Source organism: Streptomyces sp. NPDC001832 (genome assembly GCF_040297265.1).
Taxonomy (GTDB): Bacteria; Actinomycetota; Actinomycetes; order Streptomycetales; family Streptomycetaceae; genus Streptomyces.
Window position 1 is genome coordinate 1 of the sequence record NZ_JBEOYU010000028.1, and the last position, 57,671, is coordinate 57,671.

Below are 57,671 nucleotides of genomic sequence, written 5' to 3' on the forward strand. Positions count from 1 at the left end.
CAGAGCGGCCTCGACAAGTTCGACGTTCATACGGCCCAACCGGTCTTTGTGCTCCACCACTACGGTGGTCACCGCCGGGTCGGCCAGCAGGCGACGGGCCTTGACACGGGCACCGTTCATACCCGAAGCGATCTCGGATTCGACACGCACGACCCTATGCCCGGCCTTCGCGGCCCATACCGACAAGCGTGCGGCCTGCCGCTCCAGGTCGGCCTCCTGGTCACGGGAGGAGACACGGGCGTACAGACCCACACCACCGGTCACGGACAGTGAAGTGTTCGCGTCGATGTTCACCAGGATCGTGCGCGGCCCCACTCGCTCCGCAGGGACCGGCAGCGTGCCCTCACGGAACCAGCGGTACGCAGTACGCGGGGCGACCCCCTGTGCACGCGCCCATTCCGTCAGGTTCATACACAAGATAGACCATACAACACTCATGACACCTGAAGAACACTCATGAACACTTATTCGAAAGCAGTTCCTGACCCCCCGGCCACCGGCAGCATCAGCCCCCAGCCCCCCGCCCGCACCGTCCATGTCCTCGTCCGGACCGGGCCGCCGACCTGAATGTCCGCGCGGTAGCGGAAGTCCGCGCCGGAGACCGTGACGGCCTTCGCCTCCGCCGTCACCGGTTCGGACGCCGGGGCGCGGATCACCACCTCCGCGAGGCCCTCCCCGTCGCCGCCCTGCGAGGCAACTGTCACCGACTCGACCGGGCGGTCCAGATCGTGCAGCAGGACGCCGTCCGCCTCTACCCGCAGCCGGTGTGTACGGGGCGCGGCGGGGGCCGTAGGCGGGGTGGGCCGCACCAGCGTGCGGACCAGGGTTCGGCAGGTGTCCCAGACCGCCGTGACCCCCGTATGGGCAGCCACCGCGCCCGGCAGCGCACTCAAGGCCGGGATGTGCAGCGCGCCCAGGACAACGCCGTCGCTGTCGTCGACCAGCAGGTCGAGCCTGCGCACGGCACCGTCCAGCGCGGTGCGCGCCGCCGCCACCGCGCCCAGGGGCACGCCGAGCGAACGAGCGAGTTCCAGCGCGGCCGCGACGCCGACCGGGATCAGCGAGAGCGCGGTCTCGGCCGGCTCCCGCTCCCGGTGCAGCAGGGCCACCGCCCGCCGCAGCGCCCGGTCGTCGCCGACCACCACCAGCCGCCGGCTACCCCGACGGGACAAGGCCCGCGCGAACTCCTCCGGCCCGTCGGGCAGACAGATCTTGGCGTGCGAACCGGCGCTGAGCACGTCCTTCGCGATACGGACGGACTCGCCGTCGGTCCGGCGGGCTACCGGGTCGATGACCACCAGCAGCTGGTGCGTACCGTCGCCGGGGGGCTGGGCAGCCGACACCTCGGTCCTTCCTCGGGTAGCATCTTGGTGCAAGAGCCCCTTGCGCTATTGCGCCAGGGGCTTCGTCTATTCCGGGGCACCCGGTTCGACGGTTCAGGCTTTGTCGTACGGCGTCGTACGGCATGTACGACGTTTACGTACGCCCCCTGACCTTGGACATGCCCCGCCCGGAAGGGGTGTACGCCTGTGCCCGCACTTGTGCTGCTCGGTGCTCAGTGGGGTGACGAGGGCAAGGGGAAGGCCACCGACCTCCTCGGTGGATCCGTGGACTATGTGGTGCGCTACCAAGGTGGCAACAACGCCGGCCACACGGTGGTCGTCGGTGACCAGAAGTACGCACTTCATCTCCTCCCCTCCGGAATCCTTTCGCCGGGGTGTACCCCGGTCATCGGAAATGGGGTCGTCGTCGACCCGGCCGTCCTGCTCTCCGAGCTGAGTGGGCTGAACGAACGCGGCGTGGACACTTCCAAGCTGCTGATCAGCGGTAATGCCCATTTGATCACCCCGTACAACGTCACGATCGACAAGGTGACGGAACGGTTCCTCGGGAAGCGCAAGATCGGCACGACCGGCCGGGGTATCGGCCCGACGTACGCCGACAAGATCAACCGTGTGGGCATCCGTGTCCAGGACCTCTACGACGAGTCGATCCTGGAGCAGAAGGTCGAGGCGGCCCTGGAGCAGAAGAACCAACTCCTCGCCAAGCTCTTCAACCGCCGCGCCATCGAGCCCGGCAAGATCGTCGAGGAGATGCTCGGGTACGCGGAGCAGATCAAGCCGTACGTTGCCGACACGACGCTGGTTCTGAACAACGCCATCGACGCGGGCAAGGTCGTCCTCTTCGAGGGCGGTCAGGGCACGCTGCTCGACGTCGACCACGGCACGTACCCCTTCGTCACCTCGTCGAACCCGACCGCGGGCGGCGCCTGCACCGGTGCCGGCGTGGGCCCGACGAAGATCAGCCGGGTCATCGGCATCCTCAAGGCATACACCACCCGTGTCGGCGCCGGCCCGTTCCCGACGGAGCTGTTCGACGAGGACGGCGAGGCGCTGCGCCGGATCGGCGGCGAGCGCGGTGTCACCACCGGCCGCGACCGTCGCTGTGGCTGGTTCGACGCGGTGATCGCGCGGTACGCGACCCGGGTCAACGGTCTCACCGACTTCTTCCTCACCAAGCTGGACGTGTTGACCGGCTGGGAGCAGATCCCGGTGTGCGTCGCGTACGAGATCGACGGCAAGCGCGTCGAGGAGCTTCCGTACAGCCAGAGCGACTTCCACCACGCGAAGCCGGTCTACGAGATGCTGCCGGGCTGGTCCGAGGACATCACGAAGGCCCAGACCTTTGCCGATCTGCCGAAGAACGCGCAGGCGTACGTGAAGGCGCTGGAGGACATGTCCGGCGCCCCGATCTCCGCGATCGGTGTCGGCCCCGGCCGCACCGAGACCATCGAGATCAACTCCTTCCTGTAGGAGTTTCTGCGGGAGCGGCGAACGCGCCAAGAGGGCCGGGACGGTGCGTCCCGGCCCTCTTGGGCGTATCGACCACTGCCAGGATCCGCAGCTGTGGATCCCCCCGTTCGGTTCATCGGGCGGCGTCCGCTCCTGCGACATCCAGGGCCCGGAAGGCCAGCCACAGGTCGTAACGAGCACTCGGCGTCTGCAGCAGCGAGCGCTGGAGAATCAGCTCAAGGCGCGTGAGGCGTTTACGCGCCCCTGGTACCGAGATGCCCAAGGCGGCGGCCGTCGGTCCCAGTTGGGCCTCGCAGTCCAGCCAGGTACGGAGAGTTGTCCGCGGGTCGGCGGCGGTCCGGGAAGAGCCGGACGCGGTGAGCGGGCGCAGTTGCTGGGCCGCCCATTCCTGGACGGCCGGGCCGCGCAGGATGTCGTCCAACCGGTGGGGCGGCGCAGGCGTTGCCCCGTCCGGGCCGACCGTCCGGGGCACGGTGGGCGTGGCGCGGATACGCAGGGCCAGGTCGAGGGCGGCCTGGTCGGCGACCCGGTTCAGGTCGAGGCCGAGCAGCTCGCCGATCAGCCGGAGCCGTGCGGCCAGCGTGTTCCGGTGGATCTTCAGGTGCTGGGTCGCATGCGAGGAGAACGCGAGCCAGGAGGAGAGGGTCGCCGCGAGCTCCTGGCTGCCCGGGTCATGGCTGCGTCGCGGCAGATGCGTGAGCAACGGGTTCAGCAGCGCATCCGCCCACTGCGCCCCGGCCGCACCGACGACCAGGGCGGCCTCCGGCGCCGAGCCGAAGCGGGCATGCCGGGAGGGCAGTCCGCGGGCCACGGCCAGGGCGTGGAACGCCTGGCGGTACCCGGTCGCCGTGTCGGACAGCGGCACGTCCTCGCTCGCCCCCACGACACACTCGTCCACCACGTCGGCGACCCGGAGGCCGAGCTGCTGTTCGGCCACGTCCGGATCCGCCGGCACGACGAGGATCAGATGGCGTGCATACACCGGACACCGCACGATCCAGGACCGGCCGCCGGAGAGCTCCGCGCATATCCGTGCCACTTCGTCCCGGCGCCCGCCCGAACACTCCACGACGCACACCCGGACGGGGTCGGGCAGCGTCGGCTTCAGAGCACCCGCCACCTGATGCGCGATGGACAGCTGGCCGGTCATGAGCAGGTGCAGCACCGCTTCCCGGCTGCGGGACTCCGCCAGGTCCACGCGGCGGCGCTTGCGTTCCACGGTCTCCGCGGCCCAGCACATGGCGAGAGGCATCGCCACGTCGGAGAGAAGCGTGACGAGTCCGTCCGGCAACGGGCGTGCGGCGACGACGGCCAGGACCGGGGGAGAGACGTTCGGCGGGCCGTCCAGCGGGAACAGCAGCGCGGTGTGCGGCCCCTTGTCGAACGAGAAGGAGCGTGCTTCGAGCGACGCCAGTTCCTTCGCGCCTTCGGTGGCCACCGCTGCGGCCTCGAAGCCCGTAGGGTCCGGGGTCAGGGTCACGCCGTGCAGTACGGTGCCGTCCCGGTCGAGCAGTCCGGCCCAGCCCCCCGCCCGGCCGGAGACCCAGCGCAGGAGCGCCTGTGACCCGCCGGATCGGGCCAGCCGGTACATCCGCAGTACGTCGTCGGCCCGTACCTGCGCGTGCACGCATCCTCCGCTTCCGCGCTCCTGCGCCCTGCAAAAAACCGGAGTGCAGCGTACCGGTCTGGCTGTGCGGTCTGATACCCCTGGCGGCCCACGCAGTGCGAACTGAATCTTCCTGTCGGGTGCCCGAAGTCCTAAAGTTCGAAAACGGTTGCGGGGCCTCTCGGGGGAGGGGCACGGGGACGACGGCAGCGGCTCACGGGGGTGGCCGCTGTCGTCGGCCGCGACCGTCTTCCCTGCTCCCGTTGTCAGTGGTGGCCCTTAGTGTCGGCTCACGATCACGACCCACGATCAGAGACGACCGGGAGAGGCCGCCGCCATGGAGTTTCGCATTGAGCGCAGCGCACTGACCGACGCCGTGGCCTGGGCGGCCCGGGTGCTGCCCACGCGCTCGCCCGTTCCTGTGCTGGGCGGGCTGCTGTTGGAGGCGTCCGACGGGCGGCTGTGTATCTCGGGCCTCGATTACGAGGCGTCCGCGTGTATCAAGGTGGAGGCGGAGACCGTACGGGCCGGAAGGGTGCTGGTCATGGGCCGCCGGCTGCTCGACGTCTGCCGGGTGCTGCCCGAGGGCGCGGTGGAGTGCGTGGTCGAGGGCTCACGGTTCTCGCTGACGAGTGACAGTGCCCGGTTCGGACTCTCGGTGCTGCCGTTCGACGACTATCCGGCGCTGCCGGCGCTGCCGGAGGTGCTCGGTGCGGTGGACGCGGAGGAGTTTGCCGCGGCGGTCGCCCATGTGACGGTGGCGGCGGGCCGGGACGACACACTGCCGACCCTGACGGGTATCCGGCTGGCGCTCGACGGCGACACGATGACGCTCGCCGCCACGGACCGCTACCGGTTCGCGGTGCGCACGCTCCGCTGGAAGCCCGGGAAGGACGGCGTTTCGGCCGATGTCGTGGTCTCCGCCCGCAGGCTGACCGAGATCGCCCGCTCCTTCGGCCGGACCGGAGTGGTCCAACTCGCGCTGGACGGCGGCTCGGTCGGTTTCGAACTGGCCGGGATGCGCACCACAGTGCGTCTGCTCGACGGCCGACTGCCGCGCCACGACAAGCTGTTCACCATGGTGGGCGCTGTTTCTGCGGTGACGGACCGGGCGCCGCTGGTGGAGGCCGTCAAGCGCGTCGCCGTGGTCGCGGAGGGCGGCAGCCCGCTCCAACTGGCTTTCTCCGGTGACTCGGTGCTGTTGCAGGCGGGTTACGAGGACGATGTCGCCTCCCAACGTCTGCCTGCCGTTCTCGACGGCACCGATGAGCTGACGGTCGCCTTCAACCCGTCTTACCTGATGGACGCCCTGGCCTCGTTCGACGCACCCGTGGTCCGGTTCGAGCTCATGGGCCCCGGTCAGCGTGCGATGGTCACCGGACAGGCGTCCCGGGAGATATCGGTGGACGAGGCTCCGCGCCCCGCCCACCAGCATCTGCTGATGTCGGCCAAGCCGTTGGTGTAGCGCGATGGTCGTCGGGCGCGGATGAGGCCGGCGCCGTTCGGGGGCATCACGCTGAACGCGGCGTCCGCGCTGCTGGGCTGATCAGTCGGCCTTCGTGTACGTGAGCTTCTCGCCGGTTTCCGGGATTTCCCGGCTCAGGGTGCCGTCCGAGAGCAAGGTCAGCGTGGTGGGCTTGCCCGCAGTGCAGGACGACATGGGTTCGCCGACGACGACCGTGGAGGGGCCGACCTCGACGGGGCCGCTCGGAGAAGGTTTCGCGATCAGGGCAGCCTTGAAGACACAGTGGTAGGAGCCGCCGCTGTCGAGCGGACCATCCGCGGTGAGGGTGAGGACGGTCTCACCGACCGTGCCCTGCTGGATGACGAGTTCCCGGGTGGAGCGGCCCGAGGGGTTGTCGATGGAGCCGGACCAGGTGCCGAGGTAGCCGGCCGGGACGGGGCCGTCGCTGTTCTTCTTCTTGTCGTCGGAGGGGCCGGCGTCGGTGACGGGGGAGTCCGATGAGGAAGAGGCCGACGAGGCGGTGGGGGACGGCTTGGGCGCCGCGCCCTGGTCGTTCATGAGGGCGTAGACGGACCCGCCCGCGCCGATGGCGACAAGCACGGCGATAGCGACGAGGGCAATGGTCGAACCCCTTCCGCGGCGGGCGGGTTCGGGGCGGGGCCGCGGGGCGACGGCGGTGCGGAGGGAGCCGTACGGAGGCGTGCGTCCCGCGTGCCGGGTGATCTCCAGGCCGAGCGGCCCGGTGTCGAGCGATCCGTCCGCACCGGCACGCCAGCGCCACCCCGTGGGTGCCTCGCCGACCACCAGCAGCGCGTCCCCGCGCCGCAGACCGGCCAGTGCCCCCTCCCGTCGCGGGAGTTGCGAGGCGTCCACGACGAAAAGATGCGGCGCCTCGCCCTGGACGGCGATCCGGCTGCTGCCCTCGATCAGCCGGAAGATCTGGGTGACGTCGGTCGAGCCGGGCTCCGGCGCTCCCGTGCCCGCCGACGCCGCCGTGGCGAACGCCTCCTCCAGGGTGGTCGCGGTGTGCAGACGCGAGTTCCGCTGCTCGTCGCCGGAAAGGAGCCGGCCGTCGGCCAGGGATCCCACCAGGGTGACCTCGGCGAGCGCCCCCACCGGGCTGGCGAGCGCCTCGGTGACGACGGCCCGCACCAGGCTGCGCACCTCCTCGTCCGGCCCCGTCACCGAGACGGGCCCCGCCGCCCGGGAGAGGTCGACCAGCACGCGGTCGGGTCCGTCCAGGCCCACCGTCACCGTCAGCGCGTACGGCAGGGCCGGTTCGCCCTCCGGGCCGGGGCGGTGCAGATCGTCGGGCGAGATCGTCCAGCGCTCGCCGTCCGCCTCGACGGTCCAGGGCGTGGGGGCGGCCTCCTCGGCCCCGGCCAGCAGCAGTGCGAGCCGCTCCTCGGAGTAGGCGACGGCGTACAGGTCGGGCAGCGGCCGGCCGGAGCGCAGGCACTCGCCCGTCAGCCGGCGCAAGCCCGCGTTGACCACGTCCAACGCCTCCCGGCCCAGAACGGCCGCCGAGGCGGCGACGGGCTTCGGCGGGCGACGGCGTCGCTCGGTGACGATCAGCGCGGCCACCGCCCCGATCAGCGCCAGCCCCAGCACCACGGCCAGGACGTACCAGATCATCTTCTGACTCCTTGTCGGGACGCGCCGGCGACGGAGCCGGGGCGGTCGAGAACGAGGCGGCACAGTCACTGCGCAGTGCGCCCGATCACCACTACGGCGCCCGTCCGCGGATGGTTCACCGGTGCGGGTGAACCATCTGCGGACGGGCGCCGTAGGTCCCGTCAGTGGCATGGGAGCCGACGAGTGCGGCTGCCGATGCCCCCATTCACGCCGACTGGAGGACGTTCTCGTGTCGTTGATGTTGACCGTGATCGAGGAGGGCGGTGACGCATTCGACGTCCACCTCGACGCCGACCCCGACACGCCCGTGCGCGCTGTCGCGGAGGCGCTGGCCGGGGCGGGAGGCGTCCACCAGCCCCCGGAGGGCCTCGGCCTGTACGCCGGCGACCGGCTGCTGCCCGCCGATATGCGGCTGCGGGACGCGCCCCTGCACCACGCGGCCATCGTGGGCCTGGGCCGCCCTGCGGGCACCGTGTCGGCCGAACCGGACGGGCTGGTGGAGGTCCGTGCGGTCGGCGGGACCGGCGCGGGCGCCGTGCACCGGCTCGACATGGGCGAGTACCGGATCGGGCTGGCCCACGACGGGACCGCCCAGGTGCTGTGCGCCGTACCGGACCGTCCGTTCGCCGTCCTGGCGGTGGGCCCCCAAGGACGCTGCCGTATCGCGCCCGACGCCTCCGCACCGGAAGGCGCCACCCTGCAACTGGACCGCGAGGACCTCACCGAGGCGACCGCCTGGCCGCCCGGCGCACAGCTCCTCGTCGAGGACAGCCTGCTCGAACTCGCCCTCCCGCAGAAGCCGGACGCGGCCGTGCAGCCGTCGGAGGACGGCACCGGTTGGGACTACAACCGGCCGCCGCGGCTGCGGCCGGCCGAGAGCGCCACCCGCTTCACCCTGCCCTCCCCGCCCGCCCCGCCCGCTCCCCGGCCGCTCCCGTGGATCACCGCGGCGGCCCCGCTGGTGATGGCGGGGGCCGGGGCGCTGATTTTCGGCCGTATGTCGATGCTGCTGTTCGGGCTGCTCTCCCCGGTCGCGATCCTCGGCAACTATCTGATGAGCCGGCGCACCGGGCGCCAGACCCACTCCGACAGTGTCGCCGCCTACGAGGAGAAGAAGGCACGCATCGAGGGCGACGCGGCGCAGGCCCTGGCGGACGAACGCACCGCCCGGCGCCGCGGTTTCCCGGACCCGGCCGAGGTCGTCCTGACCGCCGTCGGCCCCCGGCGCCGCCTGTGGGAACGCCGTACCTCCGACGCCGACTTCCTCGAACTGCGCATCGGAACCGCCGATCTGGCCTCCGACGTGGTGCTCCAGGACCCGACGAAGGACGAACACCGCCGCGAGGACCCGCGGACCGCGTACGACGTCCCGGTGACCGTTCCGCTGCGGGAGCACGACGTCCTGGGCATCGCCGGCGAGGGCCCGGCCGCGCGCGCCGTGGCGCGCTGGGCGGTCGCCCAGGCCGCCGTCCTGCACAGCCCCCGTGACCTCCAGATCCATCTGCTGACGACCGGCGAACAGGGCCGGGACGGCTGGTCCTGGCTGCGCTGGCTGCCGCATGTGCGCAAGAAGTCCGGCGACACCCCGGCCAGCATCGGCTACGGCACGGAGACCTGCGCCCGGCGGGTCGCCGAACTCACCGCGCTGATCGTCGAGCGCGCCGGCCGGAAGGACCGGCGCAGCCGGCCCGCCGGGCCCGACGTGCTCGTCATCCTCGACGGAGCCCGCAGGCTGCGTTCGCTGCCCGGCGTGACGCAGATCCTGCGCGACGGACCAGCCGTCGGCGTCCGCGCGGTCTGCCTGGACGCCGAGGAGCGGCTGCTGCCCGAGGAGTGCCACGCCGTCGTCGCCGAAGAGCCCGGCGGAACCGTACGGGTGGGACGCTCCGGGAGGGGCACCGTCGGGGGCATCCGGCCCGACGCGGTGTCCCTGGAATGGTGCCGTTCGCTGGCCCGCGCGATGGGCCCGCTGCGGGACCCGGGCGGGGCCGACGAGGAGGCCGCGGTGCTTCCCGGCTCCGCGCGGCTGCTCGACGTCCTCGCCCTCGATCCGCCGCAGGCCGCCGCCATCCGGGCGCGCTGGACGGCCGGGGGCCGCTCGACCCGGGCGGCCGTCGGCGTCTCCCTGGACGGCCCGTTCTACCTGGACCTGCGGCGCGACGGCCCGCACGGGCTGGTCGCCGGCACCACCGGCTCCGGCAAGTCCGAACTCCTCCAGACGCTGGTCGCCTCGCTCGCGGTGGCCAACCGTCCGGACGCGATGACGTTCGTCCTGGTCGACTACAAGGGCGGCTCCGCGTTCAAGGACTGCGTCGACCTGCCGCACACCGTCGGCATGGTCACCGACCTCGACGCCCACCTCGTCGAGCGGGCCCTGGTGTCCCTGACGGCGGAACTCACCCGGCGCGAGCACATCCTCGCCGCGGCCGGCGCCAAGGACATCGAGGACTACGTCGAGCTGCTGGAGCGCAACCCGGCGGGCCGCGCGCCGATGCCTCGGCTGCTCATCGTCATCGACGAGTTCGCCTCGATGGTGCGCGACCTGCCGGACTTCGTGAAGGGTCTGGTCAACATCGCCCAGCGGGGCCGCAGCCTCGGCATCCACCTGATCCTGGCGACGCAGCGCCCCAGCGGCGTCGTCTCCTCGGAGATCCGCGCCAACACCAACCTGCGCATCGCGCTCCGGGTGACGGACGCCGGCGAGAGCCAGGACGTCCTCAACTCCGCCGAGGCCGCCGGGATTTCGCAGAGCACCCCCGGTCGCGCCTATGTGCGCCTGGGCCAGAACTCCCTCGTGCCGTTCCAGTCCGGACGGGTCGGCGGCCGTCGGCCCGGTGCCGCGGCGACCTCGCTGCCGGCACCCTGGGCGGTGACGGTCGGCTGGGAACGGCTCGGCGAGCCGCTCCCGGCACGGCCCCGTGGCGCGGCCGTACCCGCCGAGGTGGAGACCGACCTCACTGGGCTCGTCACGGCGATCCGCGAAGCGGACCGGGAGATGGGCATCCCCGCGCAGCACAGCCCCTGGCTCCCGCCGCTGCCCGAGGTCCTGGTCACCGGCGAACTGCCGGCACCCCCGCCCTCGGACTACGACCTCGCGCCCGTCGCGTACGGCGTGGTGGACCTGCCCGCACAACAGGCCCGGCTGCCCCTGGTGATCGACCCGGCGACGCTCGGGCACCTGCACATCATCGGCTCGCCCCGCCAGGGCAGGTCGCAGACCCTGCGCACCATCGCCGGCACCCTGGCCTCCGCCCATTCCCCGGACCGGCTGCACATGTACGGCATCGACTGCGGCAACGGCGCGCTGCTGCCCATCGAGAAGCTGCCGCACTGCGGGGCCATCACCCAGCGCACCCAGCCCGACCGGGTGGCCCGGCTGCTCGCCCGGCTGACCGCGGAGCTGACCCGGCGCCAGGAGATGCTCGCCGCCCGCGGCAGCGCCGACCTGCCGGAGCTCCGCCGCGCCCTGCCGGAGGCCGAACGGCCGCCGCACATCCTGCTGTTCATCGACCGGTGGGAGGTCTTCGACAAGCAGCTCGGCGAGTACGACTCCGGGAACCTGCTGAGCTCCGTACTGACCCTGCTCCGGGACGGCGCGAGCGTCGGCATCCACCTGGTGATGACCGGTGACCGGGCGCTGTTTTCCAGCCGGGTCAACGGCTCCACCGAGGACAAGCTCGTGCTGAAGCTGAACGAGAAGTCCGAGTACGGGATGATCGGCATCACCCAGCGCAACGTGCCCGACGAGATCCCGCCGGGCCGCGCGTTCCGTGCCGCCGACAAGGCGGAGGTGCAGATCGCGCTCCTCACGGACAACCCGGAAGGCCAGGCGCAGGCCGTGGCGCTCCAGCAGATCGCCGAGTACTGCCGCGAGCAGGCGGCCCAACTGCCGGACTCCACCCGGCCATTCCGCGTCGACACCCTGCCGGACCGGCTCACCTGGGAGCAGGCGACCCGGTACGTGCCACAGCCGCTGCCGTCCGCACGGTGGGCCCTGTCCGGTGTCGGCGGCGACGAACTCACCGCGTTCGGGCCGGACTTCGCCATCACGCCGACCTTCCTCGTCGCCGGACCCGCCCGCTCCGGCCGCAGCACCGTCCTGGCGACGCTGGCACTGTCGCTGCTGTCGGTCCAGACGCCCGTCGTCATCGGCGCGCCCGCCAGGTCGCAGTTGCGCCAACTCGCCGGACGGCCCGGGGTCCTCGCGGTCTTCGATGAGTCCGACATCGACCCCACCGCACTGGAGGAGGCGCTGGCGTCCTCGCCGCAGGGGGCCGTGGTGATCCTGGACGACGCCGACCTGCTGCTGAAGGCGAAGGCCGAGCCCGTCCTCACCCAGATCGCCAAGTCCGGCGCCGAGATGGGCCGGGGCCTGGTGATCGCCGGGCAGACCGACCGGCTCTCCTCCGGCTTCTCCGGCTGGCACACCGAGGCCCGCCGCAACCGGTGCGGTCTGCTGCTGAAGCCGCAGAACATGAGCGACGGCGAACTGATCGGCGTCAAGGTGCCCCGCAGCCGCCTGGGCGCGACCCGCCCGGGGCGGGCGATCCTGCACCTGGGCGACGGCGTGCTGCGCACCGTCCAGGTCCCGGAGACGGTGCTTCCGCCGGCTGGGAGCTGAGCGCCCGTGCGGGGACTACGACACCGGCACTGAGGTTCCACGGCAGAGGGCTCCCGCCCCGGCGACGGCCGGGGCGGGAGCCCTCACACATGACGGGACGCGGCCCGGATCAGGTCGATCCCTCCACGTAGCTGGAGTCGTGTATGGTCGTGCCCTTCGTCCCGTTGGGGACGGCGCCGTTGATCGCCCAGGCGAAGCCGCCCATTCCGATCAGGTTCGAGCTCTGGTCGATCCACCCCGCCGTCTTCGTCCAGATGTTGGTGATCCCCGGTAGCTGCTTCACGATGCCTGGTGTCTTCAACACGCCACCGGGGATGTTCTTCAGCAGGTTCGCGACGAGCTCGCCCGGGTTCTTGAACCCGGTGAACGACTTGATGACGGGGACCACGGTCTTGATGTTGATCTGGATCGTCTTGAGGTTGTTCGTGACGGTCTTGAGGGTGTTCGCGATCCCGCCCAGTTTGGCGATCTTGATCAGGCCGACACCGCCGAGCACCAGCCCCAGGCCGCTGAGGACCATGTCGAGAATATCCCACTCGCCCGACTGAATACTGTCGACGATGTTCATGATGAAGGGGATGGCAGCGGTGACCAGACTGGCGATCGTCAGGATGAGCCCCAGGCCCTGCAATCCGGGGATGAGCATGGCGATGATGCCCAGGGCGGCGCTGATGAAGCCGAGCACCTTCTTGAAGATGTCCTTGATCTTCTCCCACAGGCTCTTGCCCGGGACCGCCTCGCTCGTCGCCTCGTCCAGGGCGCGGGCCGCCGTCGAGGCGTCCGTCTCGCGCAGCTCCCGCGCGTCCTCGGCGAGCATGCGGGCGGCGTCGAGATCCCGCTGGGCGCTGTCGGCGTCCCCCTGCGCCACGGACTGGTCGTGCCGGGCATCCTCCATGGCCCGCCGCGCACTGCGCCGGGCCGCCTCGTCGTCCGGCGGGGGCGGGTCCGCCGCGTCCAGGCCGCTGATCACGGACCCCGCCGCGGCGGCGGCATCGGTGGCCCGCTGCAGCCGCTCCTTAGCGTCCCGTCCGTCGACCAGGGCGTTGTCGGCCTTGCGCTGATGGTCCCCCAGCTGGTCGGCGTAGGTGTCCAGCGCGCGGGCCGCCTTGTCGTACGAACTGTGCAGCTTCTCCACCTGATTGGCCAGGTCCCCGAGCTTGTCCCGGAGTTTCTCCATGGCCTTGCCCTCGCCGAGCTGGCTGTTCTTCAGGCCGCTGACGATGGGGAGCGCCTGCTCCGCGTCGTCAGCGACGGCCCGGTACTGGCCCGCGAGCTTCGCGAGCATCTCCGCATCGCCCGGCGTCGGGTCGTCCGAGAACCCGAAGACCGTCTCCCAGTCGGACACCGCTGGCCGCGCCATTGCCGCGCCCTCACTTTCCGTTCTCGTCCGTGCCCTGCGGGCTCTGTGCGGCCGGCACAGCCGTGCCCTTGCTCTTGACTTCCACGAAGCGCAGCGTCCCCGCGATGGCGTCGAACACCTCGAAGAACTGGTCCCTGAGCTCCACATTGGGCGTGGAGCTGGAGACCAGCAGGTATTCCCGGCGGTTCGGAATCGGGAACAGCGTGTGCAGCAGCGCCGTACGCACCGGCGTGCCCTTGTAGTCGATGTCCTCGATCGAGGCGATCCGCCCGACCGGTCCGACGTCCGGAAGCTCCAGCAGATCCACCTCGCGCGGCGGGTACCCGCTGCTCTGCGGGTCCCCGGCCTGCATGCTCGCCCCGAACAGCACCTCGGCCAGATCTGCCGACTGGTCCTCCGGCACCGGCATCCGCAGCACAACTGACGTGGCGCTGAGCATCGCGTCCCCGCCGGGGAACCTGACCATCCCCGCCGCCTGGAGCGCCCCCCGGGCGTAGGCCTCGCGGGCGGTCCGGCGGGTGTCGCGGATCAGGCCGTCGAGCCGCTCGCGGGAGAACTGCGGAACCCCCTTCGCCTGGTGCTCGATACGGCGGCGGATGGACGCGTCCCGGGTGCTCGGGTCGAGGTCCAGATGCCACCAGGAGCCGGGGTAGCGCAGCTTGTAGTGCGCGGGCGCCCCCGTAGCCCGGTCCGTGACCGGATGCGTCATGACGCATGTCCCTTCTGCCAGCAGGCTCTCGTCAGGTCTTCTTGGATTCGTCCAGCGCATTGACGGTCTCGTCGTCCGTCTGCGTGAAGGCGTCGGAGATCTTCTTCGTGTTCTCGGAGAAGACCTTCACGTTGTCCTGCACCTTCTCGTGGCCCTTGCCCCATGCGTGGTCGAAGTCGGCGAGGGACTCGGCGAGCGTCGAATCGCCCACATCGTCCTTCGATCCGACGTCGCTGAGCCGCGCGGTGTTGTTGATCCGCTGCCCGATGTCCTCAAGCGACTTGACCGTCTCGTTCAGGTCCTCAAGGGGGACGCTGATGCGGGTCATCGGTTCCTCCTATCCGGCCGCCGTCCGGTCCCGCCACAGAAGGGCGGGACCGGACACAAGGGCACGTCAGCCGATGGAGCCGGACGTCTGGTCGTCGGTGTCGACGAACGCGTCGGCGACCTGCTTGATGAACTCGCTGACGCCCTGCAGGCCCTCGATCGCCTTATCGGTGCCGTTCTTGTACTCCTCCCAGAACGGACGGAACTTGGTCTCGGAGCCCGGCGTCGCGTAGGCCGCCTCGACCATCTCGTCCATCTTGGTGTTGGCCTCGTGAAGGCTCTGCTGCATCAGTTCCTTCTGGTGCTGCAGCCAGGTCGACGCCTCCCGCATCTCTTCCGGGCTGATATGGATGTTGCCGCCGGCCATGTCGGTTCCTTCTCTCGTTTCGGGTCGCCGCGGTCGCTGAGCCGCGCACACCGGGCTGTACGGGTCACCCGGCGGGGCGGTTCATGCCTGTTGCGGAACAGTGACGAAAGTGACGGCCGACGCCCTGATCAGGCCTGCGACCGGGCCCCTATGGCTGCAACAGCCCATCACCGGAACCGGAGTGAAGTCCCCTCACCGAAACGGACAGGGACGGCTCGTGCATGGCTCACCGCCGCCACGTCACCCGACAGCCTCTCAAGCGGCTGTAGCCCGCAGGCCGCCCCGCCACGAAAAGAACCCGGCCCGGGGCGACGGTCATAAAGACCGCCGCCCCGGGCCGGGCTGTCACTGCCGTGCGGGGCTCAGAGGCTGTCGGGTGACCTCTCAGGCGTCCGGAGCGGCCTGCTCCGTGCCGTCCGTCTTCTCCTCGGTCGGCGTCAGGCCCAGACGCTCCTGCAGCCACTTGTCGAACTCGATCGAGGCGCGCACCCAGCTGACCGTCGACGAGACGAAGTGCTCCAGGCTGACCCCCGTACCGATGAGCATCTGCGCCTCACCGATCAGACGGACCGAGGCCCCGGTCTCCCCGGAGCCCTCCTCGGGCTCGTGGGTGTGCGTGTAGACCTTGGGCCACAGGGTGCGGCGGTTCCAGTCGTCGATCGCGTCGAGGAGGACCGGGCGCTGGTCCACGGCGTGCGGGCGGTCGTAGAACGTACGGACCGAGAAGACCTGCTGCTCGTCCTCGCCTCGGAACATGAAGTACGTACGGAAGTCCTCCCACGGCGCCGCGAGGTCGCCCTCGTCGTCGACGACGTACTTCAGCTCCATCTGATCGAGGAGCTGCTTGACGAGGTCCTGGTCAGGGACGACGGGGCCCTCCGGTCCTGCGGCCTGCGGTTCGGGCTGGCCCCCGAAATTCGGAATCGAGGACGGATCGATGCTCACCGTGATTTTCCCTTCGTGCGGTTGCCGCCATCCTCTCCCATGGCAGGCGGGGGATGGCAAGCCCTGACAGGCCCGATCCGCCACAAGCTGACACGCAGCCGGTACCGACCGGGCCCGCCGGGGCCTCCGCACGGGATGGTGACGACCCGGGGCCGAGGTGGTGACGACGCCCGGCCGGGTGGTCACTCCGCGGGGCCGACGAGCAGGTCGTCCCCGACCCGGTCCACCCGGACGATGTCCCCGTCCTTGACCTCGCCCGCGAGGATCTCCTTCGCGAGCCGGTCGCCGATCGCCGTCTGGATGAGGCGGCGCAGCGGCCGTGCTCCGTATGCCGGGTCGTTGCCCTCCTCGGCCAGCCAGGCCAGGGCGGCCGGGGTGACATCGAGGGTGAGCCTGCGGTCGGCCAGACGTCCCGCGAGCCGGTCGATCTGGAGCTTCGCGATGTGCGAGAGCTCGTCGCCGGACAGTGCGGAGAAGACCACCAGGTCGTCGAGCCGGTTGAGGAACTCCGGCTTGAACGAAGCCCGTACGACCTCCAGGACCTGCTCCTTCTTCACCTCGGGCTCGGTCAGCGGGTCCATCAGGAACTGGCTGCCGAGGTTGGAGGTCAGGATCAGGATGGTGTTGCGGAAATCCACCGTCCGGCCCTGTCCGTCGGTGAGCCGGCCGTCGTCGAGGACCTGGAGCAGGATGTCGAAGACCTCGGGGTGGGCCTTCTCGACCTCGTCCAGCAGGACGACGCTGTACGGACGGCGGCGGACCGCCTCCGTGAGCTGGCCGCCCTCCTCGTAGCCGACGTAGCCGGGCGGGGCACCGACGAGGCGCGCCACGCTGTGCTTCTCGCTGTACTCGCTCATGTCGATGCGGACCATGGCCCGCTCGTCGTCGAACAGGAAGTCGGCGAGGGCCTTCGCGAGCTCCGTCTTGCCGACACCGGTCGGGCCGAGAAAGAGGAACGATCCGGTGGGCCGGTCGGGGTCGGCGATTCCGGCGCGGGTGCGGCGTACCGCGTCCGACACCGCCCGCACGGCCTCGGTCTGCCCGATGAGACGCTTGCCGATCTCGTCCTCCATGCGCAGCAGCTTCTGAGTCTCGCCCTCCAGTAGGCGCCCGGCCGGGATACCGGTCCAGGAGCCGACGACGTCGGCGATGTCGTCCGGGCCGACCTCCTCCTTGACCATCGTGTCCTTGGCGGCCTCCTGCTCGGCCTCGGACGCCTCCGCCAACTCCCGCTCCAGGCTGGGGATCTCCCCGTACAGCAGCTTGGAGGCGGTGTCGAAGTCGCCGTCACGCTGGGCGCGTTCGGCCTGGCCGTGCAGTTCGTCGAGGCGTTCCTTCAGTTCACCGACGCGGTTGAGGCCCTGCTTCTCCTTCTGCCAGCGGGCGTTGAGACCGCGCAGCTCCTCCTCCTTGTCGGCGAGGTCACGGCGGAGCTTCTCCAGGCGCTGCTTGGAGCCGGGGTCGGTCTCGTTCTTGAGGGCCAGCTCCTCCATGTGGAGACGGTCGACGGCGCGCTGGAGTTCGTCGATCTCGACGGGCGAGGAGTCGATCTCCATGCGCAGCCGGGACGCCGCCTCGTCGACCAGGTCGATGGCCTTGTCGGGGAGGAAGCGGGAGGTGATGTAGCGGTCGGACAGGGACGCGGCGGCCACCAGCGCCGAGTCCGCGATGGAGACCTTGTGATGAGCCTCGTAACGGCCCTTGAGACCACGCAGGATCGCGATGGTGTCCTCGACGCTCGGCTCCGCCACCAGCACCTGCTGGAAGCGGCGCTCCAGGGCGGGGTCCTTCTCGATCCGCTCGCGGTACTCGTCGAGCGTCGTCGCGCCGACCATGCGGAGCTCGCCGCGCGCCAGCATCGGCTTGAGCATGTTGCCCGCGTCCATGGCGGAGTCGCCGCCGGCGCCCGCGCCGACGACGGTGTGCAGCTCGTCGATGAAGGTGATGATCTGCCCGTCGCTCTCCTTGATCTCGGAGAGGACGGTCTTCAGCCGTTCCTCGAACTCGCCGCGGTACTTGGCACCCGCGACCATCGCGCCGAGGTCGAGCGAGACGAGCCGCTTGTTCTTCAGGGACTCGGGGACGTCGCCCTTGACGATGCGCTGGGCGAGCCCTTCGACGACGGCCGTCTTGCCGACGCCGGGCTCACCGATGAGCACCGGGTTGTTCTTCGTGCGCCGCGAGAGCACCTGGACGACACGCCGGATCTCCTGGTCACGCCCGATGACGGGGTCGAGCTTGCCTTCCCTGGCGGCGGCCGTGAAGTCCGTACCGAACTTCTCCAGGGCCTTGTACTGGCCTTCCGGGTCGGGTGTGGTCACCCGGCGCCCTCCCCTGCTCTTCTCGAATGCGTCCAGCAGCCTCTTCGCACTGGCCCCCTGCCCGCTCAGGATCTCACCGGCGCGGCCGCCCTCGGCGGCGATACCGATCAGCAGGTGTTCGGTGGAGATGTAGTCGTCGCCGAGCTCCTTCGCGCGCTGCGCGGCGTCCGCGATGACGGCGAGCAGCTCACGGTTGGGCTGCGGCGGCGCGACGGTCGACCCGGTGACGCTGGGCTCCGCACCCAGGAGCCGCTCCGTCTCGGCGCGAACGGCGATCTGGTCGGCCTCGACGGCGGCGAGCAGATCGATGATGTTCTCGTTCTCCTCGCCCGCGAGCAGCGCGAGCAGCAGATGCCCGGGGGTCAGATCAGGGTGCCCGTCCTTCACGGCCCTGTTGGTGGCCGCGTTGATGGCGTCCCGGCTCTTGTTGGTCAGCTCGGCGTCCACGTGCGCTTCTCCTCCTTGCGGTGACTGGTCTCTCCACGACACTGACTAGGTCAACGTGCACAAAGTTGAGTCTATTCCACTCAACCCGTGCCGGACAGGACCGACCCCTGGGCTCCACCTCTCCTGTTCCGACCGTTCCGAGTGAACCGGCCGGAGTGGACGTCCGCCACCGCAGGGGCGGGGCGCTGGTGCCGGCTGCCTACGCTGTCCCCATGGCAGCCGACGTGACGAATCCCAGCCCCGAGTACCTCGCGTTCTGGCGCGAGTACCACCTGTGCACCCTGACCACCCCCCGCCCCGACGGCACGCCGCACGTGGTGCCGGTGGGCGTGACGTACGACCCCGATGCCGGGCTCGCCCGCATCATCACCGACAAGAACAGCCGGAAGGTCGCCAACATCCTGGCCGCGGGCCCGGACGGCGCCAGGGTCGCGGTCTGCCAGGTCGACCGGGGCCGCTGGGCAACATTGGAGGGCCGCGCCACAGTGCGCACGGAGGCCGACGTGATCAGCGACGCGGTAAGCCGCTACGCGGAACGCTACGAACGCACGCCGGCGCCCAACCCGGGCCGCGTCGTCATCGAGATCGCCCTGGACCGGGCGCTCGGCAGGGCGTGAGGGAAGCCGCGGACCTACGGCCTCCCCCACGACAGGGAGCGGGCTGCCCCTCGTGCGGGAGGCGTCGCCGGGCAGCACAACGGCGCCATCGTGTTCAGGTCACGATGGCGCCGTTGTGTGGGGGAGTGACTGAGCGACGTGTAACGACGGGGGATCGCTCAGGCACTGCGGGGGGTGACGGAAATAGTCTCTGGCTCGAACAGCTGGTGGTCCCGCCGGTCGAGGTTCACGAAAATCATGTCGTACCGAATCGCGCAGCGAACGGGCTGCGGCGCTCCCCGCGGCTTACGGAGGCAACGGTAGGCACGTACTTCGTCGTCTTCTTCACGTGCGACAACGATGGGGTCGCCGAACAGAGTGACCATCAGCGAGTCGCCACAGCGGGGAACGGCCGTGACCAGATCGATGAAATGCCAGCCTGATCGGTAGGCCGTGGCCATCTCCCGCCGGAAGGTCCGGTCGTCCGGCGGGATGGTCATGCGTTTGCGGCCACGCCGGCCGGCTGACTGTCCCAGGACACGTCGCCGGCTTCGGATCCGCCCGCCACGCTGCTCCGCGCGTCATTCCCTGGACTGTCCCACGAGACATCCCCCTGAACCGCTACGGAGAATGCTGCGGCAGCGAAGGCGACGGCAAGAACCGAGCGAAGCAATCTCTTGTACATGGTTGGCTTCGTCCTCACTTGGTAGGTCCTCTCCCCCGGCTCCCCCAAGACGATGTCGCAACCCAGCACGTCGAAGCCACAGGAGCGATGCATCATGTTCCTGTACGTTCAGGACCCTGGGGGGTGGAGATTTGCTCACAACAAGTACGAAACCTACGCATCCTCACCCCATCACCGAACTGTGCGACGAGGGTGCACGGCTGTACGCCGCCGCTCTGGGCGCCGGGCGTATCGGCCGCGCGGAGGTCGAAGCAGCTCCCTGCCTATTGGAATTCGCTCTGCTGCACCCGGACCCGGACGATGCCAAATGGCTCCGCCCGGTTCCGCCCTCATCCGTGCTCGCGCAGCGCCTGCACCCCTTAGAGCAAGAGATCCGGGACCGCCGCCGGATCACCGTCGAATTGACTGACGCATTCGAACCATTCATGGCCATCAGCGCCCAACCCTCGGTGACTACACATGCGATCACCGTTCTGGAAGGGCTGCGGACCATCAATACGACGCTGGACACCGCGACCGCCCAATGCACCGAAGAGATACTCACCATCCAGCCGGGCGGCGTCCGCAATCTGGATGTCCTCACCCAGTCGCTGGAGCGCGTGGAGGGACCGATCAGCCGCGGCGTACGGCTGCGCACCCTCTACCAGCACACAGTCCGTCACGGCCCCGGCGTATTCGCCTACCTGGAGCGGCTGCACTCGGGGCACGTTGAGGTCCGGACGCTGGAAGAGCTCATCGACCGCATGATCATCTTCGATCGCTCCGTGGCCGTCATACCCGCACGCCGTGACCGGCAGGTGGCGCTGGAGCTGCGCCACCCCGGCCTCGTGGAGTATCTGGTATCCGTATTCAACCAATTCTGGCAACTGGCGACCCCTCTCACCGAAGAGGCTCCGTACACCCCTCCCGATGACGGCATCACCGGCATCCAGCGGTCCATAGCCAAACTCCTCATCGAGGGATACGTCGACGAGGCGATCGCCCGACGCCTCGGCATGAATGTCCGCACCTGCCGCGCTCATGTCGCCAAGTTGTCCGCCACTCTCGGAAGCAACAGTCGCGCCCAACTCGGCTACCGCATCGCCCAATCAGGAATCCTCGACAAGACGCCGAATTAACGGCCTGGTGCACGATAGCGAGCGGGCTCCCGGCATTGGAAAGTACGTCACCGGGCACGACGGACGAGGCCCGCCACCCGGTGAGGATCGGGTGGCGGGCCTCGCCCGTCGTGCGGGTACGAACCCGCTCAGCCCTTCGGCCGCTTCGGCCGCCAGACCACCAACGCGCTGGTCTGCTGCACATCCTGGTACGGCACCAGATCGCGCCGGTACGAGGCATGCACCTGGGCCTCGCGCTGCTGCATCGCCGCCGCCGCGCCGTCCACGGCCGACGAGAGTTCGGCGACGCGCTGCTGGAGGGCCGCGACCTGGTTCTCCAGCTCGATGATGCGCTTGATGCCGGCGAGGTTGATGCCCTCGTCCTGCGACAGCTGCTGCACGGTGCGCAGCAGCTCGATGTCACGGGCCGAGTAGCGCCTGCCGCGCCCTGCCGTGCGGTCGGGCGAGACCAGGCCGAGGCGGTCGTACTGGCGTAGTGTCTGCGGGTGCAGGCCCGAGAGCTGGGCCGCGATCGAGATCACGTACACCGGTGATTCATCGGTCAGTTCGTACGGATTGCGTCGTCGGCCGTCCACCTCAAGCTCCCTTCGCAGCCTGGAACAGCTCCGCCCGCGGGTCGTGGCCCGCGGTCGCCTTCCGGTAGGCCTCCAGCGCGTCCCTGGCCTCGGTGCTGAGGTCCCTGGGCACCGTCACCTCGACAGTGACCAGCAGGTCGCCCCGGGTGCCGTCCTTGCGTACGGCGCCCTTGCCGCGGGCGCGCATCGTACGCCCGTTTGGTGTGCCGGCCGGCAGTTTCAGGGTGACCGGCGGACCACCGAGCGTGGGTACCTTCACCTCGCCGCCGAGCGCCGCCTCCGTGAAGTCGACGGGCACGGTGATCGTGAGGTTGTCGCCCTTGCGGCCGAAGACCGGGTGGGCGTCGACATGGACCACGACGTACAGATCGCCGGCCGGACCACCGCGCTCGCCCGGGCCGCCCTTGCCGCGCAGCCGGATTCGCTGGCTGTCCGAGACGCCCGCCGGGATCCTGACCTGCATGGTCCGGGAGGACTTCGCCCGGCCGCTGCCCTTGCAGACGTCGCAGGGGTCCTGGGCGATGAGGCCCCGGCCCTTGCAGTCCACGCAGGGGTCGGTGAGCGAGAAGCCGCCGCCGGTGCCGCGCGACACCTGGCCGGTGCCGAGACAGGTCGGGCAGACCCTGGGGGTGCCGTTCTTGTCACCGGTGCCGGAACACGCCTTGCAGGGCGCCTGGCTGGACATCCGCAACGGGACCGTGGCCCCCTCGACCGCCTCGATGAAGCTGAGCGTCACCTCGGACTCGATGTCCTGGCCGCGGCGCGGCTGCACCCGCGTCCCCGTGCCGCCCCGGTTGAACAGGCCGCCGAAGACATCGCCCAGACCGCCGCCGCCGAAACCGCCGCCCGCGCCCCCGCCCTGGGTGCCTCCGAAGAGGTCGCCCAGGTCGAAGTTGAAGTTGCCTCCGGCGCCTGGGGGTCCGGCCCTGAAGCCGCCGTTGCCGAAGAGGGCGCGCGCCTCGTCGTACTCCTTGCGCTTCTTGCTGTCGCCGAGGATGTCGTTCGCCTCGGAGATCTCCTTGAAGCGCTCCTCCGCCTTGTCATCGCCCTTGTTGGCGTCCGGGTGGAACTCGCGGGCGAGCTTCCGGTACGCCTTCTTGATCTCGGCGTCGGTGGCGTCCTTGGGGACGCCGAGGACCTTGTAGTAGTCCTTCTCGACGAAGTCCTTCGTGCTCATCGACGTCCCTCCTTCCGGACGATCGGCCATGCGACCGGCCCGTCGGCCGGTCGCATGGCCGGGCGGTGGGCGAGGTGGTCAGACGGGATGTCAGACCTCCTCGGTGCCACCGCTCTCCTCGTCGGTTGCCTTCTCTTCCTTGGCTGCCGCACCCGGCTGGGGTTCGGCCACCGCCACCCGTGCGGGGCGGATGGTGCGCTCGCCGATCCGATACCCCGGCTGCAGGATCGCCACGCAGGTCGTCTCGGTGACATCCGGCGCGTACGAGTGCATCAGGGCTTCGTGGATCGTCGGGTCGAAGGGCTCGCCCTCCTTGCCGAACTGCTGCAGGCCCAGCTTGGCGACGACCGTCTCCAGCGATTCGGCCACCGACTTGAACCCGCCCACGAGCTCGCCGTGCTCACGGGCCCGGCCTACGTCGTCGAGCACGGGCAGTATCTCGGCCAGGAGACCCGCGACTGCGATCTCCTTGACCGTGGCCCGGTCCCGCTCGACGCGGCGACGATAGTTCTGGTACTCGGCCTGGAGCCGCTGGAGGTCGCCCGTCCGCTCGTTGAGCGCGGTACGGACCTGGTCCAGCTGGGCCGTCAGACCGGCTGTCTGTGCTGCGTCCCCGGCCGCGGACTCCTCCTCCTTGGAAGAGGAAGCGGCGTCCTTCGGCTCAGCTCCGTCAGGGGTGGCGCCGGAGGGGACGTCGGGCTTCTCCTCGAAGCCCGGAGTCTCCTCGGTCACGCCGCACCTCCCTTCGCGTCCTTCTCGTCGTCCACGATCTCGGCGTCGACGACGTCGTCGTCAGCCTTGGCCTGCTGGGCGCCCGACTGCGGGTCACCCTGCGGGCCGCCCTCGGCCTGGGCATTGGCGTACATCGCCTGGCCCAGCTTCTGGGAGACGGCCGCGACCTTCTCGGTGGCGGTACGGATCTCGGCGGTGTCGTCGCCCTTGAGCTTCTCCTTCAGCTCGGTGAGCGCGGTCTCCACCTCCGTCTTCACCTCACCGGGGACCTTGTCCTCGTTGTCCTTGAGGAACTTCTCGGTCTGGTAGACGAGCTGCTCGCCCTGGTTGCGGGACTCGGCGGCCTCGCGACGGCGGTGGTCCTCCTCCGCGTACTGCTCGGCCTCCTCACGCATCCGGTTGACCTCGTCCTTCGGCAGCGAGGAGCCGCCGGTGACGGTCATCTTCTGCTCCTTGCCGGTGCCGAGGTCCTTGGCGGCGACGTGCATGATGCCGTTCGCGTCGATGTCGAACGCGACCTCGATCTGCGGGACGCCACGCGGGGCCGGCGGCAGGCCGGTCAGCTCGAACATTCCGAGCTTCTTGTTGTACGCCGCGATCTCGCGCTCGCCCTGGTAGACCTGGATCTGCACGGACGGCTGGTTGTCCTCGGCCGTCGTGAAGATCTCGGAGCGCTTGGTCGGGATCGTGGTGTTGCGCTCGATGAGCTTCGTCATGATGCCGCCCTTGGTCTCGATACCGAGGGACAGCGGGGTGACATCGAGCAGCAGGACGTCCTTGACCTCGCCCTTGAGGACACCGGCCTGGAGCGAGGCGCCGATGGCGACGACCTCGTCCGGGTTCACACCCTTGTTGGCCTCCTGGCCACCGGTCAGCTCCTTGACGAGCTCGGCGACGGCCGGCATACGGGTGGAGCCACCGACGAGAACGACGTGGTCGATCTCGGAGAGCTGGATGCCCGCGTCCTTGACGACGTTGTGGAACGGCGTCTTGCAGCGCTCCAGGAGGTCGGCGGTCAGCTGCTGGAACTGCGAACGCGTGAGCTTCTCGTCCAGGTGCAGCGGGCCCTCGGCGGACGCCGTGATGTACGGCAGGTTGATCGTGGTCTCGGTCGAGGACGAGAGCTCGATCTTCGCCTTCTCCGCGGCCTCGCGCAGACGCTGGAGAGCCATCTTGTCCTTGGACAGGTCCACGCCGTGACCGTTGGCGAACTGCTTCACCAGGTATTCCACGACGCGCTGGTCCCAGTCGTCACCACCGAGGTGGTTGTCGCCGTTTGTGGCCTTCACCTCGACGACGCCGTCGCCGATCTCCAGCAGCGATACGTCGAAGGTGCCGCCACCGAGGTCGAAGACGAGGATGGTCTGGTCGTCCTTGTCGAGCCCGTACGCCAGCGCGGCGGCCGTCGGCTCGTTGACGATACGCAGGACGTTCAGGCCCGCGATCTCGCCGGCCTCCTTCGTCGCCTGACGCTCGGAGTCGTTGAAGTACGCGGGGACGGTGATGACCGCGTCGGTCACCTTCTCGCCCAGGTAGGCCTCGGCGTCCCGCTTCAGCTTCTGCAGGATGAAGGCGCTCATCTGCTGCGGGTTGAAGCTCTTGCCGTCCAGGTCGATCTTCCAGTCAGTGCCCATGTGGCGCTTGACGGAGCGGATGGTCCTGTCGACGTTGGTCACTGCCTGGCGCTTGGCGACCTCGCCGACCAGCACCTCGCCGTTCTTCGCGAAGGCGACGACGGACGGCGTGGTCCTGGCGCCCTCTGCGTTGGTGATGACGGTGGGCTCGCCGCCTTCGAGAACGCTGACGACGGAGTTAGTCGTGCCCAGGTCGATGCCGACCGCACGTGCCATTTCAATTCCTCCAGCTTGGACTACTTGAGTGCAACTGGCTCAAGGATGCATGACACCCGCCTCAACGTCAACAGACTTGAGTCGCCAAGACTCAACTATCGTGCGTATACACCTCGCGCGCACAGGTAGTTCGAGGGCGACACCCACCCGCCTCGCGGGCCACACAGCCCGCCCCCATCATCGCGCCATGGGATCGTTCTGTAACAAAATGCCGTGAGCCGCGCAAAACCGGCACTCGATCCGCCCGACCCCCAGGCAGGTGCGAACGATGCAGACGCAGAGGCAGAGGCTGAGACCAAGGCAGGGGCAGAGGCCGAGGCGGAGGCCGGTCCGCACGCCGGTCCGCACGCCGGTCCGCACGCCGGTCCGCATGCCGGTCCGCATGCGGGCGCAGTCGCAGGAGCGGACATGGGAGTGGCTGCGGGAATCGAGGCGGGCGTGGCCGTCGGCCAAGCGCGTACTGGACCTGACCCTCGGCTCGGTCCTGCTGATCATTGCCGCCCCCCTGCTCGCCGCGGGCGCCCTCGCCCTCGCGGCGCAGCGGAAACCCGGCGGCGTACTGACCCGCTCACCCCGGATCGGCCTGGGCGGCCGCCTCTTCGTACTGCGCTCACTGCGCACCCGGCGACTGCGGCTGGATCTGCTCTCCCGGCTGCCGCACGTCGTACGGGGAGACCTCTCCCTGGTCGGCCCGGTGCCCCTGGCGCCGGACGACGAGCGCGCCTGGGCCCCCGGGGCCGATTCCGATACCCCCAAAACCTTCGCCGCCACCACCGCGAGACACTGGCGGCAGGAACTGAAACCGGGCCTCACCGGCCTGGCGCAGGTACGCTCCCGTTCTGTGATGCCGTGGGACGAGCCCGCCCTGCTCGACCAGCACTACGCCGAGCACCACTGGGTAGGACTTGACCTGGCCATCCTGGCGAGAGCCGTACACACACCGCTGCGCAGGGCGATCCGCGGACTCATCCGACGCGGCGAGGCACACCTGAGCGACACAGATCACCGCCGGTCCGGCTACAGCGCGGCGGAATAAGTGGATAGTGTCAGCACAGACTGATTAAGTTACTGCTTAGTAATCGCCAGTATTCGCTTGTAGACGCTGGAACCCACCCTCGCAGGCCCGAGGAGCCCCCAAATGCAACTCGCCGCGATCATCGTTTCGCTGGTGCTGACTGTGGTCGGCGTTGCGCTCATCGCCCGAGCCGTCGCACAGATCTACCGGTTCGTCAAGCTCGGACAGCCGGTCCCGGCGGGCAGCCGCACCGACAACCCGAAGCAGCGCACGATCACCCTGGTCAAGGAGTTCCTCGGCCACACCCGGATGAACCGGTGGGGGATCGTCGGCTTCGCGCACTGGTTCGTCGCCATCGGCTTCCTGACGCTGCCGCCGACGCTGCTCCAGGCGTACGGACAGCTCTTCAAGGCCGACTGGGTCCTGCCCGTCATCGGCGACTGGCCGCCGTTCGAGATGTTCACCGAGTTCATCGGTCTGATGACGACGGTCGGCGTCGTCGTGCTGATCGCCATCCGGCTGCTGAACCTGCCCTCCCGGGCCGGCCGCAAGTCCCGCTTCGCGGGCTCCAAGGCCTGGCAGGCGTACTTCGTCGAGTACGTCATCCTCGTCATCGGACTGGCGATCCTGACCCTGCGCGGTCTTGAGGGCGCGATCCACCACGTCGATGGCTACGAGGCCGCTTACTTCATCTCGTACCCCCTGGTTCTCGCGTTCAAGGGCCTCTCGCTCGACACGCTGCAGAACCTCATCTACTTCACCGCGATGATCAAGATCGGCGTCTCGATGATCTGGATGATCATGGTCTCGCTGAACACCAACATGGGTGTCGCCTGGCACCGCTTCCTCGGCTTCCCGAACATCTGGTTCAAGCGGAACGCGGACGGCGCGGTCGCGCTCGGCGCGCTGCAGCCGATGACGTCGGGCGGCAAGGAGATCGACTTCGAGGACCCGGGCGAGGACGACATCTTCGGCGTCTCCCAGGTCGAGCAGTTCTCCTGGAAGGGCATCCTCGACTTCTCCACCTGCACGGAGTGCGGTCGCTGCCAGTCGCAGTGCCCCGCCTGGAACACGGGCAAGCCGCTCTCCCCGAAGCTCCTGATCATGTCCCTGCGCGACCACGCGCACGCCAAGGCTCCGTACCTGCTCGCCGGTGGCGGCAAGGACATGGAGGGCAATGAGAAGGCGTCCGAGGAACAGCTGAAGGACGTCCCGGCCGCGGCTCTCGCGGAGGCCGAGCGCCCCCTGATCGGCACGGCCGAGGAGAACGGCGTCATCGACCCGGACGTGCTGTGGTCCTGCACCACCTGCGGTGCGTGCGTGGAGCAGTGCCCGGTCGACATCGAGCACATCGACCACATCGTCGACATGCGCCGCTACCAGGTGATGATCGAGTCCGCGTTCCCGTCCGAGGCGGGCACGATGCTCAAGAACCTGGAGAAGAAGGGCAACCCCTGGGGGCTCGCCAAGAAGCAGCGCGTCGAATGGACCAAGGAAGTCGACTTCGACGTCCCTGTCGTCGGCAAGGACGTCGAGGACCTGTCGGAGATCGACTACCTGTACTGGGTCGGCTGCGCGGGCGCCCTGGAGGACCGGGCCAAGAAGACCACGAAGGCCTTCGCGGAACTCCTGCACATCGCAGGCGTCAAGTTCGCGATCATGGGCGGGGACGAGAAGTGCACAGGTGACTCGGCCCGCCGCCTGGGCAACGAACCGCTGTTCCAGCAGCTCGGCCAGGAAAATGTCGCGATGCTGAACATGGCGTTCGGTGAGGACGACGAGGACGAGTCGACGAAGAAGCCGAAGGCGTCGAAGAAGATCGTCGCGACCTGCCCGCACTGCTTCAACACCATCGCGAACGAGTACCCGCAGCTCGGCGGCGAGTACGAGGTCATCCACCACACCCAGCTGCTCCAGCACCTCATCGACGAGGGCAAGCTGATCCCGGTGACCCCGGTCGAGGGCCTGATCACGTACCACGACCCGTGCTACCTGGGCCGTCACAACAAGATCTACACCCCGCCGCGCGAGATCATGTCCTCCGTTCCCGGCCTGCGCCAGCAGGAGATGCACCGCCACAAGGAGCGCGGCTTCTGCTGCGGTGCCGGTGGTGCCCGGATGTGGATGGAGGAGCGGATCGGCAAGCGCATCAACAACGAGCGCGTCGACGAAGCCCTCTCCCTCAACCCGGACATCGTCTCCACCGCCTGCCCGTTCTGCCTGGTCATGCTGACCGACTCGGTCAACGGCAAGAAGAACGACGGCAAGGCGAAGGAGTCGGTCCAGGTGGTCGACGTATCGCAGCTGCTGCTGGACTCCGTGAAGACCCCGGCCGACCCGGTCGGCGAGGCGGAGTCGGCGGACGCACCGGAGCCGGAGCCGGTGAAGTAGCTCGGCTGTCGTGCGACAGAAGCGGCCGGACCTGCCTCGGGGGCAGGACCGGCCGCTTCTGCATTCCCGTGCGCATACGCATGGGGCCCCGCCCCAGGGTTCCCCTAGGGGATGTCACAGCTCGGCCGCAATGGCGGTCAGGTTCCCCGGGCACTCTCACCGCGCCCACGCGGACCAGGTACGTTCGATGACGTGGCTGGATTCAGGATCGGACGCGGCCGGGACAACCGCACCCCGCAGCAAGCGCAACAGCAACCGCGGCAGCAGCCGTACGGCACACAAGCACCACCGCCGTACGCCCAGCAGCCATGGCCGCCGACGGGAGGCAACGGCGCCCCGCCCCCGTACAACAACGGCAGGCCCGGCGGACACAACGGACCCGGCGGACACAACGGCGGCTACGGCAGCGGCAACGGCTACGACGGCGGCGGTCACGGCGAGCCGGAGTACTTCGGCGACCCGTACCAGCAGGCCCACCACCACGGGTCCCCACAGCAGGGCGACCCGTATGCCAACTCCCCCGGCCACACCCAAGCGTTCAGCATCGGCGAGGACCCGTACGGCGACGGCAACACCTACCGTGCCGGCCAGGCCCCCGCCCAGCCCGCGGGCCCGCGACTGCTGTGGAAGGACCTGCTCACCGGCATCGTGCTACGCCCGGGACCGACGTTCTGGCAGATGCGCGACTACCCGGTCTGGGGCCCGGCGCTCATCGTCACGTTCGTGTACGGCCTGCTCGCCCTCTTCGGCTTCGACCAGGCCCGGGACGACGCGATCCACGCGACGATCTCCACAGCGGTCCCCTACGCCGTCATTACGGGCATCGGCTTCGTCATCGGCGGCCTGGTCCTGGGCGCGGTCACACACACGCTCGCCCGCCAGCTCGGCGGCGACGGCTCCTGGCAGCCGACCGTGGGCCTCTCCATGCTGATCATGTCGATCACGGACGCCCCCCGCCTGATATTCGCGATCTTCCTCGGCGGCGAGCACTCCCTGGTCCAGGTCCTCGGCTGGATCACCTGGCTGGCCTCTGCCGCGCTCTTCACCTCGATGGTGAGCAAGTCGCACGACCTGCCGTGGCCGAAGGCGCTGGGCGCATCCGCGATCCAGCTGATCGCGCTGCTGTCGATCATCAAGTTGGGCACGGTCTGACGGCATACGACCGCATGAGGAAGAGCCCCCGGCACAGTGCTTCGGGGGCTCTTCCTCTTGCGGGTACGAGTGCTCGTGTATGACCGTGCCGCCGGGCTTGTGCCCCCGGCCTCCGGCTCTACGCGTCGAGAACCTGCCCGCCGCGCCGTACCACGGGTTTGTCCACGCTCCATGGGAAGTTGATCCAGCGATCAGTCCTCTTCCACACGTACTCGCACTTCACGAGCGAATGCGACTTCTCGTAGATGACCGCGCTGCGCACCTCGGCAACATGCTCGATACAGAAATCGCGCACCAGCTTCAGGGTCTTCCCGGTATCGGCGACGTCGTCGGCGATCAGGACCTTCTTGTCCGAGAAATCGACGACATTCGGAACGGGCGCCAGCATGACCGGCATTTCCAGAGTGGTGCCCACCCCGGTATAGAACTCCACATTCACCAGATGAATGTTCTTGCAGTCCAGGGCATAAGCGAGCCCGCCTGCGACGAATACCCCGCCCCGCGCGATGCTCAGTACGACATCGGGCTCGAATCCGTCGTCGGCCACGGTCTGCGCCAGCTCACGCACGGCATGGCCGAACCCCTCGTACGTCAGGTTCTCCCGCACATCATCGCTCATACGGCATCACACCTGGGTCCGGTGGAAATTCAGGAACGAACGCGACGCGGTCGGCCCGCGCTGGCCCTGGTACCGCGATCCGTACCGCTCGGAGCCGTACGGGAACTCCGAGGACGAACTCAGCCGGAACATGCACAGTTGCCCGATCTTCATCCCCGGCCACAGCTTGATCGGCAACGTCGCGAGATTCGACAGCTCCAAGGTCACGTGCCCGGAAAAACCGGGGTCGATGAACCCTGCGGTCGAATGCGTCACAAGACCGAGCCGCCCCAGCGAACTCTTGCCCTCCAGCCGCGACGCAAGATCGTCGGGCAGCGAGATGACCTCGTACGTCGAAGCGAGCACGAACTCACCGGGGTGCAGGATGAACGCATCGTCGCCGTCCGGCTCGACCATGCGCGTCAGATCGGCCTGCTCGACGGCTGGATCGATATGCGGATAGCGGTGGTTCTCGAACACCCGGAAGTAGCGATCGAGCCGCACATCGATACTCGAGGGCTGCACCATCGACGCGTCGAACGGATCAATACATACACGTCCGGCGTCGATCTCGGCCCGGATGTCCTTATCTGAGAGAAGCACGCCCCGAGGATACGCAGAACGCGCGGGCCCGCCCCAACCCGGGACCGCCCCGCGCGCCTGTGACCGCTCCTGCCGCGCCTGTCTCGGCTGCCGCTATCGCTCCTCGAACACCACAGGCACGGCATGCCGCAGCCGTGCACAACGAGGACAGCGAATGAGCCGCCCGGGACCGATCCGCCCGGACCCGAGCTGCTGCATCGGGAACGAAGCGGTAGCGAAAACGTGCCCTTCGGCACAGCGGACGACGGTGCGCTCCATGGAGTCCATCAAGTCCCTTCCCCAACAAGCCTTGGACGAGAACGCCACATTAGGGGATGAACAGGACGCCGCTCCAGGCGGCACTCCGACCACCCACGCTACGCCCCCAACTCCCGCCCACGGCAGCCGCATCCACCCTCCCCGACAACAAAAAGGCCCCACGGCTCAAACGCCGGGGACCTGGTATGGGGTACAGTATGGGCGATGCACCAGCAAGCAATCGGTGCACCTCAAGCGGGTGTAGTTTAATGGTAGAACATGAGCTTCCCAAGCTCAGAGCGCGAGTTCGATTCTCGTCACCCGCTCCATGATGAAGGCCCTGGTCAGAGACTAGGGCCTTGTTTGTTGTCTAGACCTCTTGCCGTACGGCGTGCCCTCCTCGTGCCCCATCTTGCGCGAATACGCAGCCCAGAGGGTGCGCGACGCACTACATGGGTCGACTCGTCGCACGCCACCCCGCACCACGAGACGCGCCCCAGGTGATCCGCGCCACACGCGAGTGTGGGGCGACGAGTTCGCATCCGCCAAGGACAGGTCGGGCCCACCTGTAGACCTACCGCCCGGGCGGCCCGACAATGGCGCGAAATGATCACGCACGGCAATCATGGCGTGACGTGTTGTCAGTGGTGAGTGTTTTCATGGGGCCGTTGTGCAGGGAGGCATGACTCAACTGGATGGGGGACACGGCCGTGCCCGTGATCGAGCAGTACGTGAAGTCGAACGGAACCGTGGTGAGGAGGCATACCCGTCTCCCAGCCGGCGCCCGCCGGGAGACTGCCATCCTGGGAGCGGTCGTGGCCGGGGTGTTCATCCTTGGCAACGGCAACACCGTCACCACAGGCACCGATACGCAACCGACGCAGTTCCGGTTACCGCGGCAGCAACCACAGCAGCAGCAGCAGTCGCCGATGGTCTACCCGATCAAGCGGCCCGAGTGGGACAAGCCTGCCGCGCGGCCAACGCCAACTGTCTCGTATCCGATCGTCTTTCCCAGCCCGACGAGTGGACGATGAGCCGGCGTCCGGTCCGGCGTCGCCGGAGCAGTCGACCCCGTAAGCAGAAGGGCTCCGGTCTTCAGTTTCTGTTGATGATCGGCCTGGTCGGTGCGGTGGCGTCCAGCCTCATCGCGTCGGTGGCGTCCTGGGTAGCCGAACACCCGTGGGTCTTCGCGCTTCCGGTCATCGCGGCAGCGGGTACGGGCGCCGTCGGTGTGCACCTGCAGAGGAAGAAGGCCCGCCGGGATGCCGTCCGAGCGCAGGGGCTCCGATACTCGGCAGAGCACTTGGATGGCCTCCACTACACCCAGTTCGAATACGCCGTACGAGACTTGATGTACCGAGACGGCTGCCGGGACGCGCAGCAAGTTGGCCGGGGCGGCGACCAGGGAGCAGACGTAAAGGCCACCGATCCCCACGGTCGCCGCTGGGTGATCCAGTGCAAGCATCGCAAAGACGGCGTACGGGGACCAGCAGTCGGCTCGCCCGATCTTTTCGTCCTCAACGGCACAGGCCGCCAAGTACACGGCGGCGACGTTTTGGTCATGCTCACCAACGGCCGCTTCTCCAAGCCTGCCCTCGAATTCGCCGAGTCGCAGAGCCTCCACCTCGTCGACCGCCATCTCCTCGCCCAGTGGGCCAGCGGTTCGCGCCCTCTGTGGGAGCTACTCCGGTCTGTACCGCCTCCCCGCAAGCCCACCTCGCTCTCCTGATCCAGGACGCCGAGGTGCTGGAGGTGGCTACCTCCGACGAGCACCCGGAGGGTGGGCAGACCAGGGCTGCGTATCTGCGCGCGCAGGAGGTCCTGGGCGCAATCACGACTAGGCCAGCCGGCCTCACGCTGCTGGTGCAGCAGGGGCAGACGGCATATCAAGCAGTGTTCGGCGGCTAAAGAGCAGCGAAGGGGCTCCTCCGATCAATCGGCTCGGAGCCCCGGCCGGCGGATGCATTCCCGTCCCCTCCCGCGCCGGGATCACCAAGGGGTTCGCTGGCTGAGGGCGGCGAGCACGTGTACGTGCTGGAAACGGTGGGATCCGGGTTCTACCCGGTCATGGTGCCCGATTCCGACGGCCCGTCCGCTGGGGCCGGGTGCCGGTGTCGGAGGACTCTGACATCATGCGGCCGTGATCATTGCGGACGACAACCTGCTGACCGGCCTGGACGAAGTGGACTGGGCGAACCTCAACCACGCCTACGGGACGGCCGCCGATGTGCCCGGCCAACTGCGCGCCCTGTGCGGAGATAACGAGCAGGCACGACAGCAGGCCGTCAGCAGCCTGTTCGATCATCTCGCGCACCAGGGAACCCGCTGTCAGGCATCTCCGTACGCCGTGCCGTTCCTTGCCCGGATCGCTCTCGCCGGCCCAGATCCGGCGCGTGAGTACGCGTTGGAGCTCCTGACCGGCCTCGCGGTCAACTGGGACGAGGAGCGCGAGATCACCGACGGGGCCGACATCGCCGCTTGGCGCGCCGAGGCCGCCGAGAACTCCTCCGACAAGCTCCTCCCGCTGTACGAGGAGGCGCTGGCCGCCGAGCAGAACGAGCAGCGACGCCGGAACCTACAAGACACCCGGGACTGGGTGGCGGCCGGCAATCCGGTCGATGCCCGTGACTCTTCGATGCGTTCGTACAACGCCGTACTTGCCGAACTTCCGGTGCTGCGCGGTCTCTTGGATGATGAGAATCCTCGAGTCCGAACCAGGGCTGCCTACCTGCTGACCTGGTTTCCCGAACTGGCGGGCACCTCCCTGCCCCTCCTGCTCGGCCTTGCTGCGAACGAGGACGATGTCGTCGCGAAGGCCACCTCGCTTGTAGCTGTCGGCATCCTCGGCACGACGGCTCTCCCGGGGACCCTCACCGCCAGTCTGGACGCCGAGGACGGCCTCGTACGCTGGGCTGCCGCCATTGCCATCGCCCAGACCGCCCGAAGCGCCGCCGCGGAACTCGACGGTCCGTTCCTCGACCGGGCCGTTGCCGAACTCGCTGCCGCAGCCGCGGCCCCTGCGCCTGTACCCGCGACCGACTACAGCCTGGGCGACTTCCACGGTCACACCGCCGACGTTCTGCTCGCCCTTCCACCCTCCCCCACCTCACGCGCCGCAGTCGCCGCCTGCCTGCCGTCCGTCAGCACGTCGCAAAGGGCGTCGAAGGCGAAAGCGGTTCTGCCAGACCTGTTCCCTAGTCCCCTGCCCGACCCCCGCCCCCCGTACGCGCACCTCCCCCGCCCCCAGCAGCAGCTTCTGTATGCCCTCGCCGACCTCTTTGAAGGATGGTGGAACACGGAGGAGGGCCTGGGCGAGAGCCTCGCCACTTACGGACTTCCGGCCACTCACGCAGACTTGCGCGCGTACATCGGGCTTCCCGCGGTCGACCACGGGTGCTGGCCGCCGAAAATCTGAGCGCGCGGACGGGGCGCATACCTGTGAACTGCCCTGCCGATCATGCGACTGTTCGATGCCTGAGTCGTTGACGTGGGTAAGGGGCGGGGTGATCTGAGTGATGCCGAGTGGGAACAGCTGCGGCCGTTCCTGCCGGTCAGTAACCAGCGTTGTGGACGGTGGCGGGATCACAGACAGGTGATCAACGGGATCTTGCACCGAGTGCGGACCGGTGTGCAGTGGCGTGACCTGCCGGAACGGTTCGGGCCGTGGAAGACGGTCTACGAAAGGCACCGGCTGTGGTCGGCCGACGGAACGTGGGGACGTCTGCTGCAGCAGGTCCAGGCCGCGTCCGATGCCGCGGGTGAGATCGACTGGGACATCTCGGTGGACTCAACCATCGTCCGTGCACATCAACACGCGGCCGGGGCCGGCACCGACCCGCCGCCGGCCCCGACATCAAAGGGGGCGACAGTCGCCGAACACCAGGACGAAATCACGTAGCAGAGCCTTCACGCCCGCCTGGTGGATGGTGCGACAGGTGAGGGCCTGGGCCGCTCGCGGGGCGGGTTCACCAGCATGCTCCACTTGAGCGCGGACGGCCGTTGCCGCTCGTTGTCCCTGATCGTTACGCCGGGACAACGAGCGGACTGTACCCAGTTCAAGGCAGTGCGGGAGAAGATCCGCGTTCCCAGGTGCGGCCCGGGCAGGCCCCGCAAGAAGCCTGACAGCGTCGCGGCCGACAAGGCATACAGCAACGGCCCCTGCCGCGAATACATGCGGCGCCGAGGCATCCGACACACCATCCCGGAGAAGACCGATAGCCAGGCCGCCCGCCTGCGCAAAGGCGCACGCGGCGGACGACCACCCGCCTTCGACGATGAGCGATACAAGGAACGCAACACCATCGAGAGAGCAATCAATCGGCTCAAGCAGCATCGGGCCGTGGCGACCAGATACGACAAACGCGGCTACGTCTACCTCGGCACAGCCACCGCAGCAGCCCTCGCCATCTGGCTTCGAACATGATCGGCCGGACAGGTCCTAGGCGTGAACCGCATCTGGCAGTACTCGCCGAAGCGCGCTACCCACGGCCGGGCCGGCTTCTGATACCTGGAATAGGTCAGCGCTGCTCAGATAGCGGTAGCTCTGCGGCGGATGGAAAGTTCCAGCCGCACGCAGCGCGCTGAGCGACACCGGCTCGTCGAAGGACACGGGGTCCTCCAAGGTCAGCCCGCTCGCTTGGGCGGCCCCATCCATGTAGGCGTCGTACTCGTGTCGAGTGATTCCTGTCTGAGTACGATGCGCCGACCAGACCTCCTTGGGCGAGGCCACATGGATCGAGGCGATACGCGCCATGCCCACCAGGGCCATGGTGGGCGCGGTCGCGTAGAGCAGGACTGGCGTTCCGGGAGGCGCGGCGACGCGTTGGCGGCGGACCTCCACCGTCTTACTGCCGGCCAGAATCGCGTTGGCGAAGCGCGGGTGGACGGACAGCAGCATCGCGCGTTCCGGATCGTTCACGTCGTTCGGTGCCCCTCTTGGTAAACAGCCTGGAACAGCTCGTTGCTGACCTTGGACAGCGAGATCAACGAGCCCGGCGACCACGGTATCCCTCGCCCCCTGGCCAGCGAGGTCAATTGTCGCAGCGTCACCGGCTTCGGGAAGATCTCGGTGTCTGAGAACCGCAGCGCCATGGCGCGGCCGGAGGCGTCAGCGGCTTCTCGGACCTCAGCCTGACCATATACGCCCAGGTGTTCGAATTTCGAGAAGAGGGTGTCAGGTGTGTCGATAAGTACCTCGTCAAGTCGCGAACTGCCCACCACCATTTGGCCTTCGCTTGGAGAGCTGCCCTCGCTGACGTACCAGAGCAGCCGAGCAGGGACGCTCTCCCCGCGGCGACCCGAAGAGCGGTAGTACACGTGCTCTCTGCTGATACCGAGGGTTTCACTCCGCGGAATGAGCATGGCGGGGACATTGAAGAGCTCGGTCGACCAGCGCGGCTTGATGGGCACCAGGAAGGACGGCAGCTCGGAGTCGATCACCTTCACTGGCCACCATGCCCGCTCCACCACAGAGGCCAGCTCGGCGGGCATGCCAGGCTGGAGCGTAGTGGTATCCACAGTTAGTTCGCGGGCAAGGCCGCCTGCCACTGTCCCTACCTCTGCGGCCGTCCCACAGACGTTCACGAGGAGGGCGACGAGTTCGCCGTTGCGTTCGAAGAAACCGTCGTCCCCAGCTGCGGACTTGGCAGCTTCGGACGGATGCGGATCACTGACGCGGATGATCTCGGCACCGCTGTCTCGACCGAGACGCTTGAGCAGGAAGAGGAGCTGCCGGGCCAGTGTCTCCTCCAGCGGATGACTGGCCGTGCGAAGTACGGGGACAACCAGGGTTCGCCCGTCCAACGCCCATGCATATAGCGCGACCGGGCGCCCCTGACCATCCCGGAGCAGCTCGCGACGCCAGGCGACCGCGCCCTTGTTCAACACCCGCAGGCGCTCGGCGAAGGCAGAGCCGTCGTCGCCACCCGTCTGATTGAAGAAGGCGACCAGTTCCTCCTCCGCCCCCGGTGCCACCCCGCCGGACCGGAACTCTGTCCCCATCAGATCAGCCGGGCGGTACATCTGGGCCTGCCGCAGCTCGTCCACGTGCAGTGTCACGGTGGAAGGTGAGACGACACGAACTCGGGCAACCTCCCAGGCCACATCGGTCAGGCGGGACAGCAACGGATCACGGGTTGCCAGAACTTGCAGACCGGCGCAGGAGGTCTCGGCCACATACCGCAATCGGAGGCGGAGCTCAGCGTCGACGGTCAGTTCAGGGATGGCCTGCGTTGCGGCTTGGAGCAACTCACGGCTTCGCCTGTCTACAGCCTCCGACACGGGGGAAAGCTTGCGCAGGCTAGTCAGGGCCGCCTGCTGGTGTTGACGCTCCGCCGTGATCGTGAGGTCCCGGATCTGGTGGACCAGCTGAGGCGTGTAGGCAAGCTCTACGAGGTCCGCCATCCAGCCGGCTTCCAATGCGCGGGACTCTTCCGCATCGGTTGAGTCGGTAAGACCCCGCAGATCAGCGAACACGCCATGGTCAACCGTTACCACCAGAAGCGCGTCGCTCTCCATCTCTGTGAACAGGTCCGGATGGCCGAGGTCCAACCACCAACCGTCCAAGATCTCGCCGTCACGGCCACGTCCTCGGACCTCGCCATCCGGGACGAAGCCCAGACTCCGCCACATCCCACTCAGGTTGTAGTCCCGTCGGCACTTTGCCTTGATCCCGAGCCGTTGCGGATACCTCTCCCTGATGCCTTCCACCAGCTTCCGGCCTATTCCCCGGCTGCGCTGTTCCTCCGCTACACATAGGTGCGCAAGTCGAATACGCGCGCTCCTCTTCGGCAGTCCGAACAGCGCGTAGCCGATCACCTCGTCCCCTTCGACGGCGGCTAGAAGGCCGCCGTCCTCCGCCGCTTTGCGGTAGGCAGGGGGCTTCAGGAGCCCCAGTGTCCTGGTGTAGCGATCACCCAGGGCTATAGCCTTATAGATCAACTCATCCTGCGCGGGCGAAACGGAAACCAACTTGATCGCCACTGCTCCCCCTCCAGTTGGGCCGGGCGCGACCGACCACAACTCCCCTGTCAGTACATGCAAGGAAAGCTGATCTCAGTCAGGTCGTACATTCAAGGGGGCATGAGGGGCGCACGGTGCTGCGGGGACCTTCATTGCCCGCGTGGTGATCGCGTGCGGGCCTGATCAGGAAAACCACTGGCCGGCCCGGATTCGTAGAAGCGAAAGTCAACGGCGGCCCACCTGCGCTGGGCGAGACCGCGCTCGGTGCGGAGAATCCCGATGGTCCCGCCGTCAGGGGCCACAGAGGCATTGACCGCACATCACCGGACTACGCCTTGGGGGTGAGCGCTGCGGGGCGTGCAGCGTGATGCCACACTCCCCGTCCGTCGCTTCAGGTTTCGCGCGCCGGCGGCTGGGCGACCGCCTTCTGGCGGGCGGCTCGGACCCTGGCGTCGATGCCTCCGGCGACCTCCCGCTGCCGCTCCCCGTCGGAGTGCTGGTAGATCAGCGCCGCCTTCTCCGAGGACTGGCCGGCGCGGACCATCGTGTCCTTGAGCGTGGCGCCGGACTGGGTGGACAGGGTGTGGCCGGTGTGGCGGAGATCGTAGAAGCGGAAGCCCTCCGGCAGGCCGACCTGGGCGCGGGCCCTGCGCCACTTGCGGCCGAAGGTGGACCGGCGGAAGGGTGCGCCCTTCTCCCCGACGAACAGCAGCCCGCAGGGTTCCTTCTCGGCGTACCAGTCGAGGTGACGCTCCACCTCGATGTGCAGGAAGGCCGGGAGGAAGACGGTGCGCCGTCCGGCGGCCGACTTGGTGTCGCCTTCGACGCGACGGCCGGTGGTCAGCTCGGGTGCAGCGTCACGGATCTTGACCGCGAGCGGTTCGAGCGTGACGTCTTGCCGCCGAAGGGCTGCCTGCTCCTCCGGGCGCATGGGCCCGTAGGCGCCGAAGTAGACCATCAGTCGCCACCTCGGTCCCATGGCGTCGGCGAGTGCGTCGACCTGTTCGACGGCGGCCGTCGGGCGTTCCTTGGCCTTCTCGCTGCCGGCGCCCCTGATCCGGCAGGGGTTGCGGCGGATCAGCTCGTCGTCGGTCGCCGTCTCCATGATGGCCTTGAGGAGGCGGTAGGACTTGGCGACGGTCGTCGCACCGGTAGCCGCCAACCGTTCGGCCCGCCAGGTGCGCACGCCCGGTGGTGTGATGGCGTCCAGGTTCACCGTGGCGAATGCGGGCAGCAGGTGAAGGCGCAGGAGCCTTCGGTACAGCTCCTCCGTGGTGGCGGAGAGCCCGCGCTCCTCGACCCACTTCATGGCGTAGGTCTCGAAGTTGATCGAGCCGGCGTCGGGGTCCACCCAGTGCTTGCGCTCGATGTCGGCCTGGGTGAGCGTGAGCCAGATCTGGGCCTCGGTGCGCGTCTCGAAGGTCTCCGGGGCGGTGCGACGGCTGCCGTCCGGGGCCCAGTAGCGCGTCTGCCACCGCCCCGACGGGAGCTGACGAACGGTGCCGAACTCGCGCCGCCGCTGTGGCTTGCGGGCGGCCATCAGGCGGCCTTCCCGAAGCGGGAGCGCGCGTCACCGAGAGTCGGAACGGTGCGCTCCTCGATGTACGCGGCGATGGCGCTCTCAGGGATCCGTACGGGCTTGCCGAGCTTGACGTAGCGGATGCGGCGCTCCTGGATGAGTCGCCGGATAAAGCGCACGCCGGTGCCGAGGCGCTGACATCCTCAACCAGGACGACGAGACGCCCTGGGCGGAGTACACCACCAACGGCCTGACCCCTCGGGGCCTGCAACTCCTGCTGAGGGAGTACGACATCAGCTCGGCCACCCGCCGCTTCCACGGCAACGTCCAGGCCAAGGGCTTCACCCGCGTGCAGTTCGCCGACTCCTGGGCCCGCTACTGCCCCGAGCCCGCGCCCGAAGCCACGACCGGGGCCTGACCCGGCACGACCCGTCGCGACTCGTCTCCGCGCAGGTCAGCGCGGTGACGAGTCGAGGTCCGGTGACGAGTCGACTCGTCATCACCGCCGCACTCGTACCGGTCCTGACCAGGCACGCGACGAGTCGCGACGGGTCTCCCCCGCCCTCAGGGCCACATCAGCCACACCCTGCACCCCTGGAGCATTTCCCTTTGTCTTCCCCCACCGTCGCCGCGGCACCGTCCGCCCCGCTGCCGCTGGCCACCGCGATCCGCACGGGTGTGTCGCTGCTGGCCGTGGCCGCCTTCGCACTGTCCTACGACGCCCTGCGCCAGATGGCCGCCGCCAGCCACATCCACCGGGTGCTCACCTATGCCTTCCCGCTCGTCATCGACGGGTTCATCGCCATCGGGATCGGCGCCCTGCTCGTCCTGCGGACCGCACCCCTGTCCGCCCGTCTCTACGTCTCGGCACTGGTCGGCATCGCCACCGCCACAAGCATCTGGGCCAACGTCCTGCACGCCATCCGCCTCAACCAGCAAAGCCGCCACAACGGACTCTCCCTCGACGACATCACCGTCGGAGTCATCTCCGCCATCGCCCCACTCGCCCTGGCCGGAGCCGTCCACTTCTATCTCCTCGTCGCCCGACGCCCCGCTACCCATGTCCGCCACAACACCGACGACCGCCACGAACCCGCCGCGGAACACACGATCGGCGAGCTCGCGCCGCCACCCGCCACGGACACCGACGCTTACGTGCCGCAGCCACTCGCGAAGCGAGCGGCGCAGGCCCCACAGCAGCCCGGTGAGCCGGGAGGCAAGCAGCCGAGCGTTTCCCTGGAGCAGGCCGTGGCCATCGGCCGCACGGCTCCCCTCGGGCGAGCGGGCCGTGCCTCGCGCCGCAACATCGAGAAGGCCGTCAGGGACCAGGGTTTCGGGATTTCCCGGAGCCGTCTGGACGAGGTCAAGGACCTGCTGCAGGCCGAACTCGACGCCGTCACCACAAGCACCGGCTGAACCCTGCAACCCATGTCACCCCAGCCCGTTCCTCCTGTGAATCAGCACGGGAGGAACGGGCCCTCCTCCTCCACCACCGCTTGCAGGAGCCCCCATGCACGGCCTCGACCGCGAACCCTCGTCAGCGCAGCAGCAGATGACCTCCACCCCGGCATCAGGCGGAGCAAGGTATGGCGTTGGACCGTCCACGGGCCGGTCCAACGCAGACGCCTCCGCCCCAGGGGTGGCGGAGGACGTCGAGCACCAGGGGGCGCCCGACCGGAACAAGCCCGTCGAGACCACCACCCGTACCGTGCTGCCGCAGCGTGCCGCCGAAGCCGCCGCACTACACCGAGTCTCACGCCGCCGTCAGCGCAAAGAGACCCAGCGCAAAGAACGCGTCGATGTCCGCTACAGCGCCGACGAGAAAACAGCGATCCTCGCCGTGGCCCGGTCGCTAAACATCGCCGCCGCCCACTACGTCGGCGCTGTCGTCATGGCCCATGTCCACGGAGACCTCGCACTGCCCGGTCAGCGCACCCAGCTCGACGACTACATCGACGAACTCAGCCCTCCGCGGTGAGGTCGCCGAGATCGGCCACAACATCAACCAGATCGCCAAGAAGCTCAACTCCGGCGGCCGTCCACACCATGGGGACACCGCACTCCTCGACCATGCGGAACGCGTCCTCGGCACGGCCGGCACCACTGTCCGCCACATCGCAGCAGCCACCAATCAGGCCGCCGCCACAAAGGGGCCACGGTGATCGCGAAGATCAGCAGCGGCAAGAGCACCGCCGGCCTCATCCGCTACCTCTACGGCCCCGGCCGGGCCAACGAACACACCGACCCGCACCTCGTCGCCTCGTGGGACGGCTTCGCGCCCGACCCCGGCCGCACCGACGACATCGCCGCCACCAAGAAGCTCCTCGTGGCCGACCTCGACCTACGCGTCCAGCAGGCCAAGCGACTTGGCCGAGCTCCGAAGCAGCACGTGTGGCACTGCTCCATCCGTACAGCGCCTGGCGACCGCCTCCTCGACGACGCCGAATGGGCGGGCATCGCCCGCCGTGTCGTCGCAGCCACCGGAATCGCGCCGACAGACGACCCGGACGGCTGCCGATGGGTCGCCGTCCGCCACGCCCCCGACCACATCCACATCGCCGCCACCAAGGTCCGAGGCGACCTGCGCACCGCACGCCACTGGAACGACTACCTCACCGCAGATCGCGAACTCGCAGCCATCGAGAAGGAATACGGCCTCTTCCAAGTCGTACGCGGGGACCGCACCGCCGCGAAACGGCCCACCCGCGCCGAGCAAGAGAAAGCCCACCGCGCCGGCCACGACAAGCCCGCCCGCGTACACCTGCGCACCGTTGTCCGCACGGCAGCGGCTGCCGCCACCAACGCCGAGGAATTCCTCGGTCTCCTCACCCGCACCAACGGCGTCCTCGTCGAGGTCCTGCACTTCCCCTCCGGGGAACTACGCGGCTACAAGGTCGCCCTGGACCACGACACGAACGCCGAAGGGGAACCGGTGTGGTTCTCCGGCTCCACGCTGTCGCCGGATCTCTCCCTCCCCAAGATCCAGAGCCGTCTCGCCGCAGCAGACATTCCAGCAGGTGACACCCATGGACGCCTCAGGCCGCTCCCGTGGCATCAAGCCACCGCAGCTACCGAGCGCATCCCCCACCACCTCGGCCAGCCGGACGCCGAAGCCGCCCAGGCCCACCTGGCCGCCCTCGGCGAAGCACTCGACGCCGTAGCCCTCACGGCACCGCCGGACATCCGTACCGAACTCCGCGCGGCGGCTTCTGCCTTCGAGCAGGCGACCCGTTCACGCATTCGCGTCGAGCACCACCATGCCCGCGCCCTGCGAGGGGCTGTGAAGGCAATGCTCCACGAGCCGACGCCCAAGGACGGAGCCCTCCTGGCGATGTTCCTCGACGCCGCGCTCCTCGCCGTCATCGCCGCCGCCCGCTGGCACGACCGACGACAGCACGACCAGCAGACCGCAGCCGCCCACCGGACCCTGCACCACCTCCAGACTGCCTACGACCGAACCTCATCCGGGCTCATGCTTGCCGCCGGCCAGCGTCGACCGTCTCAGAAGGTTGCAGTCCGGTACGCCCAGCTCATCCGCCAGGCCGCCTCCACGCACGCCGACCAGATCCTCGCCGACCCCGCCGCCGATGCACTCACCACCGCAATGGCCGACGCGGAGACCGCAGGCCACGATCCCGGACGCCTGTTGCAGCAGGCAGCAGACGAACGCGCCCTCGACGACGCCCGCTCCCCGGCACGCACACTGGCCTGGCGCGTACAGCGGCTCTCACAAAGGCCCGCTCCAAGCCGACGAGCTCTCGCGGCACAGGCAAGCAGCACCGTTCCACGCCCCGTGGCTTCCCCACAGCCTGCAGCATCGGCCACGCCCATCGCTACGTCTCGGCCTCGGCGGAGGTGATCACGCCTGGGCGGCCACCCTGGACGTGAGCAGGTCGAGCGCTTCCTCCCAGTGGAAGCGGTCCGCGCCACCGCCGGCCTTGGGGGGATGGGGTTCGTAAGAACCGATCAGGATGCCCATCTCGCGCAGCTTCCGCAGGCTCTCGGCGTACGCGGGGTGGGCGGCCTGGGCAGAGTTCACGTACGGCACGGCAGCGGTGGGGGTACCAAAGCCGTACGACTCGCACAGGATTCCCAGGGCCAGGGTGTCCGAGATACCAGCCGCCCACTTATTGATCGTGTTGAACGTCGCCGGGACAACGGCGATCGCATCCGGAGCCGGGAGCGGACGAGGGTCGCCGGGAGACCGCCAGGCCGAACGGATCGGGTACCCGGTCTGGGCTTCGACGGCTTCCGCGTCGATGAAGCCCAGACCCTGCGGCGTGGCGACGACGCCCACGTTCCAGCCGGTGACCTGCGCCGCCGCGATCAGCCGCCCGACGTCACCGGCGATGCCCGACCCACATACGACGACGTACAGAAACGGCTTCTTGGTCCGCTGGTCGGACTGCTCACTCACGCGGGAACTCCCAGTTGCCGGCTGAACAGGTGCAGTTCAGGCAGCGTACGACGACGGTCGCGGGCTGCCATGTCCGCGACCAGCTCCCGGATGGCCGGGCGCCGGATGTCCTGTGCCGCACAACTCTCGGCGATACGGAGTGCCTGGTATCCGTCGGCGAGCCGGCCCTGCTGGCTGTGGGCGCTCACCGAGCCTGGAGGGGTTATGGCCACCTTCATCTCCCGCCGGAGAGAGCCTCAGCCCACAGGCGCGCCCTCCTCAGTAACCTGACCGCGCGGGTCTGACACTCCTGGACACCCGCTTTGTTCACTGGGTAAGTCCCGCAGTTGGATCCATGGTGCAAGAGGGTCACGACGGTCACTGGCTGTCTCCGGCGGAATGCGACGTGGTTGTTCCTCACCAGCGTGATCCTCTGCCGTATGGCGGCGCCGGCAGAGGACTTGGCACCTGGTTCGGGCGAGCCTGTCGCTGATGAGGCCGAAGTTCCCACCGGCCTTTGTTGGGCCAACCGCTCATGGCGAGACAGGGAGCACAGCTGTGACATCCACGCCCCGGCAGCTCGCCTCACACGCGATCCGCGTCATGGGTACCGTACTGGTGACGAACTCTGTACGGACGGACCGGCGATCGCGCCGGTTGGTCCGGCGGCCGGGAGGTGTCCTGATGCTGGAGGAAGCCGAGGAGATCGGCAGGCGCGTTCGCAGGGCGAGGCTGCGGTTGGGCATGCCGCAGGCCGACCTGGCGACGGCCCTGGGGAAGTCGCAGGGCTGGGTGTCGAAGATGGAGCGGGGCCTGATCGAGCTGGACCGGGTCGGGCTGCTCAACCAGGTCGCCGCCGAGCTGCACATCCATCCGAACGACCTGATCGGGCGCCCGTACAGCAGCTCCCCGGACAACAACCAGTGGCAGGTCTCCGCCTCGTCGATCCTGCGCGAGCTGCGCCGCTACGACCTCGCCCCCGTCTTCGGCGGAACTCCACGGCCGACGTCACAGCTGTGGCGTGAGGTGACGCGACTGCACCGGCTGCGGGACACCGCCTCCAACGTAGCGATCCTCCGGGTACTGCCGGACCTGTTCCGCGAGGCACGGGCCCTGGCGGAAGTGGCGGAGGGGCACGAGCGTGAGGAGGCGTACGCCATCTACGCGGTGTGCTGCAAGTTCGCGCACACCGCCGCCCATGCCCTCGGGCACCCCGAGTTGGTCGCCATGGCATGCGAGCGAGCGGCGTGGTCGGCCCGCCTGTCCGGGGATCCCGTGCTGCCTGCGGTCGCGGACTGGATGCGCGTCTGGGACATGTGGGCCACGGCCGACTGGGCTGACGCGCTGACGCTCTCGGACAAGGCAATCACCTCGGTGCAGCAGGCATACGAACGCGGCGAGCCGCTGGCCGTGCGGGCCTGGGGCACACTGCAGCTGCGGGCAGCGGTCTCCGCTGCCCGAGCCGGCCGCGCCTCGGAAGCGGAAGACCGCATCGGACACGCGAAGGACGCCGCCGAACGCATGGACGCATACGTCGGGACACCGGTGTACGACCGGCATTCGCTGACGTTTTCCGCCGGGAACGTGCAGATCCACGCGATCAGCGTGGCCCTGGAAATGGGCAAGCAGGGTAACGCGCTGGAGATAAACCGCCGCACCAGCCCGGGACTGGTGGGATCACTACCCAACTCCCGCCAGGGACACCACCACATGGATGTCGCGCGAGCCTGGTTGTGGGACGGGAACCGGAACAAGGCCCTGGTCGAGCTGGAGACCGCCGAGCGGATCGCGCCCCAGCTCGTACGGAACCACCCCATCGCCCGCTCGACGCTTCGCAGCATCGTCTACGCGGAACGAGCCGTCACGCGAGAGAAGCTTCGACGCATGTCCGACCGCTTTCACCTGGACGGATAGGGGTCGTATTCCTCCGGCTCATATTCGAGGGTTGCCCTGTACCTAACTTCAGAGCATGACCCGACGACGTCCTCCCCACCTTCCCTCGCAGGGAGCCGAGTTAGGAACGGCAGCTCCCTTCGCTCCCCGGCTCGGCGACCTCGCCACCGACACCGCCCGCGAAGACCGTGTGGGAGTCGTGGTCGCCCTTCCCGGTGAGGGCTCCGCCACGACCTACCACCTGCGCCCACCCGGCGGCGGAACCCAGTGGTCCGCGCCTGCCGACGGGACGACGCTCAGGCCCGTGCCGGTGAAGGCAACGCACGCCACGTTGCTGCCCGGCCGGGACGCGGTCTACGACCCGCGGGCCCGTCAGGGCTCGGTCCCCGTCGAGTTCCACTTCGATGACGGCTCGGCCCTCGACGGCGCGCTCATCCTCACCTCGGCTGAGCTGGAACGGCTGTACGCGCAGACCAGCCGCCTCCTCGACGCACACGAACGCGCTCTTGGCAGCACCTCGTGACTGGGGCTCGACGCCGCCATCCACGTCACGCCGCGCCCATCCCCGCACGGTCCGACCGCGGGGGCCGGCTCGCGCTCACGTTCCTGGCCGTCGCCGGCCTGGTCGGTCCGGCCTGGGCACTGCGTGAGCACGCTGACCGCTCCTCGACGGCGCCGACCACCGGTCCTCCGCCGTCGCACCGGACGCGAGCACGCCCTCCGACCACTGAGACCGCTCCGGCACCGGGGCCGCCTGCCCGTGCTCGGCCGCCGGAGCCTCCCACGCCGCTCTCTCGTCGAGCGGCGCTGAAAGAACCGTCCCGCTCAGGCAGCTTCGCGGCTTCGGCTGCCCGGAGCGGGACGGCCTGCACCCCGTCAGGCATCTGAAACATCCACGCGTGATTCTCCCGGGAGGGTTCGTGGACATCCCGTACATCGTCATCGACCAGCTCGTTCCCGAGCAGCAGCAGGTCTGGAACACGTACTTCGGCGACGCCGACCGTCCCCGCTACATCGAGGAAGGCATCTGGCGCCGCACCCAGGAGAAGGCCACGGCCGGCCAGTCCGGCTGGGCAGCCTCCGACGACGCCCGGCGGCGGATCATCCACTACCGCTACCGGTACGGCTTGGTACCCACCACGGCGGCGCCGGCCATCGGCTTGACCGACCTGTACCTCTATCACTCCGCGTCCGCACCGGCCGGTGAGATCGTCGCGCACCACGACGCCCTGTTGGATTCGCTCAACGCAGGTGGTTGGAGGGAGGCACCCGGCGGGTTCTTATGGACACGACGGGACCTGAAGTGCCGGATCACCGAGCACGACGTCCATCCCCAGGACGCGACTGCGGGCCGCGTTCTCCCCGCCAGCTACCGGAGCCTGGACGTGCAGATCGCCTCTGTGGCCTACACGCCCCCGCCCGCCGTCCGGCAACTGCCGTGGAATGTACTGTCCACCGGTATCCGATTCAAAGACCGCCCCGGCACACCGACCCGCGTCCCGGACCTGTCCGTGCTCGCGGACCTGCGGCCGTTCCAGGTGGAGATCGGATGCGGTACGTCGGTCGAGGCGGGCATCCCGCCCCTGCACCGGCTCCATGAGATCTACCGGGTCACTGACCGCCAAGGTCACGAGCCCCGTGAGCACCGCTTCACTCTCTCCCCGACGGCCGACACGCTCCCCCACGAGGTGCTGACCGAGCCGGAAGAGAAGACTGCGGAGTTCGTGGAGATGTTCCGCGCTTGCTTCCTGGCCGAGCCGACCCCGGCCATGTGGGCGCTGAAGGAGCTGAAGGACGCCGGGCACCTCGTCGGTCCGGTCATCACCAACAACTTCGACGTGCTCGCCGCGCGCGCCGGGCTCGACGAGTGCTTCATGCGCCGCTACGACCAGGCCGTACCCGACGTCGAGTGGGTCGACGGCGCCAAGGCCCTCCTCGTCATCGGCCTGCACGCCGACCGACGCAAGGTCCAGGCTCGCGCCCGCGCTCGCGGCATGCAGATCGTCTACCTGGATCCGGAGGGCTTCTGGCACGACGGCCAGTTCATGCCATACCCGCTGGAAGGGCCCCAGGACGGTGACCTGGTGTGCCGGGCAACCGCCGCTGAGGCGCTGCCCGCACTCGTCAATCTCCTGAAACAGCACGCCGGTTGATTCACCTGCACGAAGAGGGCTGCGCCGGGTGGTGGCGCTAGCGTGACGCACCCGGCCGGCCCGGACTCACCGGGCGGGCGACAACAGGGAAAGGAGCGTCGACCCCATGCGCGTATCCGTCATCGGTTGTGGTCACCTGGGCATCCCCCACGCCGCTGCCATGGCCGAGATCGGCCACGAGGTCATCGGCGTGGACCTGGACCAGGCGAAGATCGACCGCCTCAACGCCGGCGAGTGCCCCATCTACGAGGATGGCCTGCCCGAACTCCTCAGCACCCACACCGCCACTGGACGGCTGCGGTTCACCACCAGCCTCGAAGAGGCGGCCGAGTTCGCCGATGTCCACTTCCTCGCCGTGGGCACGCCGATCGACGCGGACGGACGGAGCTACGACACCGGGCAGGTCTTCGGCGCCGCCCGGGCCCTCGCCCCGCACCTGACCCGCCCGACCGTCATCGTCGGCAAGTCAATGGTCACCGTCGGCACCTCCCGCGACCTCGCCGCTCTCCTCGCCCGTCTCTCCCCAGCTGGTGAGAATGTGGAGGTCGTCTGGAACCCGGAGTTCCTCCGCGAGGGCCACGCAATCGAGGACACCCTGCGACCAGACCGGATCGTCGTCGGCGTCCCCTCGGCCCGCGCGGAGGACGCTGTACGCCAGGTCTACGCACCTCTCCTGACGAACGGGATCCCACTGTTCGTGACCGACCCCGCCACCGCCGAACTCATCAAGGGCGCCGCCAACGCCTACCTCGGTATGAAGATCTCCTTCATCAACGGCGTCTCCGACATGTGTACCGCCGCCGGAGCGGACGTCCAGCAGCTCACCGAAGCCATCGGCCTCGACCCCCGCATCGGCCGCGGCGGGCTCAACGCCGGCCCCGGCTATGGCGGTGGCTGCCTCCCTAAGGACGTCCGCGCCTTCACGGCTTCCGCCCGCACCCTCGGCGCCACCGAAGCATCAACCCTCCTGCGAGCCGCCGAGGAGGTCAACGAATCTCGGCCCGCCGCGGCCCTGAAGCTCATCGAGCAGACTCTCGGCCGCTCCGTCGATGGCGTACGCATCACCGTATGGGGAGCGTCCTTCAAGGCCGGCACCGACGACGTCCGCGAATCCCCGGCCCTGGCGGTCGCCGCCCTCATGCACCAGCGCGGAGCGACCGTCACCGTCCACGACCCGCACGCCGTGCCCACGGCACTACGCCGCCACCCCGAACTCGACTACGCCGAGACCCTCGACGGATCCGTTCAGGGCGCCGAGCTCATCGTCCTGGCCACCGAGTGGCCCCACTTCCGCGAGGCCGACCCCAAGGCCCTCGCCCCACTGGTCGCGGACCCGGTCCTCGTCGACCTCCGCAACCTCATCGACGCCGATGCCTGGCGCATGGCCGGATGGACCGTACGCCAGCTCGGACGCCCCGCACAGGAATAACCGAACCCATCAAATCGGAGGTCCGACGTGGACACCCTGTGGGACAACATCGAGAAGCTCTCCGCCGTCTGCCGAGCGGCAGGCGCCCATCTCCCCGACGAGGAGCTCAAGAGCCTCCAGGTCGGCAAGGTCGCCGAGGAGGCCGGCGAGGCCATGCACGCCCTCCACGGCCTGAAGGGCCTCACCACCTGCGGCAACGACCACGCCTGGTCCGAGGTCCAGAACGACCTCGTCGGCGCCGTCGTCGCAGCCCTCCTGGCCATGCACTACATCGACCCCACCGGCGCCCGCGCCACCTTCGACGAGATCCTCCACCGCCGGACGCGCAGGGGCAGGGAAGCCAGCGCTGTGGCCTGACGGCCTTCAGTCGCGCCGTCGGCCGCAACTACAAGGCGCGGTCGGCGGCAGCACTCGGAGACCAGGTTGTTATAGGCGCTCAGCCCGTCACCCAGCGGATCCCTCATCCTCCGGTGACACCGCAGACAAGCCCCACCCATCAGACCCTATGGCTCAGCCAGTTCAGGCTCGGCACCCAACACGGGTGCGACGCGCATGAAATGTCCCCTCTACAGACGTCACAGGACTGCTAACGTGCCGTCAACTCTAGCTACTTGCAGACTAATTGCTTGGAGGCACCACAATGCTGACCGGACTGGGCGTTGCACTAGCAAGCGCGTGTGGACCCGCTGCCGGTCGAGCGGCCGGCGGTGCAGCAGCGAAGCTGGCGGCCGCCCCTATCGCTGGATTGGCAGCACGTTGGAAGAACCGCAAGACGCGACGGGCACTCACAGAGGTTACCTATGACGCCCTATGCCCCCACCTCACTCCAGAGTCCGCCAAGCAGATCGCCGAGTTGCTGGAAACGCCCGATTTTCAGGCGATTGCACTTTCTATCGCCACGCAAGTCTATGCTAACGCAGGCGCCAAGAACGAGAGAAAAGAACTTGACTCCACCCTAGAACGCCTGCGCCAACTCGTGGCACTTCGCGTTTCAGACGAATACCTCACAGCAGAAGTCACCCAGGCAGTATGGAATGCTCTGCTTGAGAAAACTACTTCCCAAGTAGAGACAGTTAAATCCTCAGACACATTCAGTCCAGAGTCACGCGCCTCGATGCTGAAGATCGCAGCCTGCCACGCAGCCGCCGATGCGAAATCTGCCGAGCAGTTGGCAACCCTTAGCAGTCTCGCCGCCTATCACGACTTCGAAGTCCAGCTGGCCGACCAGATTAAGAATCTGCACTCCACTATGCGGCTCCCGCATGCTGGTACAACTCGGAAGGTTCCATACAGCAAGCTGTTCGTTGAACCCAAACTAAGGAGTGCCACAAAGAAGAACGAATCACATAACGCCTACGTTCGCGATCTCGATGAGGTGATCGCAAACCATCACCGAGTAGTAATTCTGGGCGACCCAGGAGGGGGGAAGTCAACACTGTCACTCAAACTTGCATACGACATTGCTCGATCCTCTTTCCCTGCATCTGCTGCGCGCATCCCTCTACTGTTCGTCCTCCGCGATTACGTCGAGGCGTTCAGGGCGAGCAAAGATTCAATGGTCACGTTCCTCGAATCTATCTGCCGAAACCCGTACAACGTGGAACCGCCCGAGGGCGCCATTGAATACCTCCTCAGCAGCGGGAGAGCTCTGGTAATTTTCGACGGCCTCGACGAGCTAACTGACACGTCCCTACGCCGAAAGGTATCGGAATTTGTCGAGTCTTTTGTTTACCGTTACCCATCCGCACCCGTACTTGTCACTTCACGGCGCGTAGGATACAGCGAAGCACCTCTCGATGAGAGTCTTTTTGCAGCAGTCACACTGGCGGAACTGAGCGACAGTCAGGTAGCGACGTATGCAGAAAAGTGGTTCGCCCTCGATCAAACTGTAGAGAGAAAGCGACGCAGCGAACTCGCCACCGCTTTTGTTCGCGAAAGCCAATTCGTGGCCGATCTGCGCAAAAACCCGCTCATGCTTTCTTTGATGTGCGGCATCTACGCCACCGAACACTACATTCCGTCTAATCGGCCAGACCTATATCAGAAATGCGCCCAACTCCTATTCGAAAGGTGGGACAAGCAGAGGGGTATCGTCATCCCCCTGCCTTTTAACGCCCATGTCCGACAGGCCCTCAACGCGCTGGCCCTCCGTATGTATTCAGACCCGAAAGCACAAAAGGGGCTCACTCGTGCGCGACTTGTGTCATTCATGACCGAGTTCCTCGTGGAGAAGCGTTTCGATGATGAGGCAATTGCCGAGGACGCCGCAAACCAGTTCGTAGATTTTTGCACGGGTCGAGCTTGGGTGCTCACCGACATGGGATCGGATACACAACAGAATCTCTACGCCTTCACTCACCGAACATTCCTCGAATATTTCGCTGCGACGCAAATAGTACGGAAGCATTACACGCCGGAAAAACTCTTCGACGTTCTTCATGGGCGCATTTCGGCCCAAGAGTGGGAAGTTGTTGCGCAATTATCGCTGCAGATATTGAGCCAGAATGTCGACGATGGCGGAGATGACTTTCTTGAGCTCATCCTGTCTGCCATCCAGGACACCGACTCACTTAGCCAGAAGGTCAACCTGGCATCATTTGCGGCAAGATCGCTGGGATTCATGGTGCCGCGTCCGCAGATTATTCAGAGTATCTGCGAACAGGCCGTCTTCCTATCCTTGGAATCCATCAGTGATTCGGCCTTCAATTTCGAGGCCATCGCCCTGCTAATGGAATGCAGCCCCGAAAACCTTGAGATGGTTTCCAAGAATCTAAAGGAAGCACTTCGGGTTTCCGTGGCAAGATACCCTGAGGATGATAAGGCACTCCTAACAGCGCTTTTCTTCAACGAACTCGCTAATTACACTACCGCCTACGCAAACCCACTGCCCTCTGGTAGCGTAGAAGTATGGGGCGGGGTTAAGAATGATCTGCGCAAAGAATTGGCGCCGTTGATATCTCGGCATTACGGCTCAGCCTTTTGGGCCGCCCGCCTTGGCGCCGTTAGCGGCAATGTCTCCATGAGCGCCTTGATTGAAAAGTTCGGAACCTCTCAACTGTGGGCATTCCGAAACTCTTACTGGGCTGCAGCCATTCCTCCATTCGTATTCCATGCCTCGTTTCGGGAGGGTGTCAGTTTTATCGATTCTAGCGACTTTTTTGGCATTTCCGCATCCGCTGACTGCGTCAAGGCTTTAGCGGAACTGCTTCCTGCAGCACCATGCCCATGGGTGAGTGAGGCCGAGATTTCGCATCATCTTCTGCTGCCAATCCTGCGGGCCTGCGATGGTCCAGTCTCTGGAAAGTCCGGCCCACTGAAGGAAGGATCGATCCTAATGTTCCTTCCGATCGCAGAGCTACTAATTTCCCGACCAGGCGTAATTCGACACCGCCAAGACAACAAAGTTTCCGCAGTAACTCGCACTGATGGAAAGATGAGACGGGTCGTTATCAAGTGGGCTAGGGCACGAATGAACCCCGAAGAGCGTCCCAGCGCCATGGCAACATTGCGTGGCCTCAACTTCAGCCCCGATGTTTCAGAGTTCATCACCCGATGGATCAAGGGCGACATTGACACAGCTCGGGCCGCGAACGTTGCTCCTGATCCCAAGCAGCCACCAGAAGATGCATCCATATAGCTTCGATTTTGCGCAAGGCCCGTCAGCTTGTTGACGGGCCATTGATGCTCGTTCGGAGCGGAGATCTCTGCTTGGGCACGCAGGTGGTCAAGCTGCTGACCTCTGGCAGCGACAACATGACCAAGCTCTGCGGCAACCAGGTCCGCATCATCCCTCTCTGACCCACCAGCCATCCGGAATAGGTACCTTGGCCGGATCCGTTGCACTGCCACCACCCGTGCCCCATCCGTGCCCAGCGGAGCGGACAGCAGCAGTCATGTACGGATCCCAGAGACCACAGCCGACCACCCCGCCCAAGGGGGAAGCACAGGTGCCAGGGGCCTCTTTGCTGTCTAGACCTCTTGCCGGACGGCGTGCCCCCGCGTGCCCCATCTTGCGCGAATGCGCAGCCCAGAGGGCACGTGACGCACTACATGGGTCGACTCGTCGCACGCCCACCCCGCACCACGAGACGCACCCCAGGTGATCCACGCCACACGCGAGTGCGGGGCGACGAGTTCGCATCCGCCAAGGACGGGGCGGGTCCACCTGTAGACCTACCGCCCGCGAATCCGCGCATTGGCCGAGCGTTGCTCGGAAGGCGTCGGCCTGGAACTCCACCTCCAGGGCGACTAGCCGGCTGACAGCAGCAGGAGAACGCACACAGACGCCCGACCAAGTCTTCTCGTTCGGGCGCCTGTGGCGTCGGGCTAGGGCCAGCGAGGCCGCCGCTGCACCTGCACCTCCGTGCGGCAATCCTTCGGACCCGGCGGCGGTTCCTGGTCCAGCGCATCACAGAGCTGGGCGTGCAGGGTCTCCGCCTCCGCAGGGGTGAGCTTGAGCGCGCTGTCGGTATCGAACCGGGCGTCCGAAGGTCTTCTTCTGAGCCGTCCTAGTTCGCGCTCCACTCCCGCCCTAACCTGCCGAACGGTGAGGCTGACGATGTTTTCCATTGAATTCCTGCCGCGTGCCGAGGACGGGTCCTGGCGTTCCATCGAGGAGTTGGGCAAGAACCCGAGGGAACTGACCGTCGATGACTTCACCTTTCGGCACTTCGTGACCGATGTCTTGATCCACGACCAGCAAGCAGGCGATATCGCACTGGTGACTCCTGGACTCCCCATCATCGACTTTCTGTTGATGCTGGTCCAGATGAAGCGTGAAGTCCTGGCAACCGGTGAGTCCACCGTCGAGACATCTCAGACCCAGGACAGCATTCATGCGGTTCGGCGCGGCGATTCGGTCCAAATTCATTACGGTTTCTCCGACATAGTTTCAGATATACCGCTGGAACTGTTCCAGGAGATTCCGCGCATCGGGCTGCGGGCCGCGCTCCAGGTGTTGCACTCCGCCTGCGCCGAGCTGCGATCCAATGGTTACCTCCAGGGTCTGTCCCGAGTCGTCTGATCGGCCACCAGATAGCCGGTTTCAGCACCGCAGCGGCGGTGGCCGCGCCCCCGCTCCACGAAAGAGCCCCAGGCCAGCTGCCTGGGGTTTTTGTTGTCCAGTCCAGCTCGGCGGCGTCGCCCTCCGGGAGCCAGGCGCGTCGGGTCCCCGAACCGGCTTGAATTCGCCAGGAAGGAACGCTCACGGGGCCGGCTCGCCCAAGTCACCCCCGGCCAGGTCCAGGCGTCGCGGCGAACGTCGGCCGGTGCACACGACACGCCCCGGCCGACGTTCGCCGCTGTCTAATTCCGTAGCGCCGTGACCGCTCCCACTGCGGCGAAGCAGAGCCCTGCCGTCGCGCCGAATGCGGTCCCCGCGTAAAGGATCACGTCAGCGATTCCCGTGCCGGTCTCGTACTTCAACGCGGCGGCGCACGCAGCGACCAGTACGGAGAAGAGAACGGTGATCAGCAGCCAGAGTGCCCGGGCGATAGACGGGGACGGGCGCGTGGTGTCGGAGGTGGCCATGGCTGGGACTTCCCTTCACTGCCCCTACGGGCCGAGTCGGCGAGTGTCATACGGCGGGAGGGGTGGAGGCGGAGGCGCTCGTGAGCTTTTCGAGGAGCAACCCCCGGGCCTGGGTAATGGCTGCCGCCGGTTCTCGGTGGGCGGTGGACCGCTCCAGCGCTGGCATCCTTGGTCAGCACCCAGGGGCAGCAATCACAGCCAGCTTCGCGCATACTCCAGTATGCTTGCCGCATGTCCTCAACGACTCGTATCACCGTCACCCTGCCCAGCGACCAGGTGGCGGAGCTCCGCAAGCTCACGGACAACGTTTCCGGCTATGTGGCGGAAGCGGTGGCCCGCCAGATTCGACACCAGCTGCTGGGCGACGACCTACGACGCCATGAAGAAGAGCACGGAAGCTTCGGCAATGAGGAACTGGCGGAGGCCCGGTCGAAGATCTTCGGTGCCACAGGCACCTCCAAGGACGCGGACGCCGCATGAGTGAGCGCATCGAGACCGTGGTCCTGGACTCGGAAGGGCTTTCGGCCTGGATCGCGCAGGACCGCAAGTTCCTCGCGATGCTGCAGGTGTTCCACGAGATGGGTGCCGACCTTGTCATCGGGGCGAACACCATCGTGGAGGTCAGCCACTCTCGCACCAACATTCCGCGCCTCAACTGGGCACTGTCGCGGATCAAGGTGGAACCGGTCACCGAGCAGGCGGCGAAGGCCGCTGCGGAGCTCCTCAAGGAAGCCGGACTGCACGGCCACAAGTACGCCATCGACGCCACCGTGGCCGAAATGGCACTTCGCCAGCCAGGGCCGGTCGCGCTGCTGACGTCCGACAGCGACGACATGACAAAGCTCTGCGGCAGTCATGTCCGGATCATCTCCCTCTGACTCGTCGACGTCCTTCGCGAAAACGAGCCTCGGCGCATCCTCATCGGATTGATCTTCAGTGTGCGACCGTGGTGGACGTGCACCGCGCCCCCACCACTCGTGCCCCATCCGTGCCCAGCGGTCAACAGCGGTGAACAGGGGCGCTGAGAGACCACGCCGGGAGCACCCCCAGAGCAACGTATCGCCAGGTCAGAGCATATTCGGCCGCCGTAAGCACCGGTGATTCCCAAGCTCAGAGCGCGAGTTCGATTCTCGTCACCCGCTCCACGAGAAACCCCCTGGTCAACGGCCCGGGGGTTCTTTGTTGTCCAGGCTGCGCGAGGCGTGGCGTGTCCTCTACACGCCCAGACTTGCCGATATATGCCCCGACTTGCCGAAACCTGGGTCTCAGGCGCCTCATCAACACGCAGCTGGGCCGGCAGGCCCGCTCGTCCTCCGGGCGAGATCGGGACGGGGTTGTCCCAACGGCGCGACTGGTGCCGTTCCAGGAGGTGCGGCGGACCAGCTCGCTGGTGGAGTGGCGGCCGCCCAAGCGGAAGCAGCAATCGGGCTGACGCTCAGGGGCGTGTGAGGAGGGGCCCGGAGGATCCTCCGGGCCCCTCCTCATGTCTCACCTCCGGTCAGAGCCAGGAGTCCCAGATGCCGTACGCCGTCGATCGGGTCACGGCCTCGGCGCCCGAGGCGTCCAGGCGTATGACGCGGTAGTAGTACAGGCCGAGCCGGTCCTCGTGCACCGTGGTGTCCATGTAGAACGCGGCGTCACCCATCGTGCCCTCGGCCAGGGTGACGTAGGCGGCCGTGGCGGGGTCCCAGCGCTCCACGCGGTAGCTCGCGAACCGGGAGCAGTCCCCGAGGCCGGAGCTCTCGGAGCAGCCGACATACAGCTCGGGGTACTGGTCCTGACGGACCTCGGTCTCCGTCCAGCCCGGCGGTCGGGTGTCGGGCAGGGTGACCGAGACCTCGGCGGGGTGGAGGACGTCGAGTGGCTCGTCGTCGTGCAGAAGCCGGCCGTCCGTGGCGGCCACCTTGTAGACGTGGGTGGCGCCGTCGGGGACTGTCGGACAGAGGATCTCGGTCCTGGCCAGGGAGCTGCCGGTCCAGCAGTTCTCCTTCCAGACCGTCTCGCCGCTGTCCGGGTCGGTGATGCCCTGCCACACGTGGTAGCCGGTGACATCGGCGTCGGCGGGCGGCGTCCAGGTCAGCCGGACGCCGAGCGGGACGCGTTCCGCAGTCAGGTTCTGCACCGGGGCGGGACGCTCGGTGTCCGGGGTGGTCTCCGTGGCGGCCGGGCCGGGCTGCGAGACATGCCCGTACACGTCGGTCGTCACGACTCGGTACTCGTACGCCGTCTCCGACTTGCCCTGGATGTCCCAGCAGGTGCCGTTGACCTGCTTGCGGGCGGACCAGGGGGCGTTGGCGTCCGCCCAGGTCCAGTACGTGTCCGGGTCCTCCAGCGGCTCGTCCCACGGGGTGAACGGCTTGCACTTGTCCACGATGCTGGTCTCGCCGGTCACGGTGTCGGTGCGGACGATCTTGTACGTGGGAAGGGGCCCTTCGTCGACGGTCCAC

47 protein-coding genes, 1 tRNA gene and 4 pseudogenes (1 of these 52 running past the window's edge) are annotated in these 57,671 nt (G+C 67.8%); 27 read left to right on the forward strand and 25 right to left on the reverse strand.

The window, feature by feature from the left end:
• Together ABT115_RS21095 and ABT115_RS21100 are read right to left on the reverse strand one after the other, a co-directional pair.
• On the reverse strand, window positions 1–411 hold a 411-nt coding region (locus ABT115_RS21095; protein ID WP_351791960.1), incomplete at its 3' end, for an IS607 family transposase.
• Window positions 412–464: 53 nt separating this feature from the next.
• The gene (locus ABT115_RS21100; protein ID WP_351791962.1) at window positions 465–1,343 is read right to left on the reverse strand and encodes a diacylglycerol kinase family protein; all 879 of its coding nucleotides are present in this window, start codon (window positions 1,341–1,343) and stop codon (window positions 465–467) included.
• Between the two features lie 186 nt (window positions 1,344–1,529).
• On the opposite strand from ABT115_RS21100, the gene ABT115_RS21105 reads away from it, so the two are divergent.
• Complete coding sequence (locus ABT115_RS21105; RefSeq protein WP_351791965.1) at window positions 1,530–2,813, forward strand: adenylosuccinate synthase; 1,284 nt, start codon at window positions 1,530–1,532, stop codon at window positions 2,811–2,813.
• Between the two features lie 112 nt (window positions 2,814–2,925).
• Here ABT115_RS21105 and ABT115_RS21110 read toward each other — a convergent pair whose 3' ends face one another.
• Window positions 2,926–4,404 carry a helix-turn-helix domain-containing protein gene (locus ABT115_RS21110; protein WP_351792140.1) on the reverse strand — a complete coding sequence of 493 codons (1,479 nt, stop codon included), beginning with the start codon at window positions 4,402–4,404 and terminating at the stop codon, window positions 2,926–2,928.
• A gap of 352 nt (window positions 4,405–4,756) precedes the next feature.
• On the opposite strand from ABT115_RS21110, the gene dnaN reads away from it, so the two are divergent.
• The gene (dnaN, locus tag ABT115_RS21115) at window positions 4,757–5,884 is read left to right on the forward strand and encodes a DNA polymerase III subunit beta (protein WP_351791968.1); all 1,128 of its coding nucleotides are present in this window, start codon (window positions 4,757–4,759) and stop codon (window positions 5,882–5,884) included.
• An 81-nt stretch (window positions 5,885–5,965) separates the two neighbouring features.
• On the opposite strand, the gene ABT115_RS21120 is transcribed toward dnaN, so the two are convergent.
• Window positions 5,966–7,519: a hypothetical protein gene (locus ABT115_RS21120; protein WP_351791971.1), complete on the reverse strand. Its 1,554-nt coding sequence runs from the start codon at window positions 7,517–7,519 to the stop codon at window positions 5,966–5,968.
• A 238-nt stretch (window positions 7,520–7,757) separates the two neighbouring features.
• On the opposite strand from ABT115_RS21120, the gene ABT115_RS21125 reads away from it, so the two are divergent.
• The gene (locus ABT115_RS21125) at window positions 7,758–12,140 is read left to right on the forward strand and encodes an FtsK/SpoIIIE domain-containing protein (protein ID WP_351792143.1); all 4,383 of its coding nucleotides are present in this window, start codon (window positions 7,758–7,760) and stop codon (window positions 12,138–12,140) included.
• Between the two features lie 109 nt (window positions 12,141–12,249).
• On the opposite strand, the gene ABT115_RS21130 is transcribed toward ABT115_RS21125, so the two are convergent.
• From ABT115_RS21130 to clpB, 6 genes are all read right to left on the reverse strand, one after another.
• Entirely contained in the window at window positions 12,250–13,500 is a 1,251-nt protein-coding gene (locus tag ABT115_RS21130; RefSeq protein ID WP_351791974.1) for a hypothetical protein, read from the reverse strand.
• A 10-nt stretch (window positions 13,501–13,510) separates the two neighbouring features.
• Entirely contained in the window at window positions 13,511–14,209 is a 699-nt protein-coding gene (locus ABT115_RS21135; protein WP_351791977.1) for a hypothetical protein, read from the reverse strand.
• A gap of 31 nt (window positions 14,210–14,240) precedes the next feature.
• Window positions 14,241–14,537 carry a hypothetical protein gene (locus ABT115_RS21140; protein WP_351791980.1) on the reverse strand — a complete coding sequence of 99 codons (297 nt, stop codon included), beginning with the start codon at window positions 14,535–14,537 and terminating at the stop codon, window positions 14,241–14,243.
• Between the two features lie 66 nt (window positions 14,538–14,603).
• Window positions 14,604–14,903, reverse strand: coding sequence for a WXG100 family type VII secretion target (locus tag ABT115_RS21145; protein WP_351791982.1), 300 nt, complete (start codon window positions 14,901–14,903; stop codon window positions 14,604–14,606).
• Between the two features lie 384 nt (window positions 14,904–15,287).
• On the reverse strand, window positions 15,288–15,848 hold the full coding sequence (locus ABT115_RS21150) for a type III secretion system chaperone family protein (RefSeq protein ID WP_351791985.1): 561 nt from the start codon (window positions 15,846–15,848) through the stop codon (window positions 15,288–15,290).
• A 182-nt stretch (window positions 15,849–16,030) separates the two neighbouring features.
• The gene (gene clpB, locus ABT115_RS21155) at window positions 16,031–18,616 is read right to left on the reverse strand and encodes an ATP-dependent chaperone ClpB (protein ID WP_351791988.1); all 2,586 of its coding nucleotides are present in this window, start codon (window positions 18,614–18,616) and stop codon (window positions 16,031–16,033) included.
• Between the two features lie 212 nt (window positions 18,617–18,828).
• Between clpB and ABT115_RS21160 the strand changes: the two genes are divergently transcribed.
• Window positions 18,829–19,233 carry a pyridoxamine 5'-phosphate oxidase family protein gene (locus tag ABT115_RS21160; protein ID WP_351791991.1) on the forward strand — a complete coding sequence of 135 codons (405 nt, stop codon included), beginning with the start codon at window positions 18,829–18,831 and terminating at the stop codon, window positions 19,231–19,233.
• A gap of 158 nt (window positions 19,234–19,391) precedes the next feature.
• Here ABT115_RS21160 and ABT115_RS21165 read toward each other — a convergent pair whose 3' ends face one another.
• Complete coding sequence (locus ABT115_RS21165) at window positions 19,392–19,712, reverse strand: (2Fe-2S)-binding protein (RefSeq protein ID WP_351791993.1); 321 nt, start codon at window positions 19,710–19,712, stop codon at window positions 19,392–19,394.
• 316 nt (window positions 19,713–20,028) lie between these two features.
• On the opposite strand from ABT115_RS21165, the gene ABT115_RS21170 reads away from it, so the two are divergent.
• Window positions 20,029–21,015, forward strand: coding sequence for a helix-turn-helix transcriptional regulator (locus tag ABT115_RS21170; protein WP_351791996.1), 987 nt, complete (start codon window positions 20,029–20,031; stop codon window positions 21,013–21,015).
• 128 nt (window positions 21,016–21,143) lie between these two features.
• Here ABT115_RS21170 and ABT115_RS21175 read toward each other — a convergent pair whose 3' ends face one another.
• From ABT115_RS21175 to dnaK, 4 genes are all read right to left on the reverse strand, one after another.
• Window positions 21,144–21,590 carry a heat shock protein transcriptional repressor HspR gene (locus ABT115_RS21175; protein WP_351791999.1) on the reverse strand — a complete coding sequence of 149 codons (447 nt, stop codon included), beginning with the start codon at window positions 21,588–21,590 and terminating at the stop codon, window positions 21,144–21,146.
• Between the two features lies 1 nt (window position 21,591).
• Window positions 21,592–22,767, reverse strand: coding sequence for a molecular chaperone DnaJ (gene dnaJ / locus ABT115_RS21180; RefSeq protein WP_351792001.1), 1,176 nt, complete (start codon window positions 22,765–22,767; stop codon window positions 21,592–21,594).
• A gap of 90 nt (window positions 22,768–22,857) precedes the next feature.
• Window positions 22,858–23,499 carry a nucleotide exchange factor GrpE gene (gene grpE, locus ABT115_RS21185; RefSeq protein WP_351792004.1) on the reverse strand — a complete coding sequence of 214 codons (642 nt, stop codon included), beginning with the start codon at window positions 23,497–23,499 and terminating at the stop codon, window positions 22,858–22,860.
• Window positions 23,496–25,349 (reverse strand): molecular chaperone DnaK, encoded by a 1,854-nt coding sequence (gene dnaK / locus ABT115_RS21190; protein WP_351792007.1) that lies wholly within the window; start codon window positions 25,347–25,349, stop codon window positions 23,496–23,498. Before dnaK ends, grpE begins: the two co-directional genes overlap by 4 nt.
• Window positions 25,350–25,719: 370 nt before the next feature.
• On the opposite strand from dnaK, the gene ABT115_RS21195 reads away from it, so the two are divergent.
• The 3 genes from ABT115_RS21195 (at window position 25,720) to ABT115_RS21205 (ending at window position 29,907) form a co-directional block, all read left to right on the forward strand.
• Window positions 25,720–26,385, forward strand: coding sequence for a sugar transferase (locus tag ABT115_RS21195; protein ID WP_351792010.1), 666 nt, complete (start codon window positions 25,720–25,722; stop codon window positions 26,383–26,385).
• A 102-nt stretch (window positions 26,386–26,487) separates the two neighbouring features.
• A complete protein-coding gene (locus ABT115_RS21200) occupies window positions 26,488–28,755 on the forward strand; it encodes a (Fe-S)-binding protein (protein WP_351792013.1) in 2,268 nt (755 codons plus the stop codon).
• A 192-nt stretch (window positions 28,756–28,947) separates the two neighbouring features.
• Entirely contained in the window at window positions 28,948–29,907 is a 960-nt protein-coding gene (locus ABT115_RS21205; protein ID WP_351792016.1) for a Yip1 family protein, read from the forward strand.
• A 118-nt stretch (window positions 29,908–30,025) separates the two neighbouring features.
• Here ABT115_RS21205 and ABT115_RS21210 read toward each other — a convergent pair whose 3' ends face one another.
• Together ABT115_RS21210 and dcd are read right to left on the reverse strand one after the other, a co-directional pair.
• Window positions 30,026–30,526: a phosphoribosyltransferase gene (locus ABT115_RS21210; protein WP_351792019.1), complete on the reverse strand. Its 501-nt coding sequence runs from the start codon at window positions 30,524–30,526 to the stop codon at window positions 30,026–30,028.
• Between the two features lie 6 nt (window positions 30,527–30,532).
• On the reverse strand, window positions 30,533–31,108 hold the full coding sequence (gene dcd / locus ABT115_RS21215) for a dCTP deaminase (protein WP_351792022.1): 576 nt from the start codon (window positions 31,106–31,108) through the stop codon (window positions 30,533–30,535).
• A gap of 492 nt (window positions 31,109–31,600) precedes the next feature.
• Here dcd and ABT115_RS21220 point away from each other — a divergent pair.
• The 6 genes and pseudogenes from ABT115_RS21220 (at window position 31,601) to ABT115_RS21245 (ending at window position 35,768) form a co-directional block, all read left to right on the forward strand.
• A tRNA-Gly gene (locus ABT115_RS21220) sits at window positions 31,601–31,674 on the forward strand.
• Window positions 31,675–32,061: 387 nt separating this feature from the next.
• Window positions 32,062–32,379 (forward strand): hypothetical protein, encoded by a 318-nt coding sequence (locus tag ABT115_RS21225; protein WP_351792024.1) that lies wholly within the window; start codon window positions 32,062–32,064, stop codon window positions 32,377–32,379.
• Between the two features lie 74 nt (window positions 32,380–32,453).
• On the forward strand, window positions 32,454–33,074 hold the full coding sequence (locus ABT115_RS21230; RefSeq protein ID WP_502969137.1) for a restriction endonuclease: 621 nt from the start codon (window positions 32,454–32,456) through the stop codon (window positions 33,072–33,074).
• A gap of 23 nt (window positions 33,075–33,097) precedes the next feature.
• On the forward strand, window positions 33,098–33,253 hold the full coding sequence (locus tag ABT115_RS21235; RefSeq protein ID WP_351792030.1) for a hypothetical protein: 156 nt from the start codon (window positions 33,098–33,100) through the stop codon (window positions 33,251–33,253).
• Between the two features lie 232 nt (window positions 33,254–33,485).
• Complete coding sequence (locus tag ABT115_RS21240) at window positions 33,486–34,760, forward strand: hypothetical protein (RefSeq protein ID WP_351792033.1); 1,275 nt, start codon at window positions 33,486–33,488, stop codon at window positions 34,758–34,760.
• 72 nt (window positions 34,761–34,832) lie between these two features.
• Window positions 34,833–35,768: pseudogene (locus tag ABT115_RS21245) on the forward strand (IS5 family transposase).
• 15 nt (window positions 35,769–35,783) lie between these two features.
• Here the strand turns inward: ABT115_RS21245 and ABT115_RS21250 are convergent.
• The 4 genes from ABT115_RS21250 to ABT115_RS21265 all read right to left on the reverse strand — a co-directional run bounded on the left by ABT115_RS21250 (window position 35,784) and on the right by ABT115_RS21265 (window position 40,003).
• Window positions 35,784–36,263: an ASCH domain-containing protein gene (locus ABT115_RS21250; RefSeq protein ID WP_351792036.1), complete on the reverse strand. Its 480-nt coding sequence runs from the start codon at window positions 36,261–36,263 to the stop codon at window positions 35,784–35,786.
• A complete protein-coding gene (locus ABT115_RS21255; protein WP_351792039.1) occupies window positions 36,260–38,326 on the reverse strand; it encodes a GNAT family N-acetyltransferase in 2,067 nt (688 codons plus the stop codon). Before ABT115_RS21255 ends, ABT115_RS21250 begins: the two co-directional genes overlap by 4 nt.
• A 370-nt stretch (window positions 38,327–38,696) precedes the next feature.
• Window positions 38,697–39,845 carry a tyrosine-type recombinase/integrase gene (locus tag ABT115_RS21260; RefSeq protein WP_351792042.1) on the reverse strand — a complete coding sequence of 383 codons (1,149 nt, stop codon included), beginning with the start codon at window positions 39,843–39,845 and terminating at the stop codon, window positions 38,697–38,699.
• The gene (locus ABT115_RS21265; RefSeq protein WP_351792045.1) at window positions 39,845–40,003 is read right to left on the reverse strand and encodes a helix-turn-helix domain-containing protein; all 159 of its coding nucleotides are present in this window, start codon (window positions 40,001–40,003) and stop codon (window positions 39,845–39,847) included. Before ABT115_RS21265 ends, ABT115_RS21260 begins: the two co-directional genes overlap by 1 nt.
• On the opposite strand from ABT115_RS21265, the pseudogene ABT115_RS21270 reads away from it, so the two are divergent.
• The 4 genes and pseudogenes from ABT115_RS21270 to ABT115_RS21285 all read left to right on the forward strand — a co-directional run.
• A pseudogene (locus ABT115_RS21270) lies at window positions 40,003–40,242 on the forward strand (DUF3631 domain-containing protein); the annotation flags it as partial. The gene ABT115_RS21265 and the pseudogene ABT115_RS21270 sit on opposite strands and share 1 nt — an antisense overlap.
• 191 nt (window positions 40,243–40,433) lie before the next feature.
• A complete protein-coding gene (locus ABT115_RS21275) occupies window positions 40,434–41,240 on the forward strand; it encodes a DUF2637 domain-containing protein (protein WP_351792048.1) in 807 nt (268 codons plus the stop codon).
• 223 nt (window positions 41,241–41,463) lie between these two features.
• A pseudogene (locus ABT115_RS21280) lies at window positions 41,464–41,986 on the forward strand (plasmid mobilization relaxosome protein MobC).
• Window positions 41,983–43,683 carry a relaxase/mobilization nuclease domain-containing protein gene (locus ABT115_RS21285; protein WP_351792051.1) on the forward strand — a complete coding sequence of 567 codons (1,701 nt, stop codon included), beginning with the start codon at window positions 41,983–41,985 and terminating at the stop codon, window positions 43,681–43,683. Before ABT115_RS21280 ends, ABT115_RS21285 begins: the two are co-directional and overlap by 4 nt.
• On the opposite strand, the gene ABT115_RS21290 is transcribed toward ABT115_RS21285, so the two are convergent.
• On the reverse strand, window positions 43,684–44,241 hold the full coding sequence (locus tag ABT115_RS21290; RefSeq protein ID WP_351792054.1) for a flavoprotein: 558 nt from the start codon (window positions 44,239–44,241) through the stop codon (window positions 43,684–43,686).
• Window positions 44,238–44,423 (reverse strand): annotated as a pseudogene (locus ABT115_RS21295) (helix-turn-helix domain-containing protein); the annotation flags it as partial. The gene ABT115_RS21290 and the pseudogene ABT115_RS21295, both read right to left, overlap by 4 nt.
• A gap of 481 nt (window positions 44,424–44,904) precedes the next feature.
• Here ABT115_RS21295 and ABT115_RS21300 point away from each other — a divergent pair.
• From ABT115_RS21300 to ABT115_RS21330, 7 genes are all read left to right on the forward strand, one after another.
• Window positions 44,905–46,134 (forward strand): helix-turn-helix domain-containing protein, encoded by a 1,230-nt coding sequence (locus ABT115_RS21300; protein WP_351792057.1) that lies wholly within the window; start codon window positions 44,905–44,907, stop codon window positions 46,132–46,134.
• A gap of 55 nt (window positions 46,135–46,189) precedes the next feature.
• The gene (locus ABT115_RS21305; protein WP_351792060.1) at window positions 46,190–46,636 is read left to right on the forward strand and encodes a hypothetical protein; all 447 of its coding nucleotides are present in this window, start codon (window positions 46,190–46,192) and stop codon (window positions 46,634–46,636) included.
• A gap of 397 nt (window positions 46,637–47,033) precedes the next feature.
• Window positions 47,034–48,266, forward strand: coding sequence for an SIR2 family protein (locus ABT115_RS21310; RefSeq protein ID WP_351792146.1), 1,233 nt, complete (start codon window positions 47,034–47,036; stop codon window positions 48,264–48,266).
• Window positions 48,267–48,372: 106 nt separating this feature from the next.
• Window positions 48,373–49,695: a UDP-glucose dehydrogenase family protein gene (locus ABT115_RS21315; protein WP_351792062.1), complete on the forward strand. Its 1,323-nt coding sequence runs from the start codon at window positions 48,373–48,375 to the stop codon at window positions 49,693–49,695.
• A 27-nt stretch (window positions 49,696–49,722) separates the two neighbouring features.
• On the forward strand, window positions 49,723–50,052 hold the full coding sequence (locus tag ABT115_RS21320; protein ID WP_351792065.1) for a MazG-like family protein: 330 nt from the start codon (window positions 49,723–49,725) through the stop codon (window positions 50,050–50,052).
• A 283-nt stretch (window positions 50,053–50,335) separates the two neighbouring features.
• Window positions 50,336–53,332: an NACHT domain-containing protein gene (locus tag ABT115_RS21325; protein ID WP_351792068.1), complete on the forward strand. Its 2,997-nt coding sequence runs from the start codon at window positions 50,336–50,338 to the stop codon at window positions 53,330–53,332.
• 909 nt (window positions 53,333–54,241) lie between these two features.
• Window positions 54,242–54,718, forward strand: coding sequence for a hypothetical protein (locus tag ABT115_RS21330; RefSeq protein ID WP_351792071.1), 477 nt, complete (start codon window positions 54,242–54,244; stop codon window positions 54,716–54,718).
• A 281-nt stretch (window positions 54,719–54,999) separates the two neighbouring features.
• Here ABT115_RS21330 and ABT115_RS21335 read toward each other — a convergent pair whose 3' ends face one another.
• On the reverse strand, window positions 55,000–55,224 hold the full coding sequence (locus ABT115_RS21335) for a hypothetical protein (RefSeq protein ID WP_351792074.1): 225 nt from the start codon (window positions 55,222–55,224) through the stop codon (window positions 55,000–55,002).
• Between the two features lie 231 nt (window positions 55,225–55,455).
• On the opposite strand from ABT115_RS21335, the gene ABT115_RS21340 reads away from it, so the two are divergent.
• Together ABT115_RS21340 and ABT115_RS21345 are read left to right on the forward strand one after the other, a co-directional pair.
• Window positions 55,456–55,704: a type II toxin-antitoxin system CcdA family antitoxin gene (locus ABT115_RS21340; RefSeq protein ID WP_351792077.1), complete on the forward strand. Its 249-nt coding sequence runs from the start codon at window positions 55,456–55,458 to the stop codon at window positions 55,702–55,704.
• Window positions 55,701–56,102 (forward strand): PIN domain-containing protein, encoded by a 402-nt coding sequence (locus ABT115_RS21345; RefSeq protein WP_351792081.1) that lies wholly within the window; start codon window positions 55,701–55,703, stop codon window positions 56,100–56,102. The genes ABT115_RS21340 and ABT115_RS21345 overlap by 4 nt, the downstream gene beginning before the upstream one ends.
• Window positions 56,103–56,722: 620 nt before the next feature.
• Here ABT115_RS21345 and ABT115_RS21350 read toward each other — a convergent pair.
• Window positions 56,723–57,671 carry the final stretch of a PA14 domain-containing protein gene (locus ABT115_RS21350; RefSeq protein WP_351792084.1) on the reverse strand. The gene runs 1,463 nt beyond the window's last position, so only the last 949 of its 2,412 coding nucleotides appear in the window; its start codon lies off the right edge, out of view — the gene reads right to left on this strand; its stop codon occupies window positions 56,723–56,725.

What these genes read in the sequence shown, in the direction of transcription:
- ABT115_RS21110 (WP_351792140.1), bottom strand. Translation starts at nt 4,404, where the DNA reads ATGTACCGGCTGGCCCGATCCGGCGGGTCACAGGCGCTCCTGCGCTGG.
- dnaN (WP_351791968.1), top strand. Translation starts at nt 4,757, where the DNA reads ATGGAGTTTCGCATTGAGCGCAGCGCACTGACCGACGCCGTGGCCTGG.
- ABT115_RS21120 (WP_351791971.1), bottom strand. Translation starts at nt 7,519, where the DNA reads ATGATCTGGTACGTCCTGGCCGTGGTGCTGGGGCTGGCGCTGATCGGG.
- ABT115_RS21125 (WP_351792143.1), top strand. Translation starts at nt 7,758, where the DNA reads ATGTTGACCGTGATCGAGGAGGGCGGTGACGCATTCGACGTCCACCTC.
- ABT115_RS21130 (WP_351791974.1), bottom strand. Translation starts at nt 13,500, where the DNA reads ATGGCGCGGCCAGCGGTGTCCGACTGGGAGACGGTCTTCGGGTTCTCG.
- ABT115_RS21135 (WP_351791977.1), bottom strand. Translation starts at nt 14,209, where the DNA reads ATGACGCATCCGGTCACGGACCGGGCTACGGGGGCGCCCGCGCACTAC.
- ABT115_RS21140 (WP_351791980.1), bottom strand. Translation starts at nt 14,537, where the DNA reads ATGACCCGCATCAGCGTCCCCCTTGAGGACCTGAACGAGACGGTCAAG.
- ABT115_RS21145 (WP_351791982.1), bottom strand. Translation starts at nt 14,903, where the DNA reads ATGGCCGGCGGCAACATCCATATCAGCCCGGAAGAGATGCGGGAGGCG.
- ABT115_RS21160 (WP_351791991.1), top strand. Translation starts at nt 18,829, where the DNA reads ATGGCAGCCGACGTGACGAATCCCAGCCCCGAGTACCTCGCGTTCTGG.
- ABT115_RS21165 (WP_351791993.1), bottom strand. Translation starts at nt 19,712, where the DNA reads ATGACCATCCCGCCGGACGACCGGACCTTCCGGCGGGAGATGGCCACG.
- dnaJ (WP_351792001.1), bottom strand. Translation starts at nt 22,767, where the DNA reads ATGAGCACGAAGGACTTCGTCGAGAAGGACTACTACAAGGTCCTCGGC.
- dnaK (WP_351792007.1), bottom strand. Translation starts at nt 25,349, where the DNA reads ATGGCACGTGCGGTCGGCATCGACCTGGGCACGACTAACTCCGTCGTC.
- ABT115_RS21195 (WP_351792010.1), top strand. Translation starts at nt 25,720, where the DNA reads ATGCCGGTCCGCATGCGGGCGCAGTCGCAGGAGCGGACATGGGAGTGG.
- ABT115_RS21200 (WP_351792013.1), top strand. Translation starts at nt 26,488, where the DNA reads ATGCAACTCGCCGCGATCATCGTTTCGCTGGTGCTGACTGTGGTCGGC.
- ABT115_RS21210 (WP_351792019.1), bottom strand. Translation starts at nt 30,526, where the DNA reads ATGAGCGATGATGTGCGGGAGAACCTGACGTACGAGGGGTTCGGCCAT.
- ABT115_RS21230 (WP_502969137.1), top strand. Translation starts at nt 32,454, where the DNA reads ATGATCGGCCTGGTCGGTGCGGTGGCGTCCAGCCTCATCGCGTCGGTG.
- ABT115_RS21260 (WP_351792042.1), bottom strand. Translation starts at nt 39,845, where the DNA reads ATGGCCGCCCGCAAGCCACAGCGGCGGCGCGAGTTCGGCACCGTTCGT.
- ABT115_RS21300 (WP_351792057.1), top strand. Translation starts at nt 44,905, where the DNA reads ATGCTGGAGGAAGCCGAGGAGATCGGCAGGCGCGTTCGCAGGGCGAGG.
- ABT115_RS21305 (WP_351792060.1), top strand. Translation starts at nt 46,190, where the DNA reads ATGACCCGACGACGTCCTCCCCACCTTCCCTCGCAGGGAGCCGAGTTA.
- ABT115_RS21315 (WP_351792062.1), top strand. Translation starts at nt 48,373, where the DNA reads ATGCGCGTATCCGTCATCGGTTGTGGTCACCTGGGCATCCCCCACGCC.
- ABT115_RS21325 (WP_351792068.1), top strand. Translation starts at nt 50,336, where the DNA reads ATGCTGACCGGACTGGGCGTTGCACTAGCAAGCGCGTGTGGACCCGCT.
- ABT115_RS21335 (WP_351792074.1), bottom strand. Translation starts at nt 55,224, where the DNA reads ATGGCCACCTCCGACACCACGCGCCCGTCCCCGTCTATCGCCCGGGCA.
- ABT115_RS21340 (WP_351792077.1), top strand. Translation starts at nt 55,456, where the DNA reads ATGTCCTCAACGACTCGTATCACCGTCACCCTGCCCAGCGACCAGGTG.
- ABT115_RS21345 (WP_351792081.1), top strand. Translation starts at nt 55,701, where the DNA reads ATGAGTGAGCGCATCGAGACCGTGGTCCTGGACTCGGAAGGGCTTTCG.